The organism is Chryseobacterium sp. Leaf405 (genome assembly GCF_001425355.1).
Lineage (GTDB): Bacteria > Bacteroidota > Bacteroidia > Flavobacteriales > Weeksellaceae > Chryseobacterium.
The window spans coordinates 1,095,760-1,153,430 of the sequence record NZ_LMQN01000015.1; the positions used below are offsets into that span (position 1 = coordinate 1,095,760).

At 34.7% G+C, this 57,671-nt stretch carries 58 protein-coding genes (1 of these 58 running past the window's edge); 43 read left to right on the plus strand and 15 right to left on the minus strand.

The features are described 5' to 3' along the window. Window positions 1-19: 19 nt before the first annotated feature. The 12 genes from ASG22_RS14935 to ASG22_RS14990 all read left to right on the plus strand — a co-directional run bounded on the left by ASG22_RS14935 (window position 20) and on the right by ASG22_RS14990 (window position 11,864). Complete coding sequence (locus ASG22_RS14935; RefSeq protein WP_055986248.1) at window positions 20-1,753, plus strand: thiamine pyrophosphate-dependent enzyme; 1,734 nt, start codon at window positions 20-22, stop codon at window positions 1,751-1,753. Further along, complete coding sequence (locus ASG22_RS14940; protein WP_055986250.1) at window positions 1,753-2,988, plus strand: MFS transporter; 1,236 nt, start codon at window positions 1,753-1,755, stop codon at window positions 2,986-2,988. The genes ASG22_RS14935 and ASG22_RS14940 overlap by 1 nt, the downstream gene beginning before the upstream one ends. 97 nt (window positions 2,989-3,085) lie before the next feature. Continuing rightward, the gene (locus ASG22_RS14945) at window positions 3,086-3,574 is read left to right on the plus strand and encodes a hypothetical protein (protein WP_055986254.1); all 489 of its coding nucleotides are present in this window, start codon (window positions 3,086-3,088) and stop codon (window positions 3,572-3,574) included. Window positions 3,575-3,600: 26 nt separating this feature from the next. Next, window positions 3,601-4,017: an energy transducer TonB gene (locus ASG22_RS14950; RefSeq protein WP_055986256.1), complete on the plus strand. Its 417-nt coding sequence runs from the start codon at window positions 3,601-3,603 to the stop codon at window positions 4,015-4,017. Further along, window positions 4,010-4,732 carry an energy transducer TonB gene (locus tag ASG22_RS14955; RefSeq protein ID WP_157844724.1) on the plus strand — a complete coding sequence of 241 codons (723 nt, stop codon included), beginning with the start codon at window positions 4,010-4,012 and terminating at the stop codon, window positions 4,730-4,732. The genes ASG22_RS14950 and ASG22_RS14955 overlap by 8 nt, the downstream gene beginning before the upstream one ends. A 107-nt stretch (window positions 4,733-4,839) precedes the next feature. Further along, window positions 4,840-6,279, plus strand: a complete 1,440-nt coding sequence (gene miaB, locus ASG22_RS14960) for a tRNA (N6-isopentenyl adenosine(37)-C2)-methylthiotransferase MiaB (RefSeq protein WP_055986262.1) — start codon at window positions 4,840-4,842, stop codon at window positions 6,277-6,279. Between the two features lie 73 nt (window positions 6,280-6,352). Next, window positions 6,353-6,784: a hypothetical protein gene (locus ASG22_RS14965; protein WP_131726204.1), complete on the plus strand. Its 432-nt coding sequence runs from the start codon at window positions 6,353-6,355 to the stop codon at window positions 6,782-6,784. 96 nt (window positions 6,785-6,880) lie between these two features. Further along, entirely contained in the window at window positions 6,881-8,170 is a 1,290-nt protein-coding gene (locus tag ASG22_RS14970; protein WP_055986269.1) for a sigma-54 interaction domain-containing protein, read from the plus strand. A gap of 10 nt (window positions 8,171-8,180) precedes the next feature. Further along, window positions 8,181-8,873, plus strand: coding sequence for a hypothetical protein (locus tag ASG22_RS14975; protein ID WP_055986272.1), 693 nt, complete (start codon window positions 8,181-8,183; stop codon window positions 8,871-8,873). Continuing rightward, window positions 8,870-9,394 carry an LptE family protein gene (locus tag ASG22_RS14980; RefSeq protein ID WP_055986274.1) on the plus strand — a complete coding sequence of 175 codons (525 nt, stop codon included), beginning with the start codon at window positions 8,870-8,872 and terminating at the stop codon, window positions 9,392-9,394. The genes ASG22_RS14975 and ASG22_RS14980 overlap by 4 nt, the downstream gene beginning before the upstream one ends. A 1-nt stretch (window position 9,395) precedes the next feature. Then, entirely contained in the window at window positions 9,396-11,654 is a 2,259-nt protein-coding gene (locus ASG22_RS14985) for a hypothetical protein (RefSeq protein ID WP_055986277.1), read from the plus strand. Window positions 11,655-11,672: 18 nt separating this feature from the next. Beyond that, entirely contained in the window at window positions 11,673-11,864 is a 192-nt protein-coding gene (locus ASG22_RS14990; RefSeq protein ID WP_055986281.1) for a hypothetical protein, read from the plus strand. Between the two features lie 33 nt (window positions 11,865-11,897). Here ASG22_RS14990 and ASG22_RS14995 read toward each other — a convergent pair whose 3' ends face one another. From ASG22_RS14995 to ASG22_RS15010, 4 genes are all read right to left on the minus strand, one after another. Next, the gene (locus tag ASG22_RS14995; RefSeq protein WP_055986284.1) at window positions 11,898-12,506 is read right to left on the minus strand and encodes a DUF4126 domain-containing protein; all 609 of its coding nucleotides are present in this window, start codon (window positions 12,504-12,506) and stop codon (window positions 11,898-11,900) included. 82 nt (window positions 12,507-12,588) lie between these two features. Next, complete coding sequence (gene rnpA / locus ASG22_RS15000; RefSeq protein WP_055986287.1) at window positions 12,589-12,963, minus strand: ribonuclease P protein component; 375 nt, start codon at window positions 12,961-12,963, stop codon at window positions 12,589-12,591. Between the two features lie 112 nt (window positions 12,964-13,075). Further along, window positions 13,076-13,801: a ThiF family adenylyltransferase gene (locus ASG22_RS15005; protein ID WP_055986290.1), complete on the minus strand. Its 726-nt coding sequence runs from the start codon at window positions 13,799-13,801 to the stop codon at window positions 13,076-13,078. After that, window positions 13,794-14,420: a TatD family hydrolase gene (locus tag ASG22_RS15010; protein WP_055986293.1), complete on the minus strand. Its 627-nt coding sequence runs from the start codon at window positions 14,418-14,420 to the stop codon at window positions 13,794-13,796. Before ASG22_RS15010 ends, ASG22_RS15005 begins: the two co-directional genes overlap by 8 nt. Window positions 14,421-14,517: 97 nt before the next feature. Between ASG22_RS15010 and ASG22_RS15015 the strand changes: the two genes are divergently transcribed. The 12 genes from ASG22_RS15015 to ASG22_RS15070 all read left to right on the plus strand — a co-directional run bounded on the left by ASG22_RS15015 (window position 14,518) and on the right by ASG22_RS15070 (window position 26,402). Further along, a complete protein-coding gene (locus ASG22_RS15015) occupies window positions 14,518-15,147 on the plus strand; it encodes a TetR/AcrR family transcriptional regulator (RefSeq protein WP_055986296.1) in 630 nt (209 codons plus the stop codon). A gap of 103 nt (window positions 15,148-15,250) precedes the next feature. Beyond that, on the plus strand, window positions 15,251-16,246 hold the full coding sequence (locus ASG22_RS15020) for an outer membrane protein assembly factor BamD (protein ID WP_055986300.1): 996 nt from the start codon (window positions 15,251-15,253) through the stop codon (window positions 16,244-16,246). A gap of 41 nt (window positions 16,247-16,287) precedes the next feature. Continuing rightward, window positions 16,288-16,611 (plus strand): DNA-directed RNA polymerase subunit omega, encoded by a 324-nt coding sequence (locus tag ASG22_RS15025; protein WP_029298198.1) that lies wholly within the window; start codon window positions 16,288-16,290, stop codon window positions 16,609-16,611. A gap of 122 nt (window positions 16,612-16,733) precedes the next feature. Further along, a complete protein-coding gene (gene coaBC / locus ASG22_RS15030; RefSeq protein WP_055986303.1) occupies window positions 16,734-17,936 on the plus strand; it encodes a bifunctional phosphopantothenoylcysteine decarboxylase/phosphopantothenate--cysteine ligase CoaBC in 1,203 nt (400 codons plus the stop codon). A 36-nt stretch (window positions 17,937-17,972) separates the two neighbouring features. Further along, the gene (locus ASG22_RS15035) at window positions 17,973-18,881 is read left to right on the plus strand and encodes a DUF4835 family protein (protein WP_055986304.1); all 909 of its coding nucleotides are present in this window, start codon (window positions 17,973-17,975) and stop codon (window positions 18,879-18,881) included. Window positions 18,882-18,945: 64 nt separating this feature from the next. Next, window positions 18,946-20,595, plus strand: coding sequence for a DNA repair protein RecN (locus ASG22_RS15040; protein ID WP_055986308.1), 1,650 nt, complete (start codon window positions 18,946-18,948; stop codon window positions 20,593-20,595). Window positions 20,596-20,905: 310 nt separating this feature from the next. Further along, on the plus strand, window positions 20,906-22,372 hold the full coding sequence (locus ASG22_RS15045) for a DUF5687 family protein (protein WP_055986311.1): 1,467 nt from the start codon (window positions 20,906-20,908) through the stop codon (window positions 22,370-22,372). A gap of 3 nt (window positions 22,373-22,375) precedes the next feature. Then, complete coding sequence (locus ASG22_RS15050; RefSeq protein ID WP_055986314.1) at window positions 22,376-23,104, plus strand: ABC transporter ATP-binding protein; 729 nt, start codon at window positions 22,376-22,378, stop codon at window positions 23,102-23,104. A 22-nt stretch (window positions 23,105-23,126) separates the two neighbouring features. Next, complete coding sequence (locus tag ASG22_RS15055) at window positions 23,127-24,050, plus strand: Dyp-type peroxidase (protein ID WP_055986317.1); 924 nt, start codon at window positions 23,127-23,129, stop codon at window positions 24,048-24,050. 123 nt (window positions 24,051-24,173) lie between these two features. Further along, a complete protein-coding gene (locus ASG22_RS15060; protein WP_055986319.1) occupies window positions 24,174-24,734 on the plus strand; it encodes an RNA polymerase sigma factor in 561 nt (186 codons plus the stop codon). Then, complete coding sequence (locus ASG22_RS15065) at window positions 24,721-25,332, plus strand: hypothetical protein (protein ID WP_055986323.1); 612 nt, start codon at window positions 24,721-24,723, stop codon at window positions 25,330-25,332. Before ASG22_RS15060 ends, ASG22_RS15065 begins: the two co-directional genes overlap by 14 nt. A 29-nt stretch (window positions 25,333-25,361) precedes the next feature. Next, a complete protein-coding gene (locus tag ASG22_RS15070; protein ID WP_055986327.1) occupies window positions 25,362-26,402 on the plus strand; it encodes an outer membrane beta-barrel protein in 1,041 nt (346 codons plus the stop codon). 83 nt (window positions 26,403-26,485) lie between these two features. Here ASG22_RS15070 and fumC read toward each other — a convergent pair whose 3' ends face one another. Then, a complete protein-coding gene (fumC, locus tag ASG22_RS15075) occupies window positions 26,486-27,880 on the minus strand; it encodes a class II fumarate hydratase (protein WP_055986329.1) in 1,395 nt (464 codons plus the stop codon). A gap of 1 nt (window position 27,881) precedes the next feature. Next, window positions 27,882-28,325 (minus strand): hypothetical protein, encoded by a 444-nt coding sequence (locus tag ASG22_RS15080; protein WP_055986332.1) that lies wholly within the window; start codon window positions 28,323-28,325, stop codon window positions 27,882-27,884. Between the two features lie 160 nt (window positions 28,326-28,485). Here ASG22_RS15080 and ASG22_RS15085 point away from each other — a divergent pair, with 160 nt between their 5' ends. The 3 genes from ASG22_RS15085 (at window position 28,486) to ASG22_RS15095 (ending at window position 31,645) form a co-directional block, all read left to right on the plus strand. Further along, window positions 28,486-30,093 (plus strand): fumarate hydratase, encoded by a 1,608-nt coding sequence (locus ASG22_RS15085; protein WP_055986335.1) that lies wholly within the window; start codon window positions 28,486-28,488, stop codon window positions 30,091-30,093. Window positions 30,094-30,169: 76 nt separating this feature from the next. Continuing rightward, entirely contained in the window at window positions 30,170-31,237 is a 1,068-nt protein-coding gene (locus tag ASG22_RS15090) for a serine hydrolase domain-containing protein (RefSeq protein ID WP_055986339.1), read from the plus strand. A 111-nt stretch (window positions 31,238-31,348) separates the two neighbouring features. Continuing rightward, entirely contained in the window at window positions 31,349-31,645 is a 297-nt protein-coding gene (locus ASG22_RS15095; RefSeq protein WP_185113813.1) for a hypothetical protein, read from the plus strand. Between the two features lie 100 nt (window positions 31,646-31,745). On the opposite strand, the gene ASG22_RS15100 is transcribed toward ASG22_RS15095, so the two are convergent. After that, entirely contained in the window at window positions 31,746-32,615 is an 870-nt protein-coding gene (locus ASG22_RS15100) for a helix-turn-helix transcriptional regulator (protein WP_238586926.1), read from the minus strand. Between the two features lie 153 nt (window positions 32,616-32,768). Here ASG22_RS15100 and ASG22_RS15105 point away from each other — a divergent pair, with 153 nt between their 5' ends. From ASG22_RS15105 to ASG22_RS15135, 7 genes are all read left to right on the plus strand, one after another. Further along, entirely contained in the window at window positions 32,769-34,853 is a 2,085-nt protein-coding gene (locus ASG22_RS15105) for a T9SS type A sorting domain-containing protein (RefSeq protein WP_055986344.1), read from the plus strand. 185 nt (window positions 34,854-35,038) lie between these two features. After that, window positions 35,039-36,103: a T9SS type A sorting domain-containing protein gene (locus ASG22_RS15110; protein ID WP_055986347.1), complete on the plus strand. Its 1,065-nt coding sequence runs from the start codon at window positions 35,039-35,041 to the stop codon at window positions 36,101-36,103. A gap of 248 nt (window positions 36,104-36,351) precedes the next feature. Beyond that, complete coding sequence (gene prfA / locus ASG22_RS15115; RefSeq protein WP_055986350.1) at window positions 36,352-37,437, plus strand: peptide chain release factor 1; 1,086 nt, start codon at window positions 36,352-36,354, stop codon at window positions 37,435-37,437. Window positions 37,438-37,738: 301 nt separating this feature from the next. Further along, window positions 37,739-38,404 carry a hypothetical protein gene (locus ASG22_RS15120; RefSeq protein ID WP_055986353.1) on the plus strand — a complete coding sequence of 222 codons (666 nt, stop codon included), beginning with the start codon at window positions 37,739-37,741 and terminating at the stop codon, window positions 38,402-38,404. Window positions 38,405-38,480: 76 nt separating this feature from the next. After that, on the plus strand, window positions 38,481-40,592 hold the full coding sequence (locus ASG22_RS15125; RefSeq protein WP_055986355.1) for a prolyl oligopeptidase family serine peptidase: 2,112 nt from the start codon (window positions 38,481-38,483) through the stop codon (window positions 40,590-40,592). A 349-nt stretch (window positions 40,593-40,941) separates the two neighbouring features. Further along, window positions 40,942-43,059, plus strand: coding sequence for a methylmalonyl-CoA mutase (gene scpA / locus ASG22_RS15130; RefSeq protein WP_055986358.1), 2,118 nt, complete (start codon window positions 40,942-40,944; stop codon window positions 43,057-43,059). Between the two features lie 66 nt (window positions 43,060-43,125). After that, on the plus strand, window positions 43,126-43,629 hold the full coding sequence (locus tag ASG22_RS15135) for a hypothetical protein (RefSeq protein ID WP_055986362.1): 504 nt from the start codon (window positions 43,126-43,128) through the stop codon (window positions 43,627-43,629). Between the two features lie 51 nt (window positions 43,630-43,680). Here the strand turns inward: ASG22_RS15135 and ASG22_RS15140 are convergent, their stop codons facing one another. The 3 genes from ASG22_RS15140 to ASG22_RS15150 are packed head-to-tail and all read right to left on the minus strand — an operon-like array spanning window position 43,681 to window position 46,939. Beyond that, window positions 43,681-44,841: an FtsX-like permease family protein gene (locus tag ASG22_RS15140; protein WP_055986365.1), complete on the minus strand. Its 1,161-nt coding sequence runs from the start codon at window positions 44,839-44,841 to the stop codon at window positions 43,681-43,683. 6 nt (window positions 44,842-44,847) lie between these two features. Continuing rightward, window positions 44,848-45,495, minus strand: coding sequence for an ATP-binding cassette domain-containing protein (locus ASG22_RS15145; protein WP_055986368.1), 648 nt, complete (start codon window positions 45,493-45,495; stop codon window positions 44,848-44,850). Further along, on the minus strand, window positions 45,488-46,939 hold the full coding sequence (locus ASG22_RS15150; RefSeq protein WP_055986371.1) for a DUF4836 family protein: 1,452 nt from the start codon (window positions 46,937-46,939) through the stop codon (window positions 45,488-45,490). Before ASG22_RS15150 ends, ASG22_RS15145 begins: the two co-directional genes overlap by 8 nt. Before the next feature lie 501 nt (window positions 46,940-47,440). Between ASG22_RS15150 and ASG22_RS15155 the strand changes: the two genes are divergently transcribed. From ASG22_RS15155 to ASG22_RS15180, 6 genes are all read left to right on the plus strand, one after another. Next, window positions 47,441-48,193, plus strand: a complete 753-nt coding sequence (locus ASG22_RS15155; RefSeq protein ID WP_055986374.1) for a hypothetical protein — start codon at window positions 47,441-47,443, stop codon at window positions 48,191-48,193. Between the two features lie 10 nt (window positions 48,194-48,203). Beyond that, entirely contained in the window at window positions 48,204-49,595 is a 1,392-nt protein-coding gene (locus ASG22_RS15160; protein WP_055986377.1) for an RtcB family protein, read from the plus strand. Between the two features lie 156 nt (window positions 49,596-49,751). Continuing rightward, the gene (locus ASG22_RS15165) at window positions 49,752-50,297 is read left to right on the plus strand and encodes a nucleotidyltransferase domain-containing protein (protein ID WP_055986862.1); all 546 of its coding nucleotides are present in this window, start codon (window positions 49,752-49,754) and stop codon (window positions 50,295-50,297) included. A gap of 2 nt (window positions 50,298-50,299) precedes the next feature. Beyond that, entirely contained in the window at window positions 50,300-50,998 is a 699-nt protein-coding gene (gene prfH, locus ASG22_RS15170; RefSeq protein WP_055986379.1) for a peptide chain release factor H, read from the plus strand. Further along, window positions 50,985-51,500 (plus strand): tetratricopeptide repeat protein, encoded by a 516-nt coding sequence (locus tag ASG22_RS15175; RefSeq protein ID WP_055986382.1) that lies wholly within the window; start codon window positions 50,985-50,987, stop codon window positions 51,498-51,500. The genes prfH and ASG22_RS15175 overlap by 14 nt, the downstream gene beginning before the upstream one ends. 25 nt (window positions 51,501-51,525) lie before the next feature. Further along, the gene (locus ASG22_RS15180) at window positions 51,526-52,518 is read left to right on the plus strand and encodes an enolase C-terminal domain-like protein (protein ID WP_055986385.1); all 993 of its coding nucleotides are present in this window, start codon (window positions 51,526-51,528) and stop codon (window positions 52,516-52,518) included. A gap of 146 nt (window positions 52,519-52,664) precedes the next feature. On the opposite strand, the gene ASG22_RS15185 is transcribed toward ASG22_RS15180, so the two are convergent. Beyond that, the gene (locus tag ASG22_RS15185) at window positions 52,665-52,955 is read right to left on the minus strand and encodes a hypothetical protein (RefSeq protein ID WP_055986387.1); all 291 of its coding nucleotides are present in this window, start codon (window positions 52,953-52,955) and stop codon (window positions 52,665-52,667) included. A 24-nt stretch (window positions 52,956-52,979) separates the two neighbouring features. Further along, the gene (locus ASG22_RS15190; protein WP_055986391.1) at window positions 52,980-53,270 is read right to left on the minus strand and encodes a c-type cytochrome; all 291 of its coding nucleotides are present in this window, start codon (window positions 53,268-53,270) and stop codon (window positions 52,980-52,982) included. Window positions 53,271-53,477: 207 nt separating this feature from the next. Between ASG22_RS15190 and meaB the strand changes: the two genes are divergently transcribed. After that, on the plus strand, window positions 53,478-54,461 hold the full coding sequence (gene meaB, locus ASG22_RS15195; protein ID WP_055986864.1) for a methylmalonyl Co-A mutase-associated GTPase MeaB: 984 nt from the start codon (window positions 53,478-53,480) through the stop codon (window positions 54,459-54,461). 6 nt (window positions 54,462-54,467) lie between these two features. On the opposite strand, the gene ASG22_RS15200 is transcribed toward meaB, so the two are convergent. After that, window positions 54,468-55,013, minus strand: coding sequence for a DUF4251 domain-containing protein (locus ASG22_RS15200; RefSeq protein ID WP_055986393.1), 546 nt, complete (start codon window positions 55,011-55,013; stop codon window positions 54,468-54,470). A gap of 109 nt (window positions 55,014-55,122) precedes the next feature. On the opposite strand from ASG22_RS15200, the gene ASG22_RS15205 reads away from it, so the two are divergent. Together ASG22_RS15205 and ASG22_RS15210 are read left to right on the plus strand one after the other, a co-directional pair. Then, window positions 55,123-55,929: a M48 family metallopeptidase gene (locus ASG22_RS15205; RefSeq protein ID WP_055986400.1), complete on the plus strand. Its 807-nt coding sequence runs from the start codon at window positions 55,123-55,125 to the stop codon at window positions 55,927-55,929. Between the two features lie 92 nt (window positions 55,930-56,021). Beyond that, the gene (locus ASG22_RS15210) at window positions 56,022-56,336 is read left to right on the plus strand and encodes a hypothetical protein (protein WP_055986402.1); all 315 of its coding nucleotides are present in this window, start codon (window positions 56,022-56,024) and stop codon (window positions 56,334-56,336) included. A 45-nt stretch (window positions 56,337-56,381) separates the two neighbouring features. Here ASG22_RS15210 and ASG22_RS15215 read toward each other — a convergent pair whose 3' ends face one another. Further along, a complete protein-coding gene (locus ASG22_RS15215; RefSeq protein ID WP_055986403.1) occupies window positions 56,382-56,999 on the minus strand; it encodes an outer membrane beta-barrel protein in 618 nt (205 codons plus the stop codon). Further along, window positions 56,983-57,671, minus strand: partial view of an ABC transporter ATP-binding protein gene (locus tag ASG22_RS15220; protein WP_055986406.1) — the 3' portion only. It continues 127 nt past the right edge of the window; the window shows 689 of its 816 coding nt (coding positions 128-816); its start codon lies beyond the right edge, outside the window — the gene reads right to left on this strand; the stop codon is at window positions 56,983-56,985. The genes ASG22_RS15215 and ASG22_RS15220 overlap by 17 nt, the downstream gene beginning before the upstream one ends.

Consider the following 57,671-nt stretch of genomic DNA (forward strand, 5'->3'; position numbering starts at 1 on the left):
ACCATCAAAAATATTAATTATGGCTAAAAATGTAGCTGAGCAAATCGTTGAAATGCTCGAAAGTGCAAATGTGAAAAGAATTTATGCAGTAACGGGCGACAGCCTCAATCATTTAAATATTGCTGTTAAAAAAAGTAGTATTGAATGGATTCATGTGAGACATGAGGAGGTGGGAGCGTATGCGGCGGCGGCGGAAGCTGAGCTTGATGGTTTTGCGGTTTGTGCCGGAAGTTGCGGTCCGGGGCACGTTCATTTAATTAATGGAGTGTATGAAGCGCACCGTTCTCATGTTCCAATGTTGGTGATTGCGTCTACTATTCCAAGTGATGAAATGGGAATGGATTATTTTCAGGAAACCAATACGATAAAATTATTCGATGATTGCAGTCATTACAATCAGATGATTACAAGACCGGAACAGGTTCAAAGAACATTGCAGACAGCAATTCAGCATGCGATTTCTAAAAAAGGAGTGGCGGTGATTGGTCTTCCGGGTGATGTTTCGGAACTGGATGCTGAAGAAGCGACAACTTCCAATAAAATATTTAAAACAAATCCTGTTATTCGACCTTCTGATGAAGAATTGAACCAATTGGCCACTTTAATCAACGAAAGCGAAAAAGTAACAATCTATTGCGGAATTGGTGCTGAAAAAGCCAATGCAGAAGTTGTACAGCTTTCAAAATATCTAAAATCTCCTGTAGGATATTCTTTCCGGGGGAAAATGGCAATTCAGCCAAATAATCCGAATGAAGTCGGTTTGACAGGACTTTTGGGACTTCCTTCTGCCTATCATGCGATGCACGAAGCTGATCTGTTGATTCTTTTGGGAACAGATTTCCCGTATCAGAAATTTATGCCTGTTAAAAATAAAATCGTTCAGATCGATGAAAGTCCTGAAAGATTGGGTAGAAGAGCCAAGTTAGAATTAGGATTAACGGGTGATGTGAAAGAAACGATCAAAGCTTTATTGCCTTTATTAAAAGAAAAAACAGACGTTCATTTCTTGAATCAGCAATTGGAATTTTATGAAAAAGTAAAAGAAACCCAATTGACTTATGTAAAAGATCCTGGAACAGAAAATGCCATTCAGCCGGAATTTGTAGCGCATACTTTAGATAAATTAGCACAAAATAATGCCATTTTTACTGTAGATACAGGAATGTGTTGCGTTTGGGGAGCAAGATTTATTACAGGAACGGGCGAAAGAAAAATGTTAGGCTCATTTAACCACGGTTCGATGGCGAATGCAATGCCAATGGCGATTGGTGCTTCTTTGGCTCATCCGGACAGACAAGTGATTGCAATGTGCGGAGACGGAGGATTATCGATGCTATTGGGAGATATGGCAACTATTTTTCAGTATAAATTACCGGTAAAACTGATTGTTTTCAATAACAGAGCATTGGGAATGGTAAAATTGGAAATGGAAGTTGGTGGAATGCCCGACAATGAAACAGATATGATCAATCCTGATTTTGGAATGATCGCTCATGCAATGGGCTATCCCGGAAAAAATGTTCACAAACCAGAGGAAGTTGAAGCAGCCATCAAAGAATGTCTTGATTATAACGGACCTTATTTACTAAATATTTTCACAAATCCAAATGCGTTAGCTTTACCTCCAAAAATTGAATTCGATCAGGTGATCGGAATGACAAAATCTATGGCTCAACTAATGCTTGGCGGAAAAATGGAAGAAGCTTTAGATACGGTAAAAACAAACTACAAACATATTAAAGGGTTGCTATAATGAGTGCATCTTTGAAGAAATTCTACATCATTGCCTGGATTTTCGGGCTTATCTTTTACTTTTTGGATTATGTAATTCGCTCGGCACCGGCGGTAATGATTCCTGAATTGGTTAATAATTTTAATACTACAGAATTGAAGCTAATCAGCATGGTCGGAACATATTATTACACTTATTCCACCTGTAGCTTGATTGCCGGAATTGCTTTAGACAAATTTGGAGGTAAAAAATCTCTTTTTGTCGGAACACTCATTTTAGGAATCGGATGTTTATTATTCTTAATTTCAAGTCAGGTTGCCGGAGTTTCCGGTAGATTACTTCAAGGAGCCGGTTGTGCTTTTGCATTTCCCGGTTGTGTGTATCTGGCGAGTAAAGGTTTTTCTTCAAAGTCTTTGGCAACGGCAATAGGTTTTACTCAATGTATCGGAATGCTGGGCGGAACGGCAGGTCAGTTTATCGTTGGGCCGTGGGTTGAAGAAGGGGTAAATATCAATACCTTTTGGCTTTGGTCAGGAATTTTTACCATTATCACTGCGTTTGCACTATTTTTTGTGATTCCTAAAGAAGATAAATCTGAAGATTCTCAGGAGAATAAAACGCATCATTTAGGATATTTAGAACCCTATAAAATTGTTTTTAAAAATCCACAATCATGGTTGTGCGGAATTATTTCAGGATTATTGTTTGCTCCGACTACCATTTTTGCCATGACTTGGGCGGTTGCTTTTTTCCAAAAAGATAAAGGATTTATTTTTCATGAAGCAGCGATTACCAGTGCAATGGTTGCCTTCGGGTGGGTTTTTGGGTGTCCGCTTTTAGGTTTTATTACAGATAAAATCGGTCGCAGAAAACCTGTTTTAATTGCTGGAGCGGTTTTGATGATTGTAAGTTTATTACAATTAATTTATTTGCCTGAATTGTATCCTGCAAAAATCAGTATGTTTATTCTTGGTTTGGGTTCTGGGGCAGCAATGATTCCGTACTCTGTAATTAAAGAAACTAATCCGGATTTCGTGAAAGGAAGCGCCACGGGAGCGATTAATTTTATCACTTTCGGAGTAACAACTTTATTAAGTCCTATTTTTAGCAGATGGTTTGGGAAAAGCCTTGAGGCATCTTCCGGAGATATTCATTTTCAGCAGTCAATATTATTTTGGATTGTAGGAATTGTATTGGCAATTTTAGTTTCGTTACTATTGAAAGAAACAGGTAGCAAAGCTCAGTCAGAGATTTAATTTTAAACATAAATATTTATAAGAAACTTCGCTATTCAGTGAGGTTTCTTTGTTTTTTGGTTGTAATTTTGCGGTATTATTTCAAATAATTAAGCGTATGAAAACACTGATATTATTTACAGCACTTTTGGTATCAACTTTTGCATGGGCTCAAAATAATGATGTTGAGGAAAGAGATGATAATATGATCACTGAAAACAACAAAAATATTTTAAAAATAGATATTAAAGAACCTTTGCTTCAGGTTGCGGTTAAGAATTGTAATGATTTTAAAACGGCAAATTTCGAAGGTGGAATTCCAGCATATAAAGAAACATTGAGAAAATATATGTATGTCTATCTGAATACAGATTTTTATGTCCTTAATGGTGATTTTACCTTCACACTTACAATAGATCAAAAAGGAAAAATTACGAATATAGAAGGTTCTCCGAAGGTTTCTAACAGCCAGATTTTCTTTGAGGATATGAAATATGTGGTAAGAAGAATTAAGAAAAACTGGATTCCTGCAACGCGTAACGGACAGCCTGTAACTTCACAGGTTAAAATTAAAATGAACCTTTCTTCTATCGCAACCGATGTTTAAAAAAAAACGATTTCTTATTAATAACCATGAAAAAATATCTATTAATTCTCCCTTTGTTACTTTTGAGCGGTAAAAGTTTTTTGCAGGAAACTGCAGTTCAAGTTCAACATACATCAGAAAATTATCAGAAAGCAGAATTTCCGGGTGGAGACGAAGCTTTCCAGAAAGAGTTCATGAATATGGTTCATGCTTATATTGATATGGCTTTATATACGATTCAAGGGAAGGTAACTTTTGTTTTTAATATTGATCCTAAAGGAAAATTCAACAATATTGATGTCCTTCCGAAATTCAAAAACAATGAAATGTTTATTGATGATATGAAATATGCCACAAAAAAAGTAAAAGGAAAATGGAAGCCTGCGACAAAAAACGGTGTTGCAGTAGATTCTAAATTTGTAATGAGAGTTAATTTTGATAATAACGGATATGATCATGATTAAGAAAATTGTATTGTTGTGCCTAATTTGTATTTTATTCATTTCTAATGCACAAATCCTTGAAAGTTATCCTAATGGAATGGAATTTTATAAAGGAGGCAGAGTCGAATTTTACAAACAATTCCATAAAATTCTTTTAGAAAAAAAGCTTAAGCCTTGTGATGATAAAAATGAATTTTATGATTTGGAAATAGTTGTATACCCTGATTCTACAATAAAATTTGTAAAACAGGATAGTGCTAAAATTTCCAATTCTAAGTGTACGTTTGATCTCATAAGAATTGTTTTAAAATATATGAAAGATTGGAGTCCTGCTGAGGTTGATGGTAAAAAAGAAGCAGCTTTAGTAAAAATTCCAATCTTCGCTGATGATTTGTTTGAAAAATATGTAGATTCTTATCTTCCGGAAATGTATTCTAAAGATCCGGAATTCGAAGGTGGAATTCAGGAGTTCAGAAAAAAAGTTGCAAACAGTATAGATACAAGAAGATTTTCAACAAAAACTTCCGTCAGATTTACTGTTGAGGCAACCTTTGCTATAAATTCAGAAGGAAAAATAGAAGATGTAAAATTATCAAAAGAAACCGATAGCAAAGATTTTAATGAAATGATTTTAGCATCAATAAAATCTATTAAAAAGAAATGGAAACCTGCAACTTATCATGATATTCCTGTGAAATATCATTTTAGAATTCCTTTAACATTTAACTTCGATTAATCTCCTGACAATCTGTCACAATATTTTGTATCTTTGCAAATTCAATAAGTTCAAAAATTTAAATTTATCATTTATAACCTTGAATTTTGAACCTTAAACAGACTATCGTGCAGGAAAAATATATAGACGAAACAAAGCAGGGAGAAGCTTTTGCGATTGCTGAAAAAGATGGAAATTCCAAGAAATTGTTTTTGGAAAGTTATGGCTGTCAGATGAATTTTTCTGATTCTGAGATCGTTGCGTCAATTCTTAATGAGCAGGGCTATAATACAACGCTAAAAGTAGAAGAAGCCGATCTTATTCTTTTAAATACATGTTCAATTCGTGAAAAAGCGGAGCAAACGGTGAGAATGCGTCTTGCACAATTCAAAAATCTTAAAAAAGAAAGACCAAACATGACGGTTGGTGTTTTGGGATGTATGGCTGAAAGATTGAAAACCAAATTCTTAGAAGAAGAACAGTTGGTTGATCTTGTTGTTGGTCCGGATGCATACCGAGATTTACCCAACTTGTTAAAAGAAACGGAAGACGGAAGAGATGCGATTAACGTAATTCTTTCAAAAGAAGAGACTTACGCAGATATTAATCCTGTTCGTTTAGGTGGAAATGGTGTTACGGCATTTGTTACGATTACCAGAGGTTGTGATAATATGTGTACGTTCTGCGTAGTTCCGTTTACAAGAGGGAGAGAAAGAAGCCGTGATCCGCATTCCATTTTGGAAGAATGCAAAAACCTTTGGGAAAACGGGTACAAAGAAATTACATTATTAGGTCAAAACGTTGATTCCTACCTTTGGTATGGAGGCGGTCCGAAAAAAGATTTCGCCAAAGCATCTGAAATGCAGAAGGCAACAGCGGTTAATTTTTCTCAATTGCTTGATTTGGTGGCGAAATCAATTCCAAAAATGAGAATCAGATTCTCAACTTCAAATCCCCAGGACATGGATTTGGAGGTGTTCAGAATGATTGCAAAACATGATAATATCTGTAATTATGTGCATTTACCAGTTCAGAGTGGAAGCAATAAAATGCTGGCAGCTATGAATAGACAGCATACCCGTGAAGAATATTTAGATTTAATTAAAAAAGCGAAAGAAATAGTTCCTGATATTTCTTTTTCACAAGATATGATTATTGGTTTCTGCGATGAATCAGAAGAAGACCACCAAGATACATTGAGCTTAATGAGAGAGGTTGAGTTCGACTACGGTTATATGTTCTCTTACTCAGAAAGACCGGGAACTCCTGCTCATAAGAAGATGGAAGACAATATTCCTGCTGATGTTAAACAGAGACGTTTAGCAGAAGTAATTGCTTTACAGGGCGAACTGTCAAGAAAAAGAATGGAAGGTTATGTTGGAAGAGTGCATGAGGTTTTGATTGAAGGAATTTCCAAGAAGAATAAAAATCAGTGGAAAGGAAGAAATTCTCAAAATGCTGTTTGTGTATTCGATATGCAGGAAGGTCAGAAAATGGGTGACATTGTGAACGTTTTTGTTTTTGATAACACACAAGGCACACTTTTAGGGGAAACTGTAAAAAATTAATTTGCTTATTGATTTAAAGCATATTTATCATAATTATATAAAATTATTATCAATTAACAATTCAACTCAGACAATGGAAAAATTTCATAAATATTGCCTCAGTGTTTTATTGGTAATCATCTGCAGTAATGTTTCGACACAGACAAGCAACGGATCTTTCAAAAGTGAAGACTGCAAAAAGCTGTATGAAATTTACAGTCAGTTTTTAAGTCACGAATGTGAAATCTTTCAAAATTCTTTTTTAAAGGAAAAAGAGGGACATCATTTTGCGATAAATCATAAGCAAAATGCGGTTGATCTTATTGAAAAATTTTTCTCGGGAAAACAACAGAATAACTTTTTTAAAAATAAATCGGGAATAGATTTTTCTGAAAAAGAAAAGCACAATCAACTCCTGACAAACTTCGAAAAAAACGGTAAAGAAAATCTCTTTGCGGATATTTTATATTTTAAAACAAAAGTTTCAAAAGTAAGAAACAAAGATTATTTAAGTGCAATTGGTTAGTTGGATGAAATAAAATTTAAAATCATTTTTAACAAATTAACTAAAATTTTACAGCTAAAAAATATAACTGTAAAAAAATAATCTAAAAAATAACTTATGAGTATCGAGTTACAAAATATAAAAAACCGTTTCGGAATTATCGGTAATTTTCCTGCCTTAAACCGTGCGTTAGAAAAATCTATTCAGGTCGCACCTACGGATATTTCAGTCCTTGTGATTGGAGAAAGTGGTGTCGGGAAAGAGTTTATTCCTAAAATAATTCATTCAGAATCCAAAAGAAAACATCAGCCATATATCGTTGTAAACTGTGGCGCAATTCCTGAGGGAACCATTGATTCCGAATTGTTTGGGCACGAAAAAGGTGCATTTACAGGAGCTACGGCAACCAGAAAAGGATATTTTGAGGTGGCAGATGGCGGTACAATTTTCTTGGATGAGGTTGGTGAATTACCTTTACAGACACAGGTTCGTTTGCTAAGAGTTCTTGAAAGTGGTGAATTCATGAAAGTAGGTTCGTCTCAGGTTCAGAAAACCAATGTAAGAATCGTTGCGGCAACAAACGTTAATATGATGAAAGCAATTCATGACGGAAGATTTCGTGAAGATTTGTATTATCGTCTGAATACGGTGCAGATTGATATGCCACCTCTGAGAGAAAGAAAAGGGGATATTCATTTGCTTTTCAGAAAGTTTGCTATCGATTTTGCGGAAAAATACAGAATGCCGGAACTGGAGCTTGAGCCGAGTGCAGTTCATTATATTGAAAATTATACTTTCCCCGGAAATATTCGTCAGTTGAGAAATCTGGTCGAACAGATGACTGTTGTTGAAAGAAACAGACACGTCACAGTTGAGAAATTGGCAGAATATATCCCGATGGAAACGCATCTTCCGATGGTGGTAAATACACCGAATTCTCAAAAACAAGGCGACTTTGGCAGTGAAAGAGAAATTATGTATAAAATTCTCTTTGATATGCGAAACGATATTAATGATTTAAAATCCTTAACTTCGGAATTGATAAAAAACCGTGGTGCAGGAGATTTAAGCAATCAGGAGAAAAACTTAATCAACAGAATTTATACTCCGGAACCGCAGCAGAATGTGCCGCAGAATTCGTTGTTGTATTTTGAAAACAATAATAATTCTCCTGTGGTACAGAATCCGACGATTATTTCATCTCCGGAAGAAAGCTATGAAGATTTTGAGGATATTGAAATTGAAGAAAACAGACCCGAATCACTATCGCTTCAGAATAATGAAAAAGATTTGATTATCAAAGCGTTGGAGAAGCATAAAGGACGTAGAAATAAAGCTGCGGACGAGTTAGGAATTTCACAAAGAACGTTATACAGAAAAATAAAACAATATAACTTAGAAGAATAAACTATTAACAATGAATTTTGATTTAATTACGAACAAAGGCTACGATTTAAATATCGGAAAATATATCTCTGAAGGTTTTGAGATTTTTAAAAAAGACATTGGCGGTTTCATACTAGCAACTTTATTGGCTGTTGTGATGAGTATTATTCCGTTCTGCGGAATTCTGGCAATGGGAAATTTTTATAAAATCTGCAAAAAAGCAGATCAGGGACAAAAAGTAGAGGCGGGAGATATTTTCGATTTTACAGACTTTTGGGTGTATTTTAAATTAATGATCTTGGTTACCATTGTTGTTATGATTTTAATGATACCATTAGGCTTTACCATAATTCCCGTTATTGTAGCAGCAAATGCAGGAGGAGAATATATAGATCCTGTTGTAGTGATGGGTGGTATGGGAATCTGGTTTTTCTTATATATTCTGTTTATGATAGCTTTTTCGGTATCACTTTTCTTTGTACAGCCTCTTATTTCTTTGTACAGAGTTCAAAGTGTGAGATTGGCATATTCACTATCTTGGAAGATTGCTAAAAAGAATTTTCTTATGATTTTCATATTTTCAATCGTAGTAGGTATTATTTCTCAGTTGGGAATTATTGCCTGTGGGATTGGATTATTTTTCACAATTCCATTAGGAATCTGCATCAGATATGCAGCTTATAAAGACGTCTTGGAGACGCAAAATCAAAAAGTAGGTTTATGAGTAAGATAAAATTGATCTTTGGATTTATTATTCTTTCATTGTTTCAGCAATGTTATTCTTTTACGGGCTCGTCTTTAACGGATGAGAAAACTATTAAGATCAGTGAGTTTCCCAATAATGCACCTTTGGTAAACCCCACGTTGTCTCAGCAGTTTTCTACGGATATTCAGAACCGTTTTTTACAGAGAACTACTTTAAAAGGCACGAAAGAAAATCCGGATATTTTAGTGGAAGGTGAGATCACAGATTATTCAATCACACCGACTACCATTGGTTCCAATACAGTCACCAATCAAAACACCGGAGGAGTGATTAATGAATCTCAAAACAAACTTACAATCACCGTAAAGGTGCATTATGAAAATAAACTTCATCCGGATTTTAGTTTCGACAGAACGTATTCTGATGAGGCTGTTTTCAACAGTAATTTGTCTCAGTCGGAAATAGAATCTTCTCAGGTGAAGATTGCGACAGACAGGATTATAAATAAAATTTTTAACGATATTGTAGCGAACTGGTAAGATGAATCATAGAGTTTTAGAATTATTAAAGGCCCCAAAAAATATTCAGTCAGAGGATCTAAATCTTCTGAGAGAAGAAATTAATTCTTTTCCCTATGTTCAGAATATCAGAGCGTTGTATCTATATGGGGTAAATCTTTACGATAAAGAAAATTATCAGAAAGTACTCTCTACCACAGCAGCTTATACTACCGATAAGAAGATTTTGTATCAGCTTATTAATGGTAAAATTCAGCAGAAGCCTCAATCTGAAATAGTAAAAGTGAAACCTGATTATCCAGAAAATCCGCTTAAAAAACTATATCAGTCAAAAGTCACTAATTTTCCGATCAAACGAGAAGATGATTTAATTGATGATATTGAAACAGAAAAAGCTGATCTTTTAGTGGATGAAACTTCATTGCCAAGAGAAGTAATTCTTCCCACTCCTTTACCTGAAATAAAGCATTTGTATGTGAACGGGGAACGAAACAGGATTTTGTTTGAGGGCGAAGAAAATTTCCTTGAAGATGATCAGGTGGAAACAATTGACCTTGAATCTACTTTAGAATCAGGATCAATTATTACTCAAAAAACTGAAAAGAAAGAATATAATGTTCCGATTGTTGAAGAAAATTCGGAAACAGAAGAGCTTTCTACAGAAATTCAGGATCAAAAAGTGGTTGAGGAAATCGAAGAATCAGAATTTACTCCAGAAACAATCATTGAAGAAGAAAATGGTTTTTCTGAGGCAGAACAAGAAGAAGTTTTAGATGAATCAAAATTAAATTTCCAAGAAACTGAGTTTTTAGTTCCTGAAAATCAGAATGATAATATTGAAGAAAATAATGAAGAGGAAATTACAGATCATGAATCTGAAGCGTCAGAAGAATTCACACCGGAGACAATTATAGAAGAAGAAAATATCAGCTCTGAAACAGAAAAAGAAGAAATTTTAGATGAATCAGAAGTCAGTTTTCATGAAACTGAATCTTTTGCGTTAAAGATTCAAAATGATGAAGTTGAAGAAAATCTTAATGAAGAAGAGTCTGAACAGTTAAATGAAGTAGAGGAAACGGCAGAATTTACTCCGGAAAAAATCATTAATGAAGATAAAATTTCTTCTGAAAAAGAACAAAAATCTGTTAATGATTCATCAGAATTGAGTTTCCACGGAACAGAATCATTTCTTCCAGATGTAAAAATTCAGCCGAATAATTCAGATCAAATAAAAGAAGAAACCGTTGAATCCAACATCAACAAGCATGAGGATGAAATGCGTCGTCTGATTGAAGAGGTTGAGAAAAAGATGAGGGAAAAAGCAGATTCTGAGGAAATCAAAAAAGCAGAAGAGCCTGAAACTGAAACATTAAGTCATGATATTAGCTTTGCCGAAACTCAAAGTTTTGAGGTAAAACCGGTAGAGAAAAATGCTGAGAAAGAAACTCAGGATTCCGATCCTGACCCTGAAATTATTGATGAGCAAAAAGAAGATACTGCAAAGTCAGAAGAAGTACAAACTTCATGGAAACCTATGTCTTTTGAGGCTCATATTCCCGATTCTATGATTAATAAATCGGTAGAAATTCCTCAACCAAAGGTTGAAGAAAAGACCAAGACGACTGAAGAAATTAAAAAAGAAACCCCTGTAACGGAAGAGATTTTACCGGCTGTAGAAGAAATTCCTGAATTGATTCAAGATAAATCCAATGAATTTGGAAATCAGACTGACGAACTTCAAATTGATCCCGAAGCTCCGATTAATGAAGAGTTAATTGAAGAAAAAAAGGATGCTCCTGTGATGAATGTTTCTTTCTTCGGATCTGATATTTCAAAATTAAAATCTACAGAATCTCAACAAGAAACTAAAGAAGAAGTTGTAACTCCTGCTCAAAAAGCAATTTCAAATCCTCTCGATAGCAATGTTCCAGGATTTATCAATACTTGGCAAAGTTGGCTGAAGATTGATAGAGCAGAAGAAACTGAACAGATTAAGGGTATTGAAGAAGATGTAACGGAAGTCAAAAATAAGGTGATTGAAACCTTTATCGAAAATAATCCGAAAATCAGCCAGTTAAGGGATGAAAGCAGTTATATTGTCAAAGAAAAGAATGATGATATTTCACATTTAATGACCGAAACGCTGGCAAGTCTTTATTTTGAGCAAAAACTGTATACAAAAGCGGTAAAAGCGTTTGAAATCCTAATCAAAAAAAATCCGGAAAAGAAAGAATATTTTGAAGGTAAAATTCAGGAAATAAAGGATTTTAGAAGCAGATAATTAACTTAATTAAGAATAATGAATATTTTAATTATTACACCGTTTCAGATATTATTTGCTGGAATAATGACTATGGCATTGTATATTTCGGCAATCATGATTTTATTGAAAACAAAATCAGGTATTTTACCTTATTTCATAGTTATTCTTTTTCCAATAATAGGTCCTTTAGGTATTCTTTTTGGAAATTATAATAAAAAAATAAAATAAAAAACGGCGGAAATTATTTCTGCCGTTTCTATTTTAAGTATGATTAACTATATTTTTATTTTTTCTCAGTTTTTGCCAGGCTTTTCTGCCTAAAAATATAATCAGAATAATTAAGATGATGGTACAAACTGCGGCAATAATCGGAGCTATCATTGCCAAAATAGCCATAATTCCTGCTCCTGCTGTTTCCGTTGTTCCAACTGCCGAGTTCCCTAATCCGCCTGTCGTTGCCGTTGATGCTGCCCGAATTCCTGCAAATCCTGAACTGATCGTGGCTGCTGTTCCTCCGCCGGCAATCAACGCCAATGCCCATTGTGGAAACGTTCCTAAATCAACAAACTGACTGGCAAATAAAACAGAACCTGCAATAGTCGCCATTGGAATCGAAATGGTATCTAAAAGATTATCGATAAGCGGAATATAATACGAAATGATTTCTACAATTGTTGCAATTCCGGTGATGATGAGTGTGGGTAAACCTGCAAGCCAGTCAAAATGATCATTCATTGGGATCCATTGAAAATAGGAAGCAAGACTCACAGCAAAAATCGGGAGAAAAACCCGGAAACCGCTTGCTGCGGCTAAACCGATTCCAATTAATGCACTCAGTACATAAGGTAAATAGGGAACATTGTCTAACATTAGTTTTCAGATTTATTGTTTTGCTGAAAGTTACAAAAAGTTAGACAAACAAAAGTTAGATAAATTATTGAAAGAAAGAAAATTAAGGTTTTTTCTGAGCCTGACAAAGCTTTATAAACTGCTCTTCAACATTTTGAAATTTTTCCGGTATTTCAGAGGATGCCCAAAAAAGCATGGCTATTGTTTTATCTCCAAAAGCTTCTTTAAATAGATCTTTATTCAATCGATAAGATTCTCTTAGAAGTCTTTTGATACGATTTCTATGGACGGCTTTTTTGAAATACTTTTTAGAAACCGAAACGGCAAATTTTGTGCTTTCAACGGGTGCAGTTGGCTTATTTTTAAGGATAATAATTCTCAAATTCCCATTCGTTCTCCACTTACCTTTTTCGAAAAGTAAAGAGATCTCGGTGTTTTTTTTGAGTTTTTCTGCTCTGGGATATTTGAAGTTTGTCATTTACGGAATGTAAATATAGTATTTGTTTTATGTTTTTCCCACAGATTTCAGGATTACGACGGAAAATATTTCTCAATCATCTTTAAAATCAGTGAAACCTGCGGGGAATTTTTTAATCTTTAGTCAATAAATGGTTAATCACTTCTGAAGCACAATACAACCCGAAAATGGCAGGCATATAACTTATCGTTCCATAGAAAGATCTTTTGTAGTTGCTGCCGTCAGTCATTTTTAAGCTGTCTTCATCCTGAATATCATTGGCAAAAACACAACGAACACCTTTGTCGATTTTCACTTTTTTAAGCCTTTTTCTTACTTGTCTCGCAAGGTGGCAATGTTCGGTTTTGCTGATGTCTTTTACCATTACTTTGCTAGGATCCATTTTTCCGCCGGCTCCCATCGAGCTTACGGTTTTTATCCTTCTTCTTTTAGCAGCAATAATTAAAGTAAGTTTAGGAGTTACACTGTCGATACAGTCTAAAACATAATCAAATGGTGCAGAATCTAATACTTCATCCATTCTTTCAGGATTCAGAAATTCATTGATTTTGGTTAAATTAAGATCAGGATTAATGTCTAAAAGTCGTTCGGCAACCACTTCTACTTTGTGTTTTCCTATGGTTGAGTGCAAAGCAGGTAACTGTCTGTTGATGTTGGTGATGTCAACGGTGTCTCCATCTACGATTGTCATATTTCCGACTCCGGCTCTTGCTAAAAATTCGGCAGCAAAAGAACCTACGCCGCCCAATCCTACCACCAAAACGGTCGCTTTATTCAATTTTTCCAATCCTTCTTCTTTGATGAGAAGTTCCGTTCTTTCCAACCAGTATTTATCCATTTTTTATCGTCTCTAAATTTTCTATTATTTGTTTATTCAAACTTTCCAGCGAAATTTCCTTTATTTCCGAAACTTTCAGATATAGTTCTTCAATATCAAAATCATCATTATCGGTTTCCAGAAAGATTTTGTCTAAAGGAGTAATTTTCAAAGTATTTTGCAAAGATAAATTATACAAAACGGCTTTTCCAAAACTCAGATAAAAATTATTTTTGAGGAGATCTTCAGCAATGCTTTGTTTTTTATTAAAACCATGAATAATCATCGGCTGTTTCGCATATTTCTTACATGAAATCACTTCATAAAACTTTCTGACACAATGAATAATGACGGGTTTTTTAATGTCATTAGCAAATTTAATCTGTCTTAAAAAAACTTCCTCCTGAATCTTCTGATCAATTTCCACAAAAGAATCCAACCCACATTCTCCAATCGCAAAACAGTTTTCGGAAATATTTGATTCTAGCCAATTAAACTGATTTTCAATAGAATTCATATTAATATCTTTCGGATGAATCCCGATTGAATAGGGGGAATCTGTAGGAATACTTTCTAAATCAAGATTGTAAATTCCATACGAGATATTTTTATGGTGATGATGAAAATTAAAAAATTCCATAGTCAAAAATACTATTAATTTAGATTTAATGCGATTTCTTAAACGAACGTTTATAAATTTGTTAAAAATTTCTTAACTTTACCTGAAACGCTGCTTCATGAGAAAAAAATTTACGGATAAACAAATTCATATTTTAGATATAGCTGAAGAGCTGATCGCCAGGAAAGGCTACGAAGGAACATCGGTAAGAGATATTTCTTCAAAAGCAAATATTAATGTCGCTATGATCTCTTATTATTTTGGGTCTAAAGAAAAAATGATGTCTTATCTCTATCAGTATAGAGTACTGAAAACTAGAGAAAATTTCTCCGAATTTGCTGATACCATCAAAGAAGGAAAACCGGAAATGCAGATGAAAGAAATTATTAAATATATTGTAGCTCAATTGTTTAAATATAATTATTTCCACGGATTTGTTACACAGGAACTTCGGCATACAGAAAATTTAAAAGATGAATTGCTGGATTTTTATCAGCTTTTTGTAAAAAAACTGGATGATGTTATCAAAAAAGGCGTGGCTTCCGGAGTTTTTACCTTTACCCCGAAGCCTGAAGATGTTTTAACAACCATTATTGGCTCTACATTATTTGTGATCAGAAACAGAAATTTCTACGAGTTGTATGTTCCGAATAAAAACGAAGAAACCTACACCAAAGAAGCAGAAAAAAAGGTAAGAATGAATCTCTTAATGAGCGTTTTTGCCATTTTGGGATACGCTGCGGACTAAATTTACGTTAAATAATCATAAAAAAAAATCTATTGACAAAAAAGTTATATTTTTGCAAATTAGTAAATCGGCTATAGTATCCGAAAACTGTTGAATTTTTTATATGAAAAAATATATTTTAGGCATTTTTGCTGTAGCAGTAGTGGCATCGTGCGTAAGTAAGCAGGAAAGAGCAATGAAAAGTGCGGACAAAACCCTCATTTTAAAAACTGCTAACGAAAATTTTGCTAAAAAGAAGTGGAAAAATGCCTTAGCTTTATATGACAGGCTTCCAAATCTTGTGGCAGGAACGGATGATGCACCGAACGTGGTTTTTAATTCTGCGTATGCCAATTATTATGATAAAAACTTCAGACTGGCAGGAAATCAGTTCAAAAACTTCTCAATAAGTTTCCCTCAGGATAAGAGAAAAGAAGAGGCTGCCTATATGTCTGCTTTGTGTTACTATGAAGGATCTATGGATTATAACTTGGATCAGTCTACAACCGAAACGGCAATTAATGAGCTTCAGGATTTCTTAAATAATTATCCGAACTCAGAAAGATCAAAAAATATCAATACGCTTATCGAAGAGCTGTCTTATAAAATGGAGTTCAAGTCTTACGAAAATGCGAGACAGTACTTCAAAATGGGTGAGTACAAAGCTGCAAACACCTCTTTAGAAAATGTGTTGGATGATTTTCCAGGTACAAAACTTCGTCCGAAAATTTATGATTATATCGTAAAATCTCGTTATGAATTGGCAATAAAATCGGTTTACGACCTTAAAGACGAGCGTATCGAAAGTGCATTAGCTTTCACAAGACAGATTGAAAAGGAAATGCCGAATACGGATGTTGCAAAAACAGCTTTAGACATCAGAGAAAAACTTGAAAAAGAAAAGAAAGATTTTGTAGTTGTTAAAAAACAAACAGAAGCGAGAATTGCAGCGTTAACGGAAAGACAGAAAAAGCTTGCAGCACAGAACGCCGAAAAGACAAAAACTGAACAACAAGTGAAAGATCAGATCGATGCTGAGAAGAAAGCAATGCAGATCCAGAGGGACAGTGCAGCGATTAATACACCTCCTCCAGCGGCGACTTTCAAAATTCAAAGATAATTCGTAAATTTGCGAACTTAAATAAAATTAATATTCTCAAAATGAGTGTAAAAGATACAAAAGCAGAAGTAAATACCATTACTTATGATAAGGATAAGATTGAAGACAAAGTAGGCTCAATCTACGAAGCGATTGTTATCATGGGAAAGAGAGCAGAGCAGATCAACGCTGAAATTCGTACAGAACTTCATAACAAGTTAGACGAGTTTGCTGTTCACAATTCTACATTAGAAGAAGTTTTCGAAAACAGAGAGCAGATTGAAATCTCTAAACATTACGAAAAACTTCCAAAGCCAACTTCTATTGCAATCGAAGAATGGTTAAACGGAGACGTATACTTCAGAAAGACTGAAGAAAGAAAATAAAAACCATTAGTGTTTTTTATATATAAGGGTCATAAGGGAAATCTTTTCTTTATGACCCTTGTTGTTTAAATGGTTTGTGAGAAAAATTAAGTAATTTAGTATTCTTAAAAAATTAAATCTAAATGAGTCTTTCCGGGAAAAAAATTCTCATCGCAGTTTCTGGAGGAATTGCCGCTTATAAAATTCATTTTCTGATCAGAGATTTTGTAAAAAAAGGAGCGGAAATTCAGGTAATTATGACTCCGGATGCGGAAAATTTTGTAACCAAGCTGAGTATTTCCACATTGTCTAAAAAACCTGTTTATACAGATTTTTACAGTGACAACGGAACATGGAACAGTCATGTGGAGATGGCGTTATGGGCAGATGTAATGATTGTTACACCTTGTACAGCCAATACATTAGCGAAAATGGTTCACGGAATGTGTGATAATTTGGTGATTGCAACCTATATGTCTGCAAAATGCCCTGTGTTCATCGCACCTGCAATGGATTTAGATATGTATGCACATCCTTCTACAAAGAAAAATCTAGAACTGGCTGAAAGTTTCAAACACATTATTATTCCTGCAGAAAATGGCGAACTGGCGAGCGGATTAATCGGGCAGGGAAGAATGGCGGAACCGGAAACTATAGCTAAGCGTATTGAAGATTTTTTCAATTCAACGATTGAAAAAACATTGGAAGGAAAAACGGTTTTAATTACAGCCGGACCAACCTATGAAGCGCTTGACCCTGTAAGATTTATCGGAAACCATTCTTCAGGGAAAATGGGGTTTTCTTTGGCAGAAGAGGCTTCAAAAAGAGGAGCGAAAGTAATTTTAATTTCCGGACCGAGTTCTCAAATTATTAATGATAAAAATGTTGAGCTGCATAAAGTAACCTCAGCAAAAGAAATGTTGGCAAAGGTTTTTGAGTTTTATGATACCATCGACATCGGAATTGCAAGTGCCGCGGTGGCAGATTATGCTCCGAAAGAAGTTGCTAAAGAAAAAATAAAAAAAAATGATGATAATCCGACGATTGAATTGATCAAAAATCCGGATATTCTTAAAACAATGGGCGAAAAGAAAACCCATCAGTTTTTGGTAGGTTTTGCATTAGAAACTCAGAATGAGGAAGAAAATGCAAAAGGAAAATTAGAAAAGAAAAATCTGGATATGATTGTTTTAAACTCACTTCGTGATGAAGGTGCAGGTTTTAAAAATGACACCAATAAAATAAAAATATTTACCAAAACGGGAAAAAAGGAATTTACTCTGAAATCTAAAGAGGATGTTGCAAAAGATATTTTGGATTTCGTTGAGGTTCAACTTTTAAAATAATTTTAATAAATTTCCGTTCTCAATCTTTAATAGAAAATGAAAAAAATTTTAAGCATATTTTTACTTCTGTTTTTGTTCAATCTCAGTTTTTCTCAGGAGTTATTAGCGACGGTTCAGGTGAATTCCCAACAGATTGGGGGGAGTAATCAGGCTGCCTATAAAGCATTGGAGAAAAGTTTAAGAGATTTCATCAACAATACGAGCTGGACAGGAAAAAGACTTCAGAATTTTGAAAAAATAAAGTCAAATTTTGCCATCGTTATTAAGGCGAGAGAGGGGAATAGATTTACCGCAAATATTGTTGTCCAGTCAGTACGTCCTGTTTTTAATACAACGTATGAATCTCCTTTACTCAATCTTCAGGATCAAAGGTTTTCTTTCGATTATGTTGAAAATGAGAATCTTATTTTTAATGAAAGACAATTTTCAGGTAAGAATTTAATTGATGTCATCAGCTTTTATGTATATGTAATTTTGGGTTATGATGCCGACAGTTTCCAATCAATGGGCGGAACTCAATGGTTTCAGAAAGCTCAGCAAATTGCACAAAACGGTGAATCTCAAAATACGTACGACGGCTGGAAACAGATTAACGAACCAAGAAGCCGTTCGATTTTAATTAAAGAAATCATGAGCCCAAACTGGAGTCAGGTTCGTGCGACGATGTATTCTTATCACAGAGCTGGTTTGGATAACTTATTTAATCAGGATCAGACGAATGGCAAAAAAGTGATTTTTGATGCTTTAATGCAGTTGAAGCAGTATGAAAACTCTTTCCAGCAATCTTATTATTTTAATCTTTTCTTAGATAATAAGGCAGACGAAATCTTCAATATTTTTAATTCAGGGAATAATGGGGGAATTGTTTTAGGTGATCTTAAAAATCTGATGACCATGCTTTCTCCTAAAAATACAGAGTCTAAGTGGAGTAAATGGAAACAATAACTTCACTTGAATTCTGAAATCTAAAGTTCTATATTTGCAATAGCTACGTAATCTGCTACTATCAATGCTTTCGAGAATTTATATTAAAAACTTTGCCCTTATTGATACGCTTGAAGTGTCATTACAAAACGGGTTGCAGGTAATCACTGGGGAAACCGGTGCCGGAAAATCTATTATTTTAGGTGCTTTACGACTGATTCTCGGAGAAAGGGCAGATTTAAAATCCATTTCGAAAGCGGAAGAAAAAAGTATTGTAGAAACAGAGTTTTCTTTAAACAATCAGTTTAAAAAATTCTTTATCGAAAATGATCTGGATTACGAACATCAGACGATTATCCGCAGAGAGATTCTGCCATCCGGAAAATCGAGAGCATTTATTAATGATGTTCCCGTGACGTTGGATATTCTCAGAGAATTATCTTCTCAATTGATTGATATTCATTCTCAGTTTGAAACGTCGAATCTTTTTACTCCGGAATATCAGTTTAAAATTATCGACGGGCTTTCAGAAAACAAACAGCTTGTTGAAGAATATTATAATGAATTTTTTAATTTTCAGAGCTTAAAAACTCAATTAAAAAAGCTTCAGACACAACTTTCCGAAAATAATAAAGAAAGTGACTACAAAGCATTTCTACTGAACGAGCTTGAAGATTTGAAGCTGGATGATGTGCATTATGAAGAATTACAGAATCAGCTTTCTATTCAGGAAAATGCAGAAATGATCTCCGAAAATCTCGCACAGGTATTGTCGAGGTTTCATCAGGAAGAAGTGGGCATTTTATCATTTTTTAATGAAGCCAAAAACAAGCTTTCAAAAATTGCAGAAGTCTCCAACGGCTTTGCAGAACTTGATGAAAGACTGGAAACTTCTTTTGTGGAGCTGAAAGATATCATTGCCGAGCTTGAGAATGAATCTGAGAAAATTGAAATTAATCCCGGAAATTTATCGACTCTTATTGATTTAAATAACAGAATTAATAATCTTTTCGTAAAGCACAATGTTGCTGATATTACGGAATTAAAAGATATCAGAGACCAGCTGGCTGGCGATCAGCAAGGGGCTTCCGAACTGGAAGCTTCGATTGCGGAGATTGAAGAAAATATTTCCAAAAAAACGGTAAAACTTCAAAGTCTTGCTGATAAACTTTCCAAAAACAGAAAAAAAAGCATTCCTGTTTTCATTAAAAAGGCAGAAACATTACTTAAAAAATTAGGTCTTGAAAAAGCAAGAGTAGATATCGAATTGCATGATTCTGCGGAGTTCAATCCTTTCGGTAAAGAAAATATTCAACTGTTGTTTCAGGCAAATTCAGGGTTTCCTTTAAAACCGATTCAGACCGCCATTTCGGGTGGTGAAAGATCGAGAGTGATGTTGGCGGTAAAGAAAATTATTGCAGAAAGCGATGAACTTCCTACATTGATTTTAGATGAAATCGACACCGGAGTTTCAGGAAAAGTGGCCGAAGAAATCGGAAATCTGATGCGTGAGATGTCCGAAGATATGCAGTTGATCGTTATTTCTCACTTAGCGCAGGTTGCTGCAAAAGGAAATAATAATTATAAAGTGGTAAAACAGGATGTTGCTGGAAAAACGCAATCGACGATTATTGCATTAAGCGACGAAGAAAAATTAAACGAAATCGCTCAGTTACTTTCCGGGAGTAAGATTACCGAAGCGGCTTTGGCGCAGGCAAAAGAGTTGATGGGATAAAATGTAATACATTAAAATATAGTAAGACTTCTGAGAAATTGGAGGTCTTTTTTGTTGCTTTAGAATCTAAACAAAGTGTTTGAAATAAAACAGAATTATATTTCAGTTGAAACAATCTGCTGGAACCCAAAAAGATTTCTATTTTTGTCCAAACAAGTTGTTTTAATTAAATCAGAAATTATTTTTAATCTAAACATCATGTTTAAGCTTTTCAAGAGTTTTGTTTTTGTTTAAACAGAATTTCTTAAGCTGTCATCAAAATTCCTGTAACATTTTTATCTTTACAATCACTAATGTAAAAAAGATAAGTATGTTTTTAAAGTTTCTGAGATTAGAAATCAAAAGTTTTTTCCGCGGTACTTCTTTAGGGATCAATCTCACGATGAAGATTCTCCGTTTTATCGGGATTCTCTATTTTATGGGATGTCTGGCAGGAGGTGCTTTTGTCGCATTTTTTTACGTTCAAGAAGAAATGCATCAGAATCCTGTAAAGATTGTTTCTCGATTTTTATTGGTAGCCTGGGCGGTAGATCTCATCCTGAAATATATCTGGCAGCAAATGCCGACACAGAACATCAAACCGTTTCTCACACTGAATATTCCTAAGAAAACGTTAGTCAATTATATGTTGATCAAAACATTTATCAGTGCGTTAAGCTGGCTTAACTCTTTGTTTTTAATTACGTTTTCTGTTATTGCAATATTTAATGGGTACGATGTTTTAGGTATTCTTGCGTGGTTTATCGGGGTTTCTCTGTTGTTTTATTTAAATAATTTCATCAATATTCTTGTTAATAATAAAGAAAATATAGCCATTGTTTTTGCGTGCATTTTTGGCGGAGTGGCAGCATTGGTATACTTTAATATAGTTCCGGTTTTTTCTTATTCTGAGAAGTTTTTCTTTAATTTTTATGAAAGACCTTATTTTTTAGTTATTTCTATTCTTTTGTTTTCAGCATTATGGAAAGTGAGTTTTAATTATATCTATCAGGTATTTTATCTGGATGAAGGCTTGGAGGCTAAAAAAGAAGTCGGCAGAACAGAAAATATTGCCTTTCTGAATAAATACGGAGCTATAGGAACTTTCATCAATAATGATATTAAGATGCTTCGAAGAAATAAAGTGACAAAAGGTGTGATGCTGGGCAGTGTGATGTTTCTTTTTTACGGGCTGCTGATGTTTTCTTCCCCAATTTATAAAACTCCGGCAATGATGATGGCGATGGGATTGTTTGTGACGGGAGGTTTTCAGTTTATGTTTGGGCAAAGGGTTCCGGCGTTCGACAGTTCGTATTATCCGTTGATGATGACTTTAAATGTTCCGTACAAAGAATATTTAAAAGCAAAATGGTGGCTGATGAATATCGTGACGGCATTTTCTATGATTCTTGCAGTTTGCTATGCCTATTTTGGCTGGGATATCTACCTTACCTTTATCGCTGCGGGACTTTATAATATAGGAGTAAATTCCCAGTTTACACTCTGGTCAGGAGCTTTCAACAAAATGCAGATTGATCTTAATTCTAAGGAAAAAAGATTCGGACAGAAAAACTCTTTAAATCTGAAATCTATGTTGCTACTGATTCCTAAAATGCTGTTACCGATGATCGTTTTCGCACTGATGCAGCGTTACTTTACTATTACAGGAGGAGTTATCAGCATTGGCGTTTTAGGATTAATCGGGTTTATTTTTAGAGAGAAAATATTCGACATCATCGTAAAGCATTATAAAGTAGAAAAGTACAGTACAATAGACGCATTCAAAAACAAAGATTAATATATGATCACAATTAATAATTTATCAAAAACATACGGGCAGGCAACTGTTCTCAATATAGAAAACCTTGAAATTCCTAAGGGAGAAACTTTCGGTTTGGTGGGAAATAACGGCGCAGGGAAAACGACACTTTTCAGTTTAATGTTAGATTTAATTCAGCCAACGACAGGTTTTGTTAGCATTGATGAGATTAAGGTAAACGAATCTGAAGCCTGGAAAAATAAAGTTTCAGCTTTTGTGGATGATTCTTTTCTGATAGGATATTTAACGCCTGAAGAATATTTTTATTTTATTGGTGAACTGAGAGGTCAGAACAAAACTTCTGTTGATGAATTTTTGAAACAGTTTCATGATCTTTTTAATGGAGAAATTTTAAATTCCGGGAAATATGTTCGTGATCTCTCAAAGGGAAATCAGAAAAAAGTAGGAATTATCGGTGCCATCATCGGAAATCCGGAAATTATTATTCTGGATGAACCTTTTGCCAATTTAGATCCTTCCACGCAAATTAAACTGAAGAATTTAATCAAAGAATTATCAAAACAGGAAGGCGTTACTTTTCTTATTTCGAGCCACGATCTTTCGCACACCACGGAAGTCTGCAACAGAATTGTGGTTGTGAATAAAGGTCAGTTGGTGAAAGATATTCAGACCAATCCAGAAACACTGAAAGATCTGGAGCAGTATTTTGCAGATCAGGTATCTTCTACAGCTTCTGCGGAAATTATTTAATTAAAATTAGAAACTAATAACCATGAATATTGAATCTCAAAATGTAACCGATTACCCGAATACCAATACCATTTTTATGGTTTGGAAATTAATTGATGATCCAAAACTAAAAGATGTCTTTCAGCAGTTATGTGCGTTAGTTTTAAATCTTAATAATTCTGTATTTAACAGATTTCCCGACAGCAGAGCGAGTTGCGTGATGGGAATTGGTCATAATGCATGGAATATTTTGGATCTTCCGACTCCGCTTCCCAAAGAATTGGTGAATTTTGAAGAGATTAAAGGTGAAAAACATACTGCCGTTTCTACTCCGGGAGATCTGCATTTTCATTTAAGAGCCGATGATAAAAGCATTATTTTCGATATGACGATTGAGATTTCGAAACTCTTGAGTTCTGTGGCAGAAAGTATATTGGAAATTCACGGATTTAAATATTGGGATGACCGTTCAATTCTGGGTTTCGTAGATGGTACAGAAAATCCGCATAACGAAGACCGGGATTTTTTCGCTAAGATAGGTGATGAAGATACTGATTATAAAGGCGGAAGTTATCTTTTTACTCAAAAATACCTTCATAATATGGATGCTTGGCGAGGTCTCTCGACTGAAGAACAAGAGAAAGTCATCGGAAGATCCAAAGAAAACGATATTGAAATGTCGGATGACGTAAAACCTGCCAACTCGCATATCGCATTGGCAAATATCGGTGACGAACTGAAAATTGTAAGAGACAACATGCCTTTCGGAAGTCCTTCTACAAAAGAATTCGGAACGTATTTTATTTCCTATGCCAATACATTTAGCACGACAAAAAAAATGCTTACCAATATGTTCATTGGAGATCCTGTAGGAAATTACGACAGGATTTTAGATTTCAGCACGGCAGCTACGGGAACTTTGTTCTTTGTCCCGACAAGAAATATGCTGGATGATTTTTCAGGATAATTACTCTTTATCAAGCAAAAGACAGAAATAAGTTTCTGTCTTTTTTCATTATTAAATAAAAAAATATTTTTTTGTGTAACCTTTTTACAAATTTGTTGTCTTTAAGATAGAAACAGAATAACCATGAAGCTTTTGTTCAAAAATAAAAACGAAGATATATTGAGTCGCCTGAAAAAACAGGATCCGGTTGCTCAGAAAAATTTTTATGATCAGAATGTCAGGAAATTTTTGAGTGTGGCAAAAAGTTACATCAGCGATTTGTACCAGGCAGAAGATTGTGTAATAAAAGCTTTCTGTAAAATTTTCAAACATATTGAAAGTTTTCGTGGTGATGGTAATCTGGAAGGATGGGCGAGGAGAATTGTAGTAAATGAATGTCTGAATTTTATCAAAAGTCATAAGACGGTTTTTTACCTCGATGATGTTCATGCTTCAGTTTTAGAAGAAATTCATGATGAGCAGACTGTTTTTGATTTTAATGCGCAGGAGCTTTTAGATCAGCTTCCGGATGCCTACAGAATGGTTTTCAACCTATATGTAATCGAAGAATATTCGCACCAGGAAATTGCGGATACCTTGCAGATTTCTTTGGCAGTAAGTAAAACCCAACTGTTCAGAGCAAAAGAAAAACTGAGAAAGATCTACTTTCAACAACAAAAAAAATTAAAAAATGAACACGTTTAAAGATAATTTTGAAATTCAGGTAAAAAAACAGATCGATGAAAGAGAAATTACTCCTTCCAGAGATCTTTGGTCTGAAATAGAATTTCAGTTACAAAATAATGTGCCTCCAAAATCCCGCCTGAACTGGTATTTGGTTGCAGCCTGCCTTGTACTGACATTTAGTCTTGGAGCTGTTTTGTTTTTCTTTACAGAAACTTCAAAAGACAGTCCGAAAATGGTTCAGGAAAAGATAAAACCTACGGTGAATGAAAATGTGAAAACGGCTGAAAGTATACATCAACCTATAACGATAGAGAATCCTAAAGTTCAGGAAGTAAAAACGCTTGCGGTTAAGGAAAAAAAAGGAAATCAGCAGATTCAGACTGCACCGGATGAGGTGAAAGTTGTACCAAAAGAAAATATTTCTGAAAAAATAACGGAAAAAATTCAAATTTCAGAGCCGAAAGTTTTAGCTCAAATAGATTCTTCGAAAGTTCCTGCTAAAAAGAAAAGATACGTAGATCCTTCTACATTGCTTTTCTCTGTCGAGCATAAAGACGTTATTGAAAAAACCAAAGAAGGAAGCAACGTTGCTACGATCGATCTGAATATAAAATAAACCAATTTTTAACGATAAAAAACAATTATATGATCAAGAAATTTATCCTGACGGGATTTGTGTGCCTTTTTTCGGCATCTACTTATGCACAAAGAGGCTTGAAAATCAGCCTTAATTCTAAAAAAGAAACAGAGGTAAGCCCCATCGTCAAAGAAAAAGTGGAAGAATATGCGTCTAAAATCAATACGATTATTCAGGAAGAAAAAAAACTAATGGAAGCAGAATTGCTTGTACTTCAGGCAAAAAATCTGGATAAAATGGAATTTGATAAGCAAAAAGCTCAGGTTGCTGACCGTTATTCCGAGAAAATAGACCAAAGAATAGAAGAATTAGGATTCGATCTGGATAATGTTATTCAGAAGCAGGTGAAGTATTCGCTCCTTAATTCAGATGTGACTTCTAATGAAGAAATCAAAGCAAAATTATTAAAGAAATTCCGCCCGGCAAGAAGTGTTACAGGATATTTCTCTTACGGAATCATGACACTTACCAATGATCTTCCGGACAATGAATTGGATAAAAATATCGGATACGCCAACAATCTTGAATTTGGATTAAAACTTCATTATCAATTCAGCAGAACAAGCCCGTGGGCACTGACTTCAGGTTTGGGATTCGCTTGGAGAACCCTTCGTACAGATAATGATATGGTTTTTGCTAAAAATGCAGATAATGGAATTTATTTGGATACATATTCGGGAAGTCTTGATAAAAATAAGCTTAGAACGGGATATATAATGGTTCCGCTTGGGATTCAGTATAATTTTTCAAAGGTTAAAGATGCGGGAATGGATATCAAATACAGAAGTTGTTATGAAGGTTTTAAGATTGGGGCAAGTGTCTATGGCGGTGTACAAATGTCTACCAATAATATCATCAAAGGAAATGATGCAGAGCTTAGAAACAGAGGAAATTATCAGGTAAATCCTTATGTGTATGGTGCCCAGTTTACGGTATCATACGATAATATCAGTGTTTTTGTAAAGAGAGATTTTAGTAACTATTTCAAAGACAGCTATTTTAAAAATGATAAAGCTTTGGTATTTGGGATAAGTATTGGATTTGAATAAAACATTTTTCATATTAAATGGAAAAGCACCGGGAAATTTTTCTTGGCGCTTTTCGTGCATATTTAACAATTAAATCTAATTTTTTATTTCAAGCTTCCTACCATATCTTCAGGTTTTACCCACTCATCGAATTGCTCAGCAGTGACAAGCCCAAGATTGATTGCTTCTTCTTTTAAAGTCGTTCCGTTTTTGTGAGCTGTTTTTGCAATTTTCGCTGCATTTTCATATCCTATATGCGTATTCAAAGCGGTTACTAGCATCAAAGATTTGTCCACCAATTCTTTGATCCTCTCGTTATTAGGTTCAATTCCTATAGCACAATGATCATTAAATGAAATACATGCATCAGCAATTAATTGTGCAGATTGTAAGAAATTGTATGCCATCACCGGTTTGAAAACATTAAGCTCGTAATTTCCCTGAGTTCCAGCGAAAGAAATTGTTGTGTCATTTCCTAAAACCTGAGCACAAACCATCGTCAGCGCTTCATTTTGAGTAGGATTTACTTTCCCCGGCATGATAGAAGAACCTGGTTCATTTTCAGGAATGTGAATTTCGCCGATTCCCGAACGAGGTCCTGAAGCCATCAGTCTAATATCCTGAGCAATTTTATATAGAGACACTGCAAGTTGCTTTAGGGCTCCGTGAGATTCTACAATCGCATCATGAGCGGCCAATGCTTCAAACTTATTTTCTGCCGTTACAAAAGGAAGATTGGTAAATTTTGCAATATATTCAGCCACTTTTACGTCGTAACCTTGAGGTGTATTTAATCCCGTCCCTACTGCCGTTCCACCTAAAGCCAATTCTGCAAGATGAGGTAACGTGTTTTTTAAAGCTTTAATTCCGTAATTTAATTGAGCAACATATCCTGAAAACTCTTGTCCTAAAGTCAAAGGCGTTGCATCCATTAAATGCGTTCTCCCAATTTTAACAATATCTTTAAATTCAATTGCTTTTTTGTTCAACGTATTTTTTAGTTTCTCAACAGCAGGAATTGTAGTTTCCACCACTTTCTTGTACGCTGCAATGTGCATCGCCGTTGGATAAGTGTCGTTGGAAGACTGAGATTTATTTACATCATCATTAGCATGAATTTCAGATTTATCACCTAAATTTCCACCATTGTTCACGTTTGCTTTATTGGAAATTACTTCATTCACATTCATATTCGATTGTGTTCCAGATCCTGTCTGCCATATCACTAAAGGAAACTGATCGTTTAATTTTCCTTCTAAGATTTCGTCGCAGACTTTAGCGATCATATCTCTTTTTTCAGCAGGAAGAACTCCTAAATCGGTGTTGGTAAAAGCAGCGGCTTTCTTTAAATACGCAAAAGCCTCGATAATTTCGTGTGGCATTGAGCCTTCCGGACCGATTTTGAAATTGTTTCTCGAACGTTCCGTCTGTGCGCCCCAAAACTTATCAGCAGGAACCTGCACTTCACCCATGGTGTCTTTTTCTATTCTGTAATTCATATTATTTTTCTTTAGTCAATTTTAGATTATTTATATCTGGCATATTCATTATAACATCGTAACTCAGAAAACACTTGGGTCCAACTGATTTTAAATTTAATTTCACATCATTTTGTGTTACGTCTGAAATCGTAAGAAGTCCTTGGGTATAGATGCATTTTTCAAAATTGGGATGAGAAAATTTTGCTTCTTTAATACTGATTACAAATTCATTTTTTTCATTAGTTGCCACATCTGATTTTTGCACAATAAACTTTTCATTTAAAAAATTAGTAAATGAGAAAACTATAGAATTCATTTTATTCTGTGAAATCTCAAATTTGATTGGGTGTTCTTCAATTGTTCCTGTCCAAATTCCTGACAGTTTACCGATATTTTCTGATGTTTTCTGGGCAAAACTATTATTAATAATAGAACAGAAAATTAAGATTAAAATATTTTTCATTGAATTTAATTAAACATTTTAAATGCTAATAAGTTTCTATAAAATTACTCATTAATCAAAAACCCTGCAATTTATAATCATTATAAATATCAATCTAAGTGACTGATTTTGCTCATGCTTTTTTCACGATGTTTTATTTTTGCACCAATAAAAAATTGAAATGGAATTTAGATATCAGGATCCGTATCCGATTCAGAAGGATGATACGGTATATAAGAAGTTGACTTCAGATTATGTGAAAGTTGAAAAACATGGAGAAAGAGAAATTTTAACCATCGATCCAAAAGGGTTAGAACTTTTAGCAGAGGAAGCAATGGCAGATGTTTCTTTTATGCTCCGTTCTTCACACCTTGAAAGTTTGAGAAGAATCATTGACGATCCTGAAGCTACAGATAACGACAGATTCGTTGCTTATAATTTATTGCAAAACGCTGCAGTTGCGGTGGAAGGAGCTTTACCATCTTGTCAGGATACAGGAACTGCGATTGTAATGGGCAAAAAAGGAGAAAACGTTTACACTGGCGTTGAAGATGGTGAATATTTAAGCAAAGGAATTTACAATACCTATCAAAAAAGAAACTTAAGATATTCTCAAGTAGTTCCTTTAACGATGTTTGATGAGAAAAATTCCGGATCCAATCTCCCGGCACAGATTGATATTTATGCTAAAAAAGGAGATTATTATGAGTTTTTATTCTTAACAAAAGGAGGGGGTTCAGCCAACAAAACTTTCCTATATCAAAAGACAAAATCTTTGTTGAACGAAAAGTCTCTTGAAGCATTTGTAAAAGAAAGAATTTCGGACTTGGGAACTGCGGCTTGCCCACCTTATCATTTGGCTTTAGTGATCGGAGGAACTTCTGCTGAAGCCAATTTAGCAGCAGTAAAAAAAGCATCCGCAAAATATTACGATAATTTACCGACAGAAGGAAATGAAGCTGGACAGGCATTCAGAGATTTGGAGTGGGAGGCAAAAGTTCAGAAAATCTGTCAGGAAAGTTCAATCGGAGCACAATTTGGTGGAAAATATTTAACACACGATGTTCGAGTAATCAGATTGCCTCGTCACGCTGCTTCTTGCCCGGTCGGGATGGGAGTTTCCTGTTCGGCAGACAGAAATATTAAAGGTAAAATTACCAAAGAAGGTATTTTTTTAGAGCAGTTAGAAGAAAATCCGAAGAGATTTTTACCGGCAACTCCGCCACATTTGGAAGAAGCGGTAGAGATTAATTTGAATAAACCAATGCCGGAAGTCTTGGCTGAACTTTCAAAATATCCCATAAAAACAAGATTAAAATTAAACGGAACGTTGATCGTTGCAAGAGATATTGCCCACGCAAAAATCAAAGAATTGTTGGATGCAGGACAGCCAATGCCTGAATATTTCAAAAATCACCCGATTTATTATGCGGGTCCTGCAAAAACTCCGGAAGGAATGGCTTCGGGAAGTTTCGGACCGACAACGGCGGGAAGAATGGATGTTTACGTTGACGAATTCCAAAGCCACGGAGGAAGTATGGTAATGCTGGCAAAGGGAAACAGAACAGCAGATGTTACCAATGCATGTCATAAATACGGCGGTTTCTATATCGGTTCTATCGGTGGTCCTGCTGCAATTTTGGCAAAAGATAATATTTTGTCAGTTGAGGTCGTAGATTTCCCTGAATTAGGAATGGAAGCAGTAAGAAAAATTGAAGTAAAAGATTTCCCTGCATTCATTATTACAGATGATAAAGGAAATGATTTCTTTGCGAATCTTGCTCATTAAAAATATATAAAATAAATACTACTTTGTATTGCATGGTACTTTAATTAATAGTATTTTTGCAATACAAAATAGTATCATGAAAAATATTTTACTTACCTTAATATTCAGCACAATTGGTTTCAATTTTTCTTTTGCTCAAACTGAAGCCAAAATTGACAGTATAATACAGACAGAATTTAAAGATCACAATGCTCCGGGCGGAGTTGTTCTTGTTTCAAAAAAAGGAAAGATTATTTACGAGAAAGCTTTTGGAAAAGCTAATTTGGAATTAAACGTGGATATGACTCCAAAAAACGTTTTTCAGATTGGCTCCATGACCAAACAATTTACGGCTGTTTCTATTTTAATTCTTGAATCTCAGGGGAAATTAAATGTAAATGATCCTGTTTCAAAATATATTCCAGATTATCCTTCGGGAAATTCTATTACGATTCATCAGCTTTTAACACATACTTCAGGCATCAAAGATTTTACAAAAATGAAATCTATTTCAGAAATTGCCCAGAAAGAAATGTCTCCAAAAATGATGGTTGATTTCTTTAAAAATGAACCTGTTGATTTTAAACCGGGAGAAAAATTTGATTATAACAATTCCGGCTATGTTTTGCTTGGACATTTAATTGAACAAATTACGGGTGAAAAATATGAAGATTTTATCAGGAAAAATATCTTTGAAAAAGCTGGGATGGATAATTCTTTTTACGCTTCAGACAGGAAAATAATTAAGAACAGGGCTTACGGATATCACCAGAAAAGTGATGGTTATGTTAATAAAACGGTGATTAATTTTAGTGTTCCGTTTGCTTCAGGATCGCTGATGTCTACAGTAGAAGATATGTTGAAATGGCAAAATGTACTCAATAAAAATATTATTTTGAATAAGGAAGAGGGTAAAAAAGCTTTCACAAAATATCACCTTAATAACAGTGAAGAATATACCTATGGCTACGGATGGCATTTGAAAGATATAGACGGAATCTCTACAAGAGAGCATGGAGGAAGTATTTTTGGCTTTAAATCGATGGGTGTTTATATTCCGGATGAGGATATTTATGTAATAGGATTCAGTAATTGTGATTGCCATTCGCCTACACAGATTACGAGAGATATTGCTAAATTGGTTTTGATTAACTCAAATAAATAAAGCAAAATAGTTTCAAACTAGTTTAAAATCAAAATAAATAATAAAATAGGACATATATCTTTTGTGTAAAAAAATAAAAAGCCCTACTTTTGCCTAAAATCTATAAGAAAAATGATAACGATTTTATCAGCATTTTGGCCGTTTTACCAGTTCCTTTGGACTATTTTCTTCATTACAATGTTCTTGGTGGGGTTCTGGTGTATTTTCATGTTCTTCGGATTGGTAATTCCTATGTGGTTGACTGAAGGTTTGAAAGAGTATTTTGGAAAAATTAAACCTTTTGATCCTGAGGATATTAGAAGCAAAATGGTTTACGAGCAGGAAGGAGTAGAGGTTATCTACAACGAGCCGAAAGGTCACGGTCCTTTTATACATGACCACAGCCACGATAGTCACGGACATCATTAATTGATTGTCATTACTTTTTCACCTGAATTCTGAAAAAGTAATATCAAAGCAAAACAACATATATAAAACCACTTAATTATTTTAAGTGGTTTTTACTTTTTTACCCCAATCGAAGTTTTTCCGGTGAAACTCCGAATTTTTTCTTAAATGCTCTTGTAAAGTTTTGCACGTATTCGTAACCGCATTCAATGGCGATTTCTTTAATCATGATATTTTTATCGATAATCAGTTTTTTAGCTTTAAGCATTCTGAGTTCCGAAATATAATCGCTCACGGTAATATGGTATTGTGCCTTAAATTCTTTTCGTATTTTATTCTGATTGATTCCGATGATTTTTCCGATTTCCTCCACTTTTATGTTTTTGTGATAGTTTTCGTCCACAAATTTTTTAATCATTGCCGGAGTTTGTGGAGTTTCCTTTATGATATTTTTTTCATTGAATTGTTCGAAAATTAATATCAGAAGTTTAATAATTTTAGCTTCAATAAATAATTTCTGCATCACTCCTTTTCGGGAATATCCTGTAATTTCACGTAATATCATATGCATTTCCACTGTCATATGAGGCGGTGTCTGCTTGTGGAGAAAAATATAATTATTTTTTATCATACTTTCCAGAATGTCAGAACTTTCTTTATTGGAATCAGGATTAATAAGGTTGAATATATAATCATATCCTATTTGAATCTGAAGATATTTTAAAACTTCCTGATGCTCCGTCCAGAGTTCTGCTACACTTTCTTCTGAAGAATAATGAAGGATGTATTGGTTTTTTTTAAATAAAAGATTGATGCCACAATCATTAGCTTCCAGATGAATATTTGGGCTTAGCAGAAAGAGAAGGTTAAAACTCGATTTGCTTTCGATCATGCTCGACTTTTGAAACTTTTCTGTCACAAAGTCCTCGTGAAAAATAACTTTTATATCCTCCGATCTGAATAACAATCCTCTTTTTACATGTTTCATCATACTCCCTGATTTTGTATTCATAAATAGTGTTATTGTAAAAAAAGCCTGCATCAGATAATCGATAGTTTGATAATGATAAGTAAGAATTTCAGATGTCAGCTAATTTTGCACAAAAATAAATATAATTTAGAATAAATAAAAATAATAATCGTTATGTTTAAAAATTTATATTCTGTTATAACTAAAATCAGCATTGGAGCTATTGTGGTATCGGTTACAGGAAATAATTTTGCTACTGCACAACAATGGCAAAATGTAGGTTCTTCTGAAAATGTATCTGCAGGAGGAAGCAGTTATAATAATTTATTGGTTGATAATGTAGGAAATTACTATCTGTCTTACTATGATGTCTCGGTTGGCAAAGGATCTGTTCAGAAGTTTGACGGTACAAATTGGTCGTACGTCGGTGGAAGTGCCGGAATTACAAACAGTTTTGCAACTTTTAATTCGTTGTCAATAAATGCGGCAGGCAATAGTCTTTATTATACAAATCAAGGAACGGGACTGGAAGTTCGTCAGTTTAACGGTGTTTCTTGGACGCAGTTGCAAAGTCCAGTAACAAGTACAATTAATTATCAGGCATCCGCGGTTTCATCTTCAAATGTTTTGTTTACGTATTCAATTCATAATTCGGGAACGGTTCAGCGTTATGTAAACGGAGCTTGGGAACAAGTTGGAAATACGGGATTTTCTAACGGAGCAGCTTTTGCAGAAATGGTAATCGGATCAAATAATAAGGTGTATACTTGTAATTTATCCGGCGGAGTAAGGGTTTACGAAAATTCTACGAATGCAGGTACATCCGACAATTGGAATTTAGTGGGTGGAAATATTGTTGATGCTGCGACTTCCGGTGAACAGTATACGTCTGATATTGCTATTGATGCGAATAATAATTTATATGTTGCGTATGTTTCAAACTCAGCAAACGGAACAAAATTAAATGTTAAAAAATTTGACGGAACTTCTTGGATTCAGGTTGGAAACCCATATTTTTCTACAGGGAAAGTTCAGCATGTTGCACTCGCTGTTACTGCGGCAGGAGATCCTTATGTTGTAGCAAGCCGTTGGGAAAATGATGATTTATTAAAAAATACAGCATATAAATTAGACAATACAACAAATACTTGGGGAACTTTCGGAGGAGATTTTATTTCTGACGGTCAGGCGATGTATAATGATGTTGTGGTAGATAATGTTAATAATTATTTGGTATTGGCATATTCTCAAGGAACCACAAGAGTGAAGAGAATTGCATTACCGGTTCCGCCTCAGACTTGTACCAATACAGATCCGGGAAATAATACAGGTGATTTGGGTTGTATAACCTTCAATTACAGAGGTCAGTCGGTAACGTATACAACAGTAAGAGGTGCAGACGGGAAAATCTGGCTTCAGCAAAATTTAGGAAGTACAAAAGTGGCGACTTCTCTTACAGATGAAGATTCTTACGGAGATCTTTTCCAGTGGGGAAGGTGGGATGACGGTCATCAAAAAAGAAATTCTACATTAATCGCTGCTCCTTCAGCAAATGATCCATCGGGATTAGCCGGAGGTAGTGCTTCTTTTTATTCTGCAGGTTATAATTCTTCATCAAACTGGTGGAAAAATGGGATAACTTCGGATAAATGGGAGGCTGAAAATGCTGCTGCTTCAACCTCAACAAACGGGGCTGATCCTTGTCGGGCAATTGCTGCAAACTGGAGGCTTCCGAATGTTGATGAAATAAATGCTGCCATGACTGCTGAAAATATTACTGAATTTAATTCTGCTCTTTCAAGCAATTTAAAATTAGTTCCTGCAGGAATGAAAGATTATAACGGAATTTTCTCTCCGGGAACCAGATTATATCTTTGGTCTTCATCTTCATCTTCGTATACAGGAAACGGTCAGCATTTATACATCAGTCAGTTTTCTACTTTAACCAATAGTGCGGGAAGAGATGCCGGTATGTCGGTAAGATGCATTAAAGACATTACAATGGGTTTAGGTACTAACGATATTAAAAAGACGATAACGGTAGGAGTATACCCAAATCCAACCAATGCAATTTTAAATATTAAAACAGATACTGCAATTGATACTGTAAATGTGACCAATGTGGTCGGTCAGAGAATTAATACGATTAAGTTTTCTAATAACCAGATTAATATGCAGGGACTTCCAAACGGAATGTATATCGTAGAATTATTCTTAAAAAACGGACAGAAAATTTCTAAAAAAGTGATTAAAAATTAGAGTTCATATTACATTAGATTTATTAAAGATGGGCTGTCCTCACGGGCAGTCTTTTTATTTTATATGTAACCTTAAATCTGATATGATAACCGATTGTTTGAAAATGATAACTTTTTCTTGATAATCAAAAGTAATTTTGCCGAAAATTTTAAGATAATTTAGAATAAATAAAAATAATATTTAATATGTTTGGAAGTTTATATTGTACGGTTCGAAAAATTGGAGCAGGTTTAGGGTTGGCGATTATGGTTTCAACATATACATATGCGCAGCAGGGAGGACAGACAAATCCGGTTTGTAACAATACAGATCCGGGAAATAATACAGGTGATTTAGGATGTGTAACGTTCACTTATAAAGGTGAAGATGTTACCTACACAACGGTAAGAGGGTCAGATGGGAGAATATGGCTTCAGCAGAATTTAGGAAGTACAAAAGTTGCAGATTCGTTTAATGATGAAGATTCTTATGGAGATCTTTTTCAGTGGGGAAGATGGGATGATGGTCATCAGGAAAGAAATTCTCCAACGTCCACAGCTACATCTCCAAACTCTCCTGCTGGATTGGGAGGAACTAATAAGTATATCATAGGATCGAGTACAGATTCTTGGTGGGCAGGTAATGCGGCAAGTGATTCGTGGACAGCAACTTCTTCTTCAGAAGCAACATCAACTATAGGTACAGATCCTTGTAAGGCAATAGGACAAGGGTGGAGGCTTCCGACTTCGGCAGAATGGGTAACGATTGTCAATAATTACTCAATGAATAATCCTGCTTCGGCGTATGCCAGTCATTTGAAATTACCTGCGGGCGGATATAGAAGTAACACAACAGGTGGATTCACATTTGTTGGTCAGAGAGGATATTTCTGGAGTTCAGATACAGCATCTTCAGGAGGTAAATTCTTATATGTTGGAGGTACAATCGTTACACCAACTTCAGGAGGTGCAAGAGGACAGGGAGAATCTGTAAGATGTACCAAAGATTTTACAGGAGGATTGGGAACGGCAGATATCGCTGCCAAAGCTAATGCAATCGCTGTTTATCCAAACCCGACCAACGGAATTCTTACTATTAAAGCTGATTCATTCATCGAAACCGTAAATGTTAGCAACATTGCTGGGCAAAAAGTAAACGTACAGTTTTCAGATAAACAAATTAATATGCAGGGACTTCCTAATGGAATTTATATTGTAGAATTAAAATTAAAGAACGGACAATCGTTGTCTAAAAAAGTGGTTAAGAATTAATTTCTACTTATTTGATTGATAGACGAAGGACTTTTTATAAAGTCCTTTGTTCTTTTATATAATCAGTTCATTTAAAATTTATCCTTTGGCTAAAAATAAAAAGATGAAATTTCAATACTCAGTTTGATGAAAATTGCAATCGAAAAATGATAATTAAATAAAAATCAAATCAATAATTACAAAAGCTCATGAAAATGGCCTTTTTTTGTTAGCCATCAATCCGTATCTTTGCAAACTAAATTTTGACTATGTCTAAGAGTTTAATTCCAAAACTAGAAGCTATAAAACAAAGATATAATGAGGTTGCAGACCTTATTATTCAGCCTGATATCATTTCAGACCAAAAAAAATATTCTTCTCTGAATAAAGAATATAGTGATTTGGGAAAAATTGTTAGAGTTTACGACCAATATAAAGGTGCTTTAGATAATATTGCCGAATCAGAAGAAATAATTGCCGATGGTTCAGACAGAGATCTTGTCGAAATGGCAAAAGAGGAAAAAGTAGAAGCGCAGGGTAAACTTCCGGGTCTGGAAGAAGAATTGAAAGTACTTTTGATTCCTAAAGATCCTACCGATGACAAAAACGTGATCGTAGAACTTCGTGCCGGAACCGGTGGGGATGAAGCGGCTATTTTCGTGGAAGATGTCTACAGAGCATATACGATGTTTTTTAAAACCAAAGGCTGGAAGCACGAAATCACAGACTCTAGTGAAGCTGCAAAAGGATATAAGGAACTTATATTAAAAATTGAAGGCGACGGCGTGTACGGAATCATGAAGTTTGAATCCGGTGTTCATCGAGTACAGCGTGTTCCTGAAACAGAATCTCAAGGTAGAGTGCATACTTCTGCCATTACCGTTGCTGTTTTGCCGGAAGCCGAAGAAATCGATTTTGAACTAAATCCTGCCGATATAGAAATGCAGACTTCTCGTTCCGGTGGAGCAGGTGGACAAAACGTAAACAAGGTTGAAACCAAAGTGCAGTTAACGCACAAACCTTCAGGAATGGTCGTTGTTTGTCAGCAGGCACGTTCTCAGTTGGCAAATAGGGAATTGGCGATGGAAATGCTTCGTACGAAATTATATGATATTGAAGTACAGAAATCTGTAGGAGATATTGCTGCACAGCGTAAGTCGATGGTTTCTACCGGTGACCGTTCTGCAAAGATCAAAACATATAACTATCCTCAGGGAAGAGTTACCGATCATAGGATCAACAAATCAATGTATAATCTTGATGCCTATATGAATGGTGATATTTCTGAAATGATCGATGCTGTTATCATGGCAGAAAATGCAGAAAAAATGAAAGGTGAAGAAGATAATTATTAATCTTTTTTCCTTCAAAAAAATAAAGAAAGCTTCTGAGAAATCGGAAGCTTTTTTCGTTTCAATAAAGTGGAATTAATTACATATATATCACAAAATGGATAATTTTTTAATAACTGTAACATACTATGCTACATATAACTGTTATAAAATCAGATTATTAACATTCTTTCGGTATTTTTGTTTTTAATAATAAGTAATTTTAACTCATTACAGTTGATTTATTTTAAATAAAAGCTATACATTTATAAAAATCTTTTATAGTTAAAGGTTTTTTATTGTTCAAACCTAAATAAATTGTACTATGAAAAAAATTAACGCAATATTTGTGTTGATATTTATTTTTTGCGCCCAAAACTTCAAATCTCAAAATGTATTACCGCCTGAAAGTGTTTTCAAACTTTACTTTGATTCTTTTGTAAAACATGACGACGAATCATTAAGGGAGCTCAACAGTTATCTTATTAATTTCCTCGGAAAAGATTACACATTTAGGATGAGTCTTAATGAAAGTTATACCGGTAAAATCAATTATTTTACAGAGATTTTTCTGTCTAATCTTTCTCCGGAGGTAGCAGCGGCCTGTAAAGTTGAAACTGAAAAATATTTCACGGTATTGATGGAGAATTATAAAAATGCCAAGTACACAATTAAAAGTATAAAATCTGTTCCGATTACAGATTCTAAAACTCAGGAAATGTCTGAAGTGACTTTTGATGTTAATTTCAAAGTCCCGAAGAATACATCAGAACTCAAAATGAATGATATAAAAAAAGCAGGTATAAAAGAAGTGAAAAAATATCTTGCCGATCTTACGGTTTACTTTAAGAAAGCTGATAAAGTGATAACTTCAGAACAGAAATTTAATCTGTTTCAGGTGAAAGCCGGAGAAAATACCTATTATTGGAACGGAGGTCCGGAAGAACTCAACTGGAAGCTCAATGCGTTTTATCTTAAAAATGCCAATTAGTAGATATACAAGCTGTCTTTAGAGATAGCTTTTTTTATGTAAAACAGATTCCTTATTTTTGATGAAATAGCTTACTATGAAATTCAGACCGATTTTATTAACTGCCGGAGTCTTGTTTTCGGCAACATTGTATTCACAAAAAATGAATTATCCTAAAGCAATAAAAGGGAATCAGACAGATACCTATTTTGGAACTGCGGTTGCCGATCCATACAGAGATTTGGAAAATGATTCCGAAGCGACCAAAAAATGGGTAGACGATGAGGTGGCGCACAGCCAGAGTTATCTTTCCAAAATCCCTTTCAGAGACGAAATCAAAAATCAATTGAGAGACATCTGGAATTATGAGAAAATTTCAGCGCCCTTCAAAGAAGGAGATTATACCTATTATTATAAAAACGACGGATTGCAGGCGCAGTCTGTTTTGTACAGAACAAATAATAAAACGAAGACAACAGAAGTTTTCTTAGATCCTAATAAGTTTTCTGATAAAGGAACAACTTCGCTTTCTCAATTATCTTTTAACAAAAAAGGGAATTTAGCGGCATATTCTATCTCAGAAGGCGGAAGTGACTGGAATAAGATCATCATCATTGATGCCATTACGAAAAAACAGATCGATGAAACTTTACTTGATGTAAAATTCAGCGGAATTTCGTGGCAGGGCGATGAGGGGTTTTATTATTCAAGTTACGACAAACCCAAAGAAGGAACTCTACTTTCCGGAATGACAGATAAGCACAAGGTTTATTTTCACAAATTAGGAACAAAACAATCTGCAGATCAATTGATTTTCGGGGGTGATAAAACACCAAGAAGATATTTGGGAGCGGGAGTTTCCGAAGATCAGAGATATTTAATTATTTCTGCGGCGGATGCGACTAATGGAAATGAATTATACATAAAAGATTTAAAAAACGGCGGCGATTTTGTTCGTATTAATAAAGGTTTCGACATCAATGTCAATATTGTTGATACGGAAGGTGATAATCTTTTCATTTTTACCGATAAAGATGCCCCGAATATGCGTTTAGTAAAAACGACGATTAAAAATCCGTCTCCCGAAACGTGGAAAGATGTTATTCCTCAAACTGAAAATGTATTAAGTATCTCAGGTGGTGGCGGTTATTTCTTTGCAACCTATATGATTGATGCGATTGATCAGGTGAAACAATACGATAAAACCGGAAAACTAATCAGAGAAATTGCACTTCCCGGAAAAGGAAATGTTTCAGGCTTCGGAGGAAAAGAAAAAGAAAAGGAACTCTATTTTTCGTTCAGCAATTATATTACGCCGGGAACAACGTATAAATTCAATGCAGATTCAGGAAAATCAGAAATTTATCAGAAACCGAAAGTGAAATTTAATCCTGAAAATTATATTTCTGAGCAAGTGTTTTATACATCAAAAGACGGAACTAAAATTCCAATGATGATTAATTATAAAAAAGGAATAAAACTCGACGGTAAAAATCCTACAATATTATATTCTTACGGAGGCTTCAACATCAGTTTACAGCCGTCTTTCTCAGTAGTAAATGCAATCTGGATGGAAAACGGTGGAATTTATGCCGTTCCAAACATTCGTGGAGGTGGTGAATATGGTAAAAAATGGCACGACGCAGGAACAAAAATGGAGAAGAAAAATGTCTTTGAAGATTTCATCGCTGCAGGAGAATATTTACAGGCAAAAGGTTATACTTCAAAAGAATACATGGCGTTATCTGGAAGATCAAACGGCGGATTATTGGTTGGTGCAACAATGACAATGCGTCCGGATTTAGCAAGAGTAGCTTTCCCGGGAGTTGGTGTTCTGGATATGCTAAGATATAATAAGTTCACAGCGGGAGCTGGTTGGTCATACGATTACGGAACTGCTGAAGACAACAAAGAAATGTTTAATTACTTAAAATCATATTCTCCGGTTCACAATGTAAAAGCAGGAACTTGCTACCCTTCAACAATGATTATTACAAGTGATCACGACGACAGAGTAGTTCCGGCGCACTCTTTTAAATTTGGAGCAGAATTGCAGGAAAAACAAGTTTGTAACAACCCGATTTTGCTAAGAATTGAAAAAAATGCGGGACACGGAGCAGGAAGAGCAACCGACCAGGTAATCAGTGAAAATGCAGATTTGCTATCTTTTGCACTTTTTGAAATGGGAATTAAGAAATTAGGGAAATAATTATAATGTTAAACTATTAAGATTTTTATATTCACAAGTTATAAACATTACAGTGAATGTTTGTAAAATATAGAATTGAATCACTAAATAAATTTATCAAATACCAATAGAAGCGGGCTTTAGCTCGCTTTTTATGTTTAAATATAATCTTATTGGCTTTAGTCAAATTTATCTTTCATAACAGCTTATAAATACCCTTTCCATAAGATATTCACAAGATATCCACAATCATTGGCATGAATTTTAAACAAGAAAAAATCTCTTTGTCTATTAAAAACTAGCAGAAAAATTAACATAAATGTATTATTTCAAAAAAGTGTAATTTTAGCCATATAATAAATCTGAAAGTATGAGACGGGAAGTTCAGAATAAAACTCCTCAATTTAATATAACTGAAAAAAATACGGAAGTCTATTTCTTTGAAAAAGACGGATTGCAACTGAAATCTGCCTATAAAAAAGAAGACATAAAAGATAAGACCATTGCTGATGGTTCTCCGGGAATTGCACCTTATTTAAGAGGACCTTATTCCACAATGTATGTTCAGAAACCGTGGACGATCCGCCAGTATGCAGGTTTTTCCACAGCAGAAGAGTCAAATGCTTTTTACAGAAGAAATTTGGCTGCAGGTCAAAAAGGACTTTCCGTGGCTTTTGATCTGGCGACACACAGAGGGTACGATTCAGATCATACAAGAGTTGTTGGTGATGTAGGAAAAGCAGGAGTTGCTATTGATTCTGTGGAGGATATGAAGATTTTATTTAATGAAATTCCATTAGATCAAATTTCGGTTTCCATGACGATGAACGGGGCAGTTTTGCCTATTTTATCTTTCTATATTGTAGCGGCAGAAGAGCAGGGAGTTTCTCAGGATTTACTTTCAGGAACGATTCAGAATGATATTTTGAAGGAGTTTATGGTAAGAAATACCTACATTTATCCGCCCACACCTTCTATGAAGATTATTGCCGATATTTTTGAATATACTTCTAAAAATATTCCGAAGTTCAATTCAATTTCTATCTCAGGATATCATATGCAGGAAGCCGGCGCAACTCCGGTTCTGGAAATGGCTTATACGCTTGCAGACGGTTTGGAATACGTAAGAACCGGAATAAAAGCAGGAATGAATGTCGATGATTTTGCTCCAAGATTATCATTTTTCTGGGCAATCGGGATGAATCATTTCATGGAAATTGCTAAAATGCGTGCCGCAAGATATATTTGGGCTACATTACTAAAGCAATTTAATCCTCAAAATCAAAAATCTTTAGCATTAAGAACACATTCGCAGACTTCGGGCTGGTCTTTAACGGAACAGGAGCCTTTCAATAATATTACAAGAACAGCCATTGAGGCGTTATCTTCAGCTTTAGGTGGAACCCAGTCTCTTCATACGAATGCTTTAGATGAAGCGATTGCTCTTCCGACGGATTATTCGGCAAAAATTGCGAGAAATACTCAGATTATTCTTCAGCAGGAAAGTGGAATCTGCGATGTGGTAGATCCGATGGGTGGAAGTAATTTAGTGGAATCGCTGACTCAGCAAATGATCGAAGAAGCCATGAAATACATCGATGAGGTAGAGCAGGAAGGCGGAATGACAAAAGCTATTGAGGCCGGGATTCCAAAGATGAGAATTGAGGAAGCAGCAGCAAAAAAACAGGCTAAAATTGATAGTGGGGAAGAATTTATTATTGGGGTAAATTCATTCAGATCTTCATTAAAACAAGGTCAAATTGAGATTCTTGATATTGACAATACGGAAGTTCGCAGAAAACAAATCGAAAGATTAGAATCTATAAAATCAAATAGAAACACCGTAGCGGTGAGCCAAATTTTAGATGAAATTCGTGAATGTGCGAAGTCTGGAAAAGGAAACCTTCTGGCATTGTGCATTGAAGCAGCTCGTAGAAGAGTGACATTGGGAGAAATGAGTGATGCGATGGAAGAAAGTTTCGGAAGATACAAAGCGAATATCAGAACAATTTCAGGAGTTTATGCCATGAATGCAGGTAAAAACGAATATTTTAGTCAGGCGCTCGAGCTTACCCAAAAATTTGAGGAAGAAGAAGGTCGCCGTCCAAGAATTATGGTGGCAAAAATGGGACAGGATGGTCACGACAGAGGTGCAAAAGTAGTGGCGACGGCGTTTGCAGACATGGGATTTGACGTAGATGTTGCTCCCTTATTTCAGACTCCGGAAGAGGTGGCGAAACAGGCGGTTGAAAATGATGTTCACATTTTAGGGGTTTCAAGTTTGGCAGCCGGACATAAGACTTTAGTTCCACAGGTGGTGGAAGAACTGAAAAAACTCGGCGCAGATGATATCACGATCGTTGTTGGAGGCGTAATTCCTCAACAGGATTATGAATTTTTATATGCCAACGGAGCTGATTTTATTTTCGGTCCGGGAACGAATCTTCCCAAGTGCGCAGTTGATATTTTGGAGAAATTTTTACATTAAATTAACTTTTACAACTTATAAATTGCACAGCTTTTGTACTGTAGACCATAACCAAAACAAAATATCATGGCTTATACAGTAATTTCAGTATTTCCTGTGACTGTGGATACAGAGGAAATTAAAAAAGATTTGCAGGAAAATGGTTTCGATGAAGCCAATATTATTATTTCCAAATCAAATATAGAGAGCGGATTGTCTGCTGATCATTATCAGGAAGACGAACAGACTAAAAGTTTCTTTGAATATACCTTTGCACACGACACGGAAATGTTGGATGCATATCGCAAACACAGTATTGGAAGAAATAATGTGATTGTCTATGCAGATGGTCTCGAACAAGCCGCCGCAGCCAAATCTGTGCTGAACAGAAATGGTGCGTTAGAAGTGTACAGAAAACCTACAGAAGATCAGAAAAAAGATATTCCCGAAGGTATGACAGAACAGGAATATGACGGAATCATTGCGAAAGCGAGACATAATGTGTATTTCCTTGGTTCAGAAAGAGTGTACCACCCTAATGTTATAAAAGGTATGGATGATCCTATGGACGATATGGGCTCAAAAGATTAAAATTTAAGATAATTAATAAATAAAATGGCTACCAGAATTGATAGCCATTTTTTATATTTTCCAGGATTTTATCAGCCAACGATAAATCAGTTCTTTCACAAAGAAATAAACCAATATCGGGATTACAATAATAGCAGTCCAAAGCAAAGGATTAATATACATCGATAATAACCCGTTGGAAACACTTGATTTTGCGATAAAATACTGTCCGACAGCAATAATTCCTAAGCTTAAAATCAGGACGATCATCAAATTGATACTGAAACGTCTGCTGATATCGCTCACCATTTTTTTCGGTGAATAGCCCAAACTATTTTTGATGGAAACCTCTTCCTGCTTTTCTAAAAACTGAATTTTAATAAAGCTTACAATAATATAAAGGCACAATGCAAAAATGAAAATTCCTAATATTGCAATAATATTTAAAACTAAAAACAGTTTAGATTTAATCTTTGCAGAACGCAGACTTTCCTGATTAGATTCAAAATTATTTTCTTTCATTTTGGTAATTAAACCTTCGTCTCCCGAATCTTTTACCTGAACCAGAACTCTATTGAAGATTCTTGGTTGATTCGCCAGTTGAGGTTTTTCAGCCAAATTCAAAGAATCAAGAAATTTTTTCGGAATCAAAACGGAATGAATTCTGTTTGAAAGTCCAACCATTCTTCCTTTATAAGTTTTGTTTTGTTTATTGACAACAATATTAATATTGATCTCAATTTTCTTGGCAAAATCTTCTGAAATCTGCGGCAAACCTTGATTTAAGGCAAATCCGTAATTATAAAGATTTAAATATTCTCTTGAAATAATAATAGGAATGACATCACCTTTCACCTGAAATTCTTCCTCGGTTAAAGGAGCATCAATTGCTTTTAAATCTACTCCTTCAAAGTACAAATCGGTGTAAAAAGGAATAAAATCACCGCCATTTGCCGAAGCTTTAAATTCGTTGGCAGAAAAAGGATAAACACTTTTTACTTCCTGCCATTGCTTCAGTTTCGCAATATCATTTTCATTAAATCCCAAAAGTTCTTTTCGCCCGATATTATCAGGCGTAATTTTCTTGCTGAAAGTCAGCCAATAATTGCTGTCACTGCTTTTACTTCCAAAAAGGCGGTTGGCATTTTCATACAATTGCAGGCAAGACAGCACCAAAATAAATGCGATAAATAATCCTGCATACAGTAAAATTGAGCTAAAAATTTTCTTCATACGCTTTTATAAATGAAGAATTTGATATTCATGTTCAAAAGGAAATTCATTCAGTTCAAAAAATATCACTGAGCTTCCGCTTTCCTGAGATACCTCGTTAATTAATGAGAAGGCAATTTTTTTGTTGTTCAAATCTAAATGACTGAAACATTCATCATAAATCAGAAAATCCGTAGGATTCACCAGACTTCTTACGATAGCACTTCTCTGCCTTTCACCATACGAACAGTTTTCAGCTTTTTTATGGAGCAGATTTTCAACACCTAATCTTGAGGCATATTCTTCCATTTTGGGAATGAATTTCTTTTTGTCTTTATTAAAAACACGGAGTAAAATATTTTCCGAAATGGTAAGATTTTTAATCAACCGTACATCCTGAAATAATAAACTTACCCCATCTTTTCTGTTTTCCACAATTTTCTCAAGGTGAAGTGATTTTACAGTCTGCTGATCATATTTTATATCTCCCTCATACTGAGAATGAGTGCCCAGAATTGCCGTGGCAAGAGTGGATTTCCCACTCCCGGAAGGCGCAACAATCAGGAATTTTTCCCCTTTTTGGAAAATGATATTCTTTTTCCAAATTTCAGATTGTTCTACATTTCTGGGAGTGAAATATTTTGGTGAAATATGTTCTAAAACAATATTATCCATTCATTATCAAATAATACAATGCGTTTTCATCTTTTTTGTCTAAAGTAAATACGGTTTTAGAAACAAGATTTCCGCCGTCTTCTTTAGATTCGTTGGTCATATCTACAACTTTTATGGTAGTCGCATTATGCTTTTGATTATAATCCGTTCCATCAGACCAGGAATAAGCGGTAATGCCGGATTTTTTATCCAATTTAGAATTTTTCCCTGCTTTTTTATTTTGGAACTGATTAATGATATTGTTGTCTTCAGAAAAAAGTACTTCATCATCAGCGATCATATATTTTTTACCTTGACCTAAAGGACCAGCAAGTAAAGACATAAGATTATCTTTTTTCTTTGGATTAAAGCCCAATACGAACGCATTGTTTCTTGGCTGGTAATAATCCATGGTATCCGTAGGAATAGTTTTGAAATCTATAAAAGCATAATCTCCTGTAAAAGTAGAAGTAATATCTTCCAGTGTTTTATTTGTCGAAGCTAAATAGTGATTGATTGTCGCTTCAAAACCGGCTTCTTTCACCAAATATCTCATAAAATCTAAACTGAAAAATCCGATGGTAAAAGATTTTGCATTATCCAATTCTACGTTTTTTACCAAATCGTAGTTCACTTTATTTTTATCATAATATTTCTCAACAACTTTCTTCATATCACTGTTGAAAAACGTTTTGGTTTCCATGTCAGCTTTTCCTTTATCAAAATTGAAATCAAACCCAATTCCTGAATCTTTAATCAATTTGTTTACGGCAAGAGTTTCGATGTATCCTTTTGATGCATAACTTGCTACAGCAGCCAGATTTACCCATCCACTAATATCTTTATTATCTACCAGAGATTGATTGACCTGATCTTTAATGGCATCATTGGAAGTTGCTTTTCTTGCCCAGAAATCCGTGAAATATTTCTCGTTCAGTTTGGCAGAAGGTTCTTGAGTATTGTAAGAATTATATCCCGCATAAGGATTGTATGATTTTTCGCTGGAAACAACGGCCAAATCACCCTTGATACTTCCCGTAAGTTTCCCGTCAACATAGATATAATCTTTTTTATCAATGGTTACTTTACTTTTCGTAAGATCAGACATGCTCTTTTGGAATTTAGCCTTGTCATTAATCCAGAAGAAAGCCTTTGGATCAGGATCGTTGGTAGATTTTCCCTGATCAACAATAAAATAAAGAGGTTTGTCGGTATCAATACCAGATTCTTTTGGTTTGCTTACCAGCTGCAAAAAGAATTTATCATCATCCTTCAGATTTTTCTTTTCCTTTAAAATCTTATCAACAGGAATTTTGTCGGAAATAGTTTTCAGGTTTACTCTTGATAAACCTAAAGTTGCGTCTGTAGTGTACGTTAGAATTTCATTATTCTTATTCGAATTACACGAAAAAAGAACAGCAAATGCAAAAACGTAAAATAACGATTTCATTAAGGTGTTTTTCATAATTATATTTTGGTATAAGTAACAAATATAACATTTTGTACCGAATAAGTCTCATTTGTAGTGAACTAAGAAAAAATGAAAAAAAGTTTTCATTTTCAGAAAAATGTATATCTTTGCGTCAGAGAATAAAGTTTAACCATTTAAAAAACAACGAAGCAATGTTCAAATTCAATCTACATTCATCAGTAGGATTGCCTTTTGCAAAGGCGAGGCTTCGTGGTATGGTACATTCATAGAATAACAGTATATTGAAATATCAAAACCCGAAGTCGTAAGATTTTCGGGTTTTTTATTGCGCAATATTTCAAACTTAAAGTTTCCCCGAAATCTTTTTTATCAATAATTATTAAAAAAATAATGGAGTTGTTGTACGTCAGTTCGAGTAGCGAAGCGTATCGAGAACTTTTTATCAGTTTTTTAAAACAATCAATTTCAACTAGACTAAATTTCTAGTTGATTAAGAAAAGTATGTGATTTATTAAATCTCATATCTAATAATAAATGGGAAAAGATAACCTTTTGTTTTCCAGATTGAGAAGTCTGAGAAGCAGAAAAAGAATAGTTAAAAAAGATGTAGAAAAACAGATCAGACAAAAGTATAAACGTAGTAACAAACTTTGGGAATTGAGAAGAAAGACTCCGTTAGTTCCTTTGGAAAATCCTTATCAGAAAGGTTTTATGAGATTTTTTGTGGTAAGAGATGATGTAAAACGTTCTAAAGACGGAGATTTTTTTCAGGGAATTCTAAGTAAGATTAATACAAAAATGTATTCCGAAACCCGGAAATTCTTAAAAAAGAAAAGAAAATTCGGGCGAAGAATTTATGTTGAAAGAGAGCAGAAATTGGTTCAGCTTTCAACCCATCAATGGAATGATCCCAAGTTAGGGTTAACGACCAGAGAAAAACAATATTTTCTGAAAAGAGAAGAATACAATCCGTTCAGGAAAAGATATAACGTTTACTACGAATTTATTGAGCCATGGAGATTTGTATTCAGAGTAAAACAAAATATGATTACTCATTACAAACCTTTGCATTCCGATTTGGAAAAAGAAATAGATGAACTGGATTCTTATTTAAGTCAGCATAAAATTGTTGGATTAGTCAATAAGAAAATTCATGGTGAATCTGGCAATTGGAAAAACTACGGCGAGCAAACTGATCTTATCGAAAGTAAAAAATACTTTCACTACAAAATGTCTGCAACAGGGATTGCAGAAAGTTTAGAGGACTATAAAGTCCGAAAATTTTAAAATAAAAACAATGGGAAATTTAAAACTAAAAGGAAAAGATATATTAAAAATAGGCTATCCGAACAATCAGAGTGTAAATATTGCTTTGGAAGTTATGAAAAGGAATTTTGCAACGAAAAATATTCATCATGTAAAGTCTCTTTTAAAGGAAATTCTGCAAAATCCGGAGCAATTCGAAAAAGATTTAACCTTCGGGCAAATTGCAGAAGCTTTGCTTTCATCAAAGAAAACGGAAAAAAGAATGCTCAACACAAACAGAGCAACATTTAATATTTTCGGAAATAATATTTCTGATGAAGCCAAAAATCAATTGTACACGGCTTTGAAACTTCCAATTTCAGTGCAGGGAGCTTTAATGCCTGATGCACACAGTGGTTACGGACTTCCAATTGGTGGAGTTTTAGCGATAGAAAATGCGGTGATTCCCTACGGAGTCGGCATGGATATCGGTTGCAGAATGAGCCTCAGTATTTTGGATACTCCTATTTCATATCTTGACGGAGCAAGAGATAAATATGAAAAAGCACTTGCTGAGCACACCAAATTCGGAATGTACGAAACACATAAATCTCACGTCGATCATGAAATTTTCAACAGAGATACCTTCGATATGATTCCGATTTTGAGAAGATTAAAAGGAAAAGCGATCAAACAAATGGGAAGTTCCGGTGGCGGAAATCACTTTGTAGAATTCGGAGAAGTGGAAATTACTGAAGAAGACGTACAAATCGGTCTTCCAAAAGGAAAATATCTTGGAATTCTTTCACACAGCGGTTCCCGTGGATTGGGAGCAGAAATCGCTCAATATTATTCGAGAGTTGCGACAGAACAATGTCCGTTGCCCAAAGAAGCACAACAATTCGCCTGGCTGGATTTGAGCACGCATCTCGGTTTAGAATACTGGACAGCGATGAATTTAGCAGGAGATTATGCTTCGGCTTGTCACGACGACATTCACAGAAGATTGGTGAAAGTAGTCGGAGGAAGAGTAAAAGCAAGAATTGAAAACCATCACAATTTTGCATGGAAAGAAACTCACAATGGAAAAGAAGTGATTGTTCACAGAAAAGGAGCCACACCGGCTAACGAAAATGAATTGGGAATGATTCCCGGATCCATGACCGCAAAAGGTTTTATCGTTCGTGGAAAAGGAAATCCTGATTCTCTGAATTCGGCTTCTCACGGTGCAGGAAGAGCGCATTCCAGAGGAGAATGTAGAAATCTTTTCACTCAAAATGACATTAAAAAAGAATTAAAACTCAAGAATGTCACTTTGATGGGTGGAAATACTGAAGAAGCACCAATGGCGTACAAAGATATCAACGAAGTCATGAATGCGCAAAGCGAATTGGTAGATATTCTCGGAACCTTCCAACCCCGAATTGTGAGGATGGATAAGTAAATTGATGATAGTTGTAATTGATAGATTTTGACTGGCAAATAGCACTGTCATTCAGAATGAAACGAAGTGGAGTGAAGAATCTACAAACAGGTTTCTCACAACACTTTGCTTCATTCGAAATGGCAAAAGCAGAAAACAATTAAAAAAAATAACAAAATGGGAGCACCACATAATATAAAAAGATACGGTGAAGTCTGGCCGGAATTTAGAATTCAACACGGACTGGAAATTTTAGAAAAATTAAAAAATAAAGTCATTTTATCAGGAGGATGGGCGTGGCATTTTATGTCTGAAATTAGGCATACGGAATACAAACACGTTCACGACCATAAGGATATTGATGTTTTTGTACATAAGGAAAATATAGCTGAAGTTGTTATGATTCTTCAGCAGGAAGGTTTTGAGAAGGTCTGGACACGTTACGATCATTTGCCAAGCGAGGAAAACTTCCGCAGGTATGAGAAAACAATCGAATTAGAAAACGAAAAATTCCACAGGATAACGATTGATTTCTTTGAAAGAAACAATTTAGAAACCGTAGAAACAAACGGATTTACTGTTGTAAGACCTGATGTTTTACTTTCATTTTACAGAAATATTCATTCCAGCGATAAATGTTGGGCAGTTATGGCTGCAAAAGATTTATTGGAAAAAGGAATTGATCCGGTCGGTCATCCTCGATTAAGTGAAATGCCAAAATAACAATGGATAAATTAATACAAATAACCTCTGGGAGAGGGCCTTTAGAATGCCAATGGGTAGTGGCTAAAGTTCTGAAGGTCTTTCTTGAGGAAGCAAAAAATAATAATATAGAGTACGAGATTATTCACCGTGAAAATGGTGATGAAAATCTGACTTTGAAGTCCGTAACCTTACTTTTAAAATCAAAAAATATCAATGAATTTTTAAAGACCTGGTTGGGAAGCATTTTGTGGACAGGAAAAAGTACTTTCCGGAAACTGCACAAAAGAAGCAATTGGTTCATCGGGATTTTTGAACTGGAAGGTTTGGAGACAATCAATTTTAATGAAAGGGATATTCAGTTTCAGACAACTCGAAGTCAGGGAAGTGGCGGACAAAACGTGAACAAAGTAAACACGGCGGTTCGTGCCACTCATATTCCGACGGGGCAAAGTGTTTTCGTACAGGATTCCCGTTCGCAATTGGAGAATAAAAAATTGTCGATTACCCGATTGAAAGAAAAAGTATTGGAGCAGAATATTATCCAGCTTCAAAAGCGAATGCAGGAAACCTGGAATAACCATTTGCAGGTACAAAGAGGAAATCCAATCAGAACATTTTCCGGAACAGATTTTAAAAAGAATTATCAGGAAAAATCTTTCAAAAAAGAAAGAACTCAACTGAAAAACGAATTAAAAAATTACAAAAATGACCTTAACTAAAAATAAATACTATTTCGAGGCCTTAGACAACTATCCGTATAGTTTGCCAGATTGCCTGGAAGCGTTGAATTATGCATTGTCTTATGATCCTGAAGATGCAGACAGTTTGTGTTTGATGGGAAGAATTTATGCTGAGCAATTGAGAAATTATGATGTGGCTAAACAATATTTCGAAGAAGCCATGCAATGTGATATTACAAACTTAAATGTTCCACAATATTACATCAAATGTCTTTTGAACAACGAAGATTTTCATGAAGCCGAAAAGCTGATCCGATATTCTTTAAAAATAAAAGGAATCGACAAATCTAACATTTGGTTTTACAGATCTTTGCTTTCCGAGAAAAGAGGAAGTTTTAACAATGCTTTGAAATTTTTGGATGAAGCCGCAAAATATTGTTTTAACGAATATAGTCTGGATGTTGTAAAGGACCGAAAGAAATTTATCAAATCCAAAATGCCGAAGAAAATCAAAATTAAAAAGAAGAAGGAGACGAAATAAGTCTCCTTTTTTTGTAAATTTAATAATGGAACTTAAATTTGAATTAAAACAACTTCAATTAAAAGAAACATTTTCAATTGCTTATGGAAATTATGATAAAAGGGAAGCTTTGCTTGTAGAGTTATCTCATCAAAACTGTAAAGGATATGGAGAATGTGTTGCGATTGATTATTATCAAATTAATCTTCAAAGTTTTGTTTTAAAATTAAAAGAAATTCAGGCTCAGATTGAAGCTCAGAAAATCATTCATCCGAAAGAATTTTTCACATTTTTATCAAGTTTAAATCTTCACCCATTTCTGCTTTCTGCGCTAGATTGTGCATATTGGGATCTTTTTGGTAAGCTGGAAAACAAAAATTTTATTGAACTTAATCAACTTCCGTCAGAAAATTTAGTGGAAAGTTCGATCACTATTTCCGTTGCAGAAATAGATGAACAAATTCAAAAAATTGGGAAAAGCAGTTGGAGTAAATTCAAAGTGAAATGTAAGGGTTTAGACAAAACTCAGGTTGAAAAACTTGTAAAATTAAATCGAAATATCGCTTTAGATTCAAACGCAAGTTTCACCAATGAAGATTGCCTTTGGCTTCAGGAAAATGCTGAGGTTCAGAAATTTTCTTATCTCGAACAGCCGAGACCGATCAATAATTACAACATATTGAAGAAAGAAAGTTTTGCGAATTGGATGGCAGATGAAGATTGTCAGAATATTGATTCTCTGAAAGAATTAATTCCTTACTATAAAAGTATCAATATTAAATTAATGAAATGCGGCGGATTAACTCCGGCGTTAGAAATGATCAAAAAAGCCAGAGAATTAAATTGCAAAATAATGATTGGCTGTATGACAGAATCTTCCGTAGGGATTTCCGCAGCCTGTACCTTGGCGGGACTTGTAGATTACGCAGATTTAGACGGCGCAACATTAATTTCCAACGATTATGCGACAGGAAGTTTTGTGGAAAACGGTACAATAATTTTATCCTCAAAACCGGGGTTGGGAATTGAAATAAAATAGATGAGTTTTGAATGGTCAATTTTTTTAAGATTATCACTCGCTGAGTGAAATTCCTTTACGAACTAAAAATAGACAACTTTGAAATCAACAGCGTTGCGTTTTTTACGTTAAGAAAGCCGAAAAACAAAAATAGACTTCGAAGAAGCCTATTTTTTATTTGCAGATATTAGATAATCGTAAACCATTTGATGTTGATCTTCACTCAGCTTAGCCTTTGGAGCCATTCTGCTTAAGGTTTTTATCCATCCCTGATCGTCATGTTTTGCAGGATCAGGTAATTTATGGCATCGGTTGCATGAGTTTTCAAAGATAGTTTTCCCCTGAGCCAATTGTTCAGATGAAGTGTATTTTGGTCCTGTCACGGCTACACTTTTCGGTCCGCACGATACAACGATCGCTGCAGAAGCTAATGTCATACCCAAAATCAATTTTTTCATAATAATGTCTTGTTTTAAGGTGAATTATTTCTTCACAGATACGATATAATCGTAAACCCACTGATGTTGTTCATCTGTTAATCTCGCTTTTGGAGCCATCGAATTCATAATTCCTACCCACTGAACGGAGGTGTGAGATGTTGGATCCGGTAATTTGTGGCATCTTCCGCATGAATTTTCGAAGATTGTTTTCCCTTGAGCGATCTGTTCTGCTGTAGATGTTGAAGCTACGGGAGCCGTTGCTGTTGATGCTTTTGGCGTACAAGACGCTAATAAAACAGCAGCAAATGATGCTACAGCGATGGTTTTTTTCATGTTTAAATTATTTGAATAAAACAAATGTAGGAAATTCCCTTTTCCATTGATGAAGTGGGTCTTAATTTAGAAGAAATACAAATAATGGCAAGAGGAATGGTGAATTTGTGTAAGAAATTAAAAATATTTATTTTAAAATTTAAAAAATTCACAAGCAAATCAAATTCCCTATTGACCATTCATTCTTTAATCCTTATTTTTGAATTAATGAAATTTTCTACAGAAGAGCTGATAGATGGAATAAGATCGGGAAACAAACGCCTGATCGCAAAGGCTATTACATTAGTTGAAAGTAAAAAAGCTGAGCACAGAATGCAAGCCGAAGAATTACTAAAACAAATTATGCCTTTCACGGGAAATTCGATTCGAGTGGGAGTGACGGGAGTTCCGGGTGCGGGAAAGTCGACTTTTATAGAAAATTTCGGAAGATTGGCGATTGCTAATGATAAAAAAGTAGCCGTTTTGGCGATTGATCCAAGTTCTGCTATCAATAAAGGAAGTATTTTGGGCGATAAAACGAGAATGGAAGAATTGGCAAAAGAAGAAAATGCGTTTATTCGTCCTTCTCCGAGTTCCGGATTTTTAGGTGGAGTTGCCAATACAACTTTTGAAACGATGATGATTTGCGAAGCGGCTGGTTACGACTATATTCTTATTGAAACCGTCGGAGTAGGACAGTCCGAAGTTTTGGTTTCCGATATTACCGATGTTTTTTTGTTTTTAAAAATAATTGGCGGTGGCGACGAACTTCAAGGAATCAAACGCGGAATCATGGAAATGGTTGACGTAATTTTCATTAATAAAGTTGAAAAAGAAAATCTTCAAAAAGCAAAAAATACAAGATTGGAATTAAAGCGTGCCTTAGATTTTATTCCGGCTAAAGAAAAAAATTGGAAAGTTCCGGTTTTGTTGGGTTCGGCTTTGCATAATGATGGTTTAAGTGAAATTTTTGAGAAAATTAATGAATTTGTTGATCTTAAAAAGAAAACAAACCGATTCGAAGAAGTCAGAATTCAACAGGCGGAAAAACGCTTTGAATATTGGGTTCAGGAATATATTCTATCGATGATGAAGAAAAGTAATGATGTGGAAGAAGCGTATGTTCGGCACAAAAAAAATGCTTCGGCAATGGTTTCAAATCCAAGTACCGAAGCAAAATTATTTGTTGAAAAGTTTTTATCTAAAGATTAATCTAAATTAAAGTCTCTCTTTTTCCTCCACATTTTTTGAGATAAACCCATCATAAGAAATCGGTTGTCTGTCATTACTTCTTACCGATACGAAGGCTTTTGCATTTTTAAAAATCTCGATTGTAATTTCGTCGACTGTGCTTTGATCGTTTACTTTAATTTTAACAATCCATTTTCCTTTTCTGCCCTGAGTTTTAGATACTGCAAAATCTTTTGAGGTAAATCTATAACCGCTTTGGCTTGTATTCCCGTACGTAGGATTAAAAACTCTCCCGAAATAGGGCAGAGTAACTTCCAGTTTATTCTTTCTTAAATCTATTGAATAATTGCTCCCCGAAAGATCTAAAATCCTCATTGAGGTAGAATTCGGCATCGAGTTCATTACATTAATGACATCGTAATTAGTAGGCGTTGCTCTTTCTGCACGAAACGAAAAATCTTCAGAATTGATAACTTCTGTTATTGTTTGTGCATCAACTTTGGTTTGAGAAAATCCGTTTTGGAAAATCAGTAAAAAAACGGCAGTGAATATGATTGAAATATACTTTTTCATAAATTAAAATTATTTATTACATTTAAATAGCAAAATATATGCAAATATATTGTTTATTAAATATTTTGGAATAAAAATTGTAAAGGTTGAATTAATACACTTCTACATTATGAAAATAAAACACATTTTAGGAATAGGAGCAATGACTCTGTCTGTTGCTGCATGTACTACAAACCCTATTACGGGAAGATCTTCCCTCCAATTAGCTAATAATTCGGAGATTTTAACGATGTCTTCGCAAGAATATAAAACAACATTAGGAAAATCTAAAGTAATCTCTGGAACTGCAGACTCTAAAAGAGTAGTAAATGTAGGATCAAGAATAAAAGCAGCGGCTGAAAAATATTATCAAAACATTGGTCGTTCGGCAGACCTTGCCAACTATAATTGGGAATTTAATCTTATTCAAAGTAATGAATTAAATGCTTGGTGTATGCCTGGAGGGAAAGTTGCCGTTTACACAGGAATTTTACCGGTTACAAAAAATGAAAACGGACTGGCAGTAGTTTTGGGACACGAAGTTTCTCACGCATTGGCAGGACATGGTAATGAAAGAATTTCTCAGGCAATGGTTGCTCAATATGGCGGTCAGATCCTGGGAGGAACTATTTCTAACGGTCAGTGGGCTAGCGTTTTTGAAAAAGTGTATCCTGTGGGTTCTCAGGTTGCTTTGTTGAAATATGGAAGAAATCAGGAATCTGAAGCAGATCAGATGGGATTGTATTTAATGTCGATGGCAGGATACGATCCTAGAGAGGCAATTCCTTTTTGGAATAGAATGGAATCAGCGTCCACTGGTGCAAGACAACCTGAATTCTTATCTACTCACCCGAATCCTGAAACAAGAATTTCAGATATAAATAAAAACTTACCTAAAGCGCTTGAGTATTACAAAGCTGCTGGAGGAAAAATATAATTTATAAAGAATTTTAATCTTGAGTAAAAGCCTTATTGAATTTTTATTAAATTTGGTAAGGCTTTATAATTTAAATACCTAAACACAACACTATGAAGAATTTAACAATTATCGGACTCGTACTTTTAGCATTATCGGTACTTTTATTCTATTTAACATCACCCAATTTTAAAGTAAATGATATGGGAATGCCACATGTCATGGGAATTTTGGGCGGAATTGGCATCGGCTTGATTATTGGCGGAATGATAGGTTATGTGAGTAAAGGAAGTGCTATTAAAGCGGATCAAAAAAAGAAAGAATTCAAGCAATTACAAAAAGATAAAGAAGATCTGGAAAGACAGGCTGCAGAAATTGCACAACGTGAAGCAGAGCTGAGAAATCAAAATCAAAATCCTCAAGTTTAGAACCTGAGGATTTTTTATAATTTTTTATTATTTCTCTGAATTAATTTAGAATTTGTATCCTACACCAACCATAAATAAGTTGGGTCTGTTGTCATATCTGATTTCCTCACCCGAAACTTTGTTGATAAAGTTTCTTGAATCTTTACTAAATGCTCCTTCATATCTTGCATTTAATAATAGTTTTTTGATTTCAAGCTGAGCCCCAAATTGATAACCAACAGTAAAATTATCTCTCGCATTTTCTTTAAAATCGTTGAAAGAATCTTCTTTGCTTAGATTATAACTTGCAACCGGGCCTACAAAAACTCCTAACATATCTCCCAATACTTTGTGACCAACCAGAACCGGCAAATCGATACGGTTATTCTTGATATCAAACGTTGTGTTAGAAGTTGGATCGGTAAAATCACTCTTGAAGGAGGTATAATACAATTCGGGCATTACAAAAAATGCTGCAGGAAGATTCGCTTTTAATGAAAGACCTACGTTGAAGCCTACATTATTTTTACCTTCTCCTTCTACTGCCTGGTTAATGGTTCCTTTAATATTCTGCCAAGATGGTGATCCTGTCGGAAAGATTAAGTTGGCTTTTCCTGCCAAAGAAATCTGTGCAGAGGCAAACATTGAAAAACCTATTAATGCTATACTACATACCTTTTTCATTATCGTCAATTTTTGTGATTGTATTCTCAATAGTTTTATTATTCTCAAGCAAATATTCTCGTAATTCTTTGAATAGTTCTGATGAATAAACGAAATCGATCAGATTTTTATTGCCTGCTGTGATAAGAACATCTTTATTTCCTTCCCATTCTTTAATACCCAGTCTCAGATATACGATTTTTTCTCCAATAGTCATTACGGAGTTCATATCATGGGTATTGATGATGGTGGTAGTATTATATTCTTTGGTGATTTCCATCAGAAGATCGTCGATAACATTAGATGTATATGGATCTAATCCTGAATTGGGCTCGTCACAGAATAAATATTTAGGATGGTTTACAATGGCTCTGGCGATAGCAACACGTTTCTGCATCCCTCCGGAAATCTCAGACGGAAATTTTCTGTTGGCTTTATCTAAATGTACTCGTCCGATTACTTCAAAAACTCTTCTTTTTTTCTCTCTGAAGGTTAAATTCGTGAACATATCTAAAGGGAACATGATATTCTCTTCTACCGTTAAAGAGTCAAACAATGCACTTCCCTGAAACAGCGTTCCAATTTCTGAACGTAAATGCTGTTTTTCTTCTCTGTTCATTACATTAATGTCTCTGCCATCAAAAAGAATCTCTCCAGATGAAGGTTGATAGACGTTTAATAAACTTTTAAGAA

Excerpts from the sequence above, each read along its gene's own strand:
- ASG22_RS15140 (WP_055986365.1), bottom strand. The coding sequence starts at position 44,841 with ATGAAGAAAATTTTTAGCTCAATTTTACTGTATGCAGGATTATTTATC.
- ASG22_RS15045 (WP_055986311.1), top strand. The coding sequence starts at position 20,906 with ATGTTTTTAAAGTTTCTGAGATTAGAAATCAAAAGTTTTTTCCGCGGT.
- ASG22_RS15180 (WP_055986385.1), top strand. The coding sequence starts at position 51,526 with ATGGAACTTAAATTTGAATTAAAACAACTTCAATTAAAAGAAACATTT.
- ASG22_RS15065 (WP_055986323.1), top strand. The coding sequence starts at position 24,721 with ATGAACACGTTTAAAGATAATTTTGAAATTCAGGTAAAAAAACAGATC.
- ASG22_RS14965 (WP_131726204.1), top strand. The coding sequence starts at position 6,353 with ATGGAAAAATTTCATAAATATTGCCTCAGTGTTTTATTGGTAATCATC.
- ASG22_RS14990 (WP_055986281.1), top strand. The coding sequence starts at position 11,673 with ATGAATATTTTAATTATTACACCGTTTCAGATATTATTTGCTGGAATA.
- ASG22_RS15135 (WP_055986362.1), top strand. The coding sequence starts at position 43,126 with ATGGCTTATACAGTAATTTCAGTATTTCCTGTGACTGTGGATACAGAG.
- ASG22_RS14955 (WP_157844724.1), top strand. The coding sequence starts at position 4,010 with ATGATTAAGAAAATTGTATTGTTGTGCCTAATTTGTATTTTATTCATT.
- ASG22_RS14940 (WP_055986250.1), top strand. The coding sequence starts at position 1,753 with ATGAGTGCATCTTTGAAGAAATTCTACATCATTGCCTGGATTTTCGGG.
- ASG22_RS15110 (WP_055986347.1), top strand. The coding sequence starts at position 35,039 with ATGTTTGGAAGTTTATATTGTACGGTTCGAAAAATTGGAGCAGGTTTA.
- ASG22_RS15010 (WP_055986293.1), bottom strand. The coding sequence starts at position 14,420 with ATGGAATTTTTTAATTTTCATCATCACCATAAAAATATCTCGTATGGA.
- ASG22_RS14995 (WP_055986284.1), bottom strand. The coding sequence starts at position 12,506 with ATGTTAGACAATGTTCCCTATTTACCTTATGTACTGAGTGCATTAATT.
- ASG22_RS15175 (WP_055986382.1), top strand. The coding sequence starts at position 50,985 with ATGACCTTAACTAAAAATAAATACTATTTCGAGGCCTTAGACAACTAT.
- ASG22_RS15215 (WP_055986403.1), bottom strand. The coding sequence starts at position 56,999 with ATGAAAAAGGTATGTAGTATAGCATTAATAGGTTTTTCAATGTTTGCC.
- ASG22_RS15050 (WP_055986314.1), top strand. The coding sequence starts at position 22,376 with ATGATCACAATTAATAATTTATCAAAAACATACGGGCAGGCAACTGTT.
- meaB (WP_055986864.1), top strand. The coding sequence starts at position 53,478 with ATGAAATTTTCTACAGAAGAGCTGATAGATGGAATAAGATCGGGAAAC.
- scpA (WP_055986358.1), top strand. The coding sequence starts at position 40,942 with ATGAGACGGGAAGTTCAGAATAAAACTCCTCAATTTAATATAACTGAA.
- ASG22_RS15185 (WP_055986387.1), bottom strand. The coding sequence starts at position 52,955 with ATGAAAAAATTGATTTTGGGTATGACATTAGCTTCTGCAGCGATCGTT.
- ASG22_RS15040 (WP_055986308.1), top strand. The coding sequence starts at position 18,946 with ATGCTTTCGAGAATTTATATTAAAAACTTTGCCCTTATTGATACGCTT.
- ASG22_RS14935 (WP_055986248.1), top strand. The coding sequence starts at position 20 with ATGGCTAAAAATGTAGCTGAGCAAATCGTTGAAATGCTCGAAAGTGCA.
- ASG22_RS15100 (WP_238586926.1), bottom strand. The coding sequence starts at position 32,615 with ATGATGAAACATGTAAAAAGAGGATTGTTATTCAGATCGGAGGATATA.
- ASG22_RS15080 (WP_055986332.1), bottom strand. The coding sequence starts at position 28,325 with ATGAAAAATATTTTAATCTTAATTTTCTGTTCTATTATTAATAATAGT.
- prfA (WP_055986350.1), top strand. The coding sequence starts at position 36,352 with ATGTCTAAGAGTTTAATTCCAAAACTAGAAGCTATAAAACAAAGATAT.
- ASG22_RS15125 (WP_055986355.1), top strand. The coding sequence starts at position 38,481 with ATGAAATTCAGACCGATTTTATTAACTGCCGGAGTCTTGTTTTCGGCA.
- ASG22_RS15105 (WP_055986344.1), top strand. The coding sequence starts at position 32,769 with ATGTTTAAAAATTTATATTCTGTTATAACTAAAATCAGCATTGGAGCT.
- ASG22_RS15015 (WP_055986296.1), top strand. The coding sequence starts at position 14,518 with ATGAGAAAAAAATTTACGGATAAACAAATTCATATTTTAGATATAGCT.
- ASG22_RS15145 (WP_055986368.1), bottom strand. The coding sequence starts at position 45,495 with ATGGATAATATTGTTTTAGAACATATTTCACCAAAATATTTCACTCCC.
- ASG22_RS15150 (WP_055986371.1), bottom strand. The coding sequence starts at position 46,939 with ATGAAAAACACCTTAATGAAATCGTTATTTTACGTTTTTGCATTTGCT.
- ASG22_RS15060 (WP_055986319.1), top strand. The coding sequence starts at position 24,174 with ATGAAGCTTTTGTTCAAAAATAAAAACGAAGATATATTGAGTCGCCTG.
- ASG22_RS14985 (WP_055986277.1), top strand. The coding sequence starts at position 9,396 with ATGAATCATAGAGTTTTAGAATTATTAAAGGCCCCAAAAAATATTCAG.
- ASG22_RS15205 (WP_055986400.1), top strand. The coding sequence starts at position 55,123 with ATGAAAATAAAACACATTTTAGGAATAGGAGCAATGACTCTGTCTGTT.
- ASG22_RS15005 (WP_055986290.1), bottom strand. The coding sequence starts at position 13,801 with ATGGATAAATACTGGTTGGAAAGAACGGAACTTCTCATCAAAGAAGAA.
- ASG22_RS15190 (WP_055986391.1), bottom strand. The coding sequence starts at position 53,270 with ATGAAAAAAACCATCGCTGTAGCATCATTTGCTGCTGTTTTATTAGCG.
- ASG22_RS15160 (WP_055986377.1), top strand. The coding sequence starts at position 48,204 with ATGGGAAATTTAAAACTAAAAGGAAAAGATATATTAAAAATAGGCTAT.
- ASG22_RS14980 (WP_055986274.1), top strand. The coding sequence starts at position 8,870 with ATGAGTAAGATAAAATTGATCTTTGGATTTATTATTCTTTCATTGTTT.
- ASG22_RS14950 (WP_055986256.1), top strand. The coding sequence starts at position 3,601 with ATGAAAAAATATCTATTAATTCTCCCTTTGTTACTTTTGAGCGGTAAA.
- ASG22_RS15210 (WP_055986402.1), top strand. The coding sequence starts at position 56,022 with ATGAAGAATTTAACAATTATCGGACTCGTACTTTTAGCATTATCGGTA.
- ASG22_RS14970 (WP_055986269.1), top strand. The coding sequence starts at position 6,881 with ATGAGTATCGAGTTACAAAATATAAAAAACCGTTTCGGAATTATCGGT.
- ASG22_RS15035 (WP_055986304.1), top strand. The coding sequence starts at position 17,973 with ATGAAAAAAATTTTAAGCATATTTTTACTTCTGTTTTTGTTCAATCTC.
- ASG22_RS15085 (WP_055986335.1), top strand. The coding sequence starts at position 28,486 with ATGGAATTTAGATATCAGGATCCGTATCCGATTCAGAAGGATGATACG.
- coaBC (WP_055986303.1), top strand. The coding sequence starts at position 16,734 with ATGAGTCTTTCCGGGAAAAAAATTCTCATCGCAGTTTCTGGAGGAATT.
- ASG22_RS15055 (WP_055986317.1), top strand. The coding sequence starts at position 23,127 with ATGAATATTGAATCTCAAAATGTAACCGATTACCCGAATACCAATACC.
- prfH (WP_055986379.1), top strand. The coding sequence starts at position 50,300 with ATGGATAAATTAATACAAATAACCTCTGGGAGAGGGCCTTTAGAATGC.
- ASG22_RS15025 (WP_029298198.1), top strand. The coding sequence starts at position 16,288 with ATGAGTGTAAAAGATACAAAAGCAGAAGTAAATACCATTACTTATGAT.
- ASG22_RS15020 (WP_055986300.1), top strand. The coding sequence starts at position 15,251 with ATGAAAAAATATATTTTAGGCATTTTTGCTGTAGCAGTAGTGGCATCG.
- ASG22_RS15155 (WP_055986374.1), top strand. The coding sequence starts at position 47,441 with ATGGGAAAAGATAACCTTTTGTTTTCCAGATTGAGAAGTCTGAGAAGC.
- ASG22_RS15165 (WP_055986862.1), top strand. The coding sequence starts at position 49,752 with ATGGGAGCACCACATAATATAAAAAGATACGGTGAAGTCTGGCCGGAA.
- ASG22_RS15070 (WP_055986327.1), top strand. The coding sequence starts at position 25,362 with ATGATCAAGAAATTTATCCTGACGGGATTTGTGTGCCTTTTTTCGGCA.
- ASG22_RS14945 (WP_055986254.1), top strand. The coding sequence starts at position 3,086 with ATGAAAACACTGATATTATTTACAGCACTTTTGGTATCAACTTTTGCA.
- ASG22_RS15120 (WP_055986353.1), top strand. The coding sequence starts at position 37,739 with ATGAAAAAAATTAACGCAATATTTGTGTTGATATTTATTTTTTGCGCC.
- ASG22_RS15095 (WP_185113813.1), top strand. The coding sequence starts at position 31,349 with ATGATAACGATTTTATCAGCATTTTGGCCGTTTTACCAGTTCCTTTGG.
- ASG22_RS15090 (WP_055986339.1), top strand. The coding sequence starts at position 30,170 with ATGAAAAATATTTTACTTACCTTAATATTCAGCACAATTGGTTTCAAT.
- ASG22_RS14975 (WP_055986272.1), top strand. The coding sequence starts at position 8,181 with ATGAATTTTGATTTAATTACGAACAAAGGCTACGATTTAAATATCGGA.
- ASG22_RS15200 (WP_055986393.1), bottom strand. The coding sequence starts at position 55,013 with ATGAAAAAGTATATTTCAATCATATTCACTGCCGTTTTTTTACTGATT.
- rnpA (WP_055986287.1), bottom strand. The coding sequence starts at position 12,963 with ATGACAAACTTCAAATATCCCAGAGCAGAAAAACTCAAAAAAAACACC.
- fumC (WP_055986329.1), bottom strand. The coding sequence starts at position 27,880 with ATGAATTACAGAATAGAAAAAGACACCATGGGTGAAGTGCAGGTTCCT.